The sequence below is a fragment of the Candidatus Binatia bacterium genome, from assembly GCA_029243485.1.
In the GTDB taxonomy this organism is placed as follows: domain Bacteria; phylum Desulfobacterota; class Binatia; order UBA12015; family UBA12015; genus VGTG01.
Genome location: JAQWRY010000001.1, coordinates 281,487 through 339,157, shown reverse-complemented (window position 1 = coordinate 339,157; position 57,671 = coordinate 281,487). Strand labels below are relative to the sequence as shown.

General features: G+C 65.9%; 45 protein-coding genes and 3 pseudogenes (2 of these 48 cut by a window edge). 16 read left to right on the top strand and 32 right to left on the bottom strand.

The window, feature by feature from the left end; translation table 11 throughout:
* From P8R42_01590 to P8R42_01540, 11 genes and pseudogenes are all read right to left on the bottom strand, one after another.
* Window positions 1–1,039 (bottom strand): annotated as a pseudogene (locus P8R42_01590) (serine hydrolase); it reaches 47 nt to the left of the window's first position.
* Between the two features lie 24 nt (window positions 1,040–1,063).
* The gene (locus P8R42_01585; GenBank protein MDG2303337.1) at window positions 1,064–2,512 is read right to left on the bottom strand and encodes a sulfatase; all 1,449 of its coding nucleotides are present in this window, start codon (window positions 2,510–2,512) and stop codon (window positions 1,064–1,066) included.
* Between the two features lie 56 nt (window positions 2,513–2,568).
* The gene (locus P8R42_01580) at window positions 2,569–3,786 is read right to left on the bottom strand and encodes an MFS transporter (protein MDG2303336.1); all 1,218 of its coding nucleotides are present in this window, start codon (window positions 3,784–3,786) and stop codon (window positions 2,569–2,571) included.
* Window positions 3,783–4,394 carry a DUF938 domain-containing protein gene (locus P8R42_01575; GenBank protein ID MDG2303335.1) on the bottom strand — a complete coding sequence of 204 codons (612 nt, stop codon included), beginning with the start codon at window positions 4,392–4,394 and terminating at the stop codon, window positions 3,783–3,785. Before P8R42_01575 ends, P8R42_01580 begins: the two co-directional genes overlap by 4 nt.
* A gap of 12 nt (window positions 4,395–4,406) precedes the next feature.
* Window positions 4,407–5,618 (bottom strand): crosslink repair DNA glycosylase YcaQ family protein, encoded by a 1,212-nt coding sequence (locus P8R42_01570; protein ID MDG2303334.1) that lies wholly within the window; start codon window positions 5,616–5,618, stop codon window positions 4,407–4,409.
* Between the two features lie 59 nt (window positions 5,619–5,677).
* Window positions 5,678–6,892, bottom strand: coding sequence for an MFS transporter (locus tag P8R42_01565; protein MDG2303333.1), 1,215 nt, complete (start codon window positions 6,890–6,892; stop codon window positions 5,678–5,680).
* A gap of 27 nt (window positions 6,893–6,919) precedes the next feature.
* Window positions 6,920–8,494, bottom strand: a complete 1,575-nt coding sequence (locus P8R42_01560; protein MDG2303332.1) for an acyl-CoA synthetase — start codon at window positions 8,492–8,494, stop codon at window positions 6,920–6,922.
* 89 nt (window positions 8,495–8,583) lie between these two features.
* Complete coding sequence (locus P8R42_01555; protein MDG2303331.1) at window positions 8,584–9,063, bottom strand: DUF934 domain-containing protein; 480 nt, start codon at window positions 9,061–9,063, stop codon at window positions 8,584–8,586.
* On the bottom strand, window positions 9,041–10,723 hold the full coding sequence (locus tag P8R42_01550) for a nitrite/sulfite reductase (protein ID MDG2303330.1): 1,683 nt from the start codon (window positions 10,721–10,723) through the stop codon (window positions 9,041–9,043). The genes P8R42_01555 and P8R42_01550 overlap by 23 nt, the downstream gene beginning before the upstream one ends.
* A gap of 8 nt (window positions 10,724–10,731) precedes the next feature.
* Complete coding sequence (locus P8R42_01545; GenBank protein MDG2303329.1) at window positions 10,732–11,043, bottom strand: DUF2849 domain-containing protein; 312 nt, start codon at window positions 11,041–11,043, stop codon at window positions 10,732–10,734.
* Window positions 11,044–11,138: 95 nt separating this feature from the next.
* The gene (locus P8R42_01540; GenBank protein ID MDG2303328.1) at window positions 11,139–11,306 is read right to left on the bottom strand and encodes a hypothetical protein; all 168 of its coding nucleotides are present in this window, start codon (window positions 11,304–11,306) and stop codon (window positions 11,139–11,141) included.
* A gap of 211 nt (window positions 11,307–11,517) precedes the next feature.
* On the opposite strand from P8R42_01540, the gene P8R42_01535 reads away from it, so the two are divergent.
* The gene (locus P8R42_01535) at window positions 11,518–13,704 is read left to right on the top strand and encodes a DUF3604 domain-containing protein (GenBank protein MDG2303327.1); all 2,187 of its coding nucleotides are present in this window, start codon (window positions 11,518–11,520) and stop codon (window positions 13,702–13,704) included.
* Between the two features lie 47 nt (window positions 13,705–13,751).
* On the opposite strand, the gene P8R42_01530 is transcribed toward P8R42_01535, so the two are convergent.
* The 5 genes from P8R42_01530 to P8R42_01510 form a co-directional block, all read right to left on the bottom strand.
* Window positions 13,752–15,218 carry an acetyl-CoA acetyltransferase gene (locus P8R42_01530; GenBank protein MDG2303326.1) on the bottom strand — a complete coding sequence of 489 codons (1,467 nt, stop codon included), beginning with the start codon at window positions 15,216–15,218 and terminating at the stop codon, window positions 13,752–13,754.
* 9 nt (window positions 15,219–15,227) lie between these two features.
* Complete coding sequence (locus P8R42_01525; protein MDG2303325.1) at window positions 15,228–16,448, bottom strand: aminoacetone oxidase family FAD-binding enzyme; 1,221 nt, start codon at window positions 16,446–16,448, stop codon at window positions 15,228–15,230.
* Window positions 16,449–16,496: 48 nt separating this feature from the next.
* Window positions 16,497–17,621, bottom strand: coding sequence for an amidohydrolase family protein (locus tag P8R42_01520; GenBank protein ID MDG2303324.1), 1,125 nt, complete (start codon window positions 17,619–17,621; stop codon window positions 16,497–16,499).
* 46 nt (window positions 17,622–17,667) lie between these two features.
* Window positions 17,668–18,054 carry a hypothetical protein gene (locus tag P8R42_01515; GenBank protein MDG2303323.1) on the bottom strand — a complete coding sequence of 129 codons (387 nt, stop codon included), beginning with the start codon at window positions 18,052–18,054 and terminating at the stop codon, window positions 17,668–17,670.
* A 120-nt stretch (window positions 18,055–18,174) separates the two neighbouring features.
* The gene (locus P8R42_01510; protein ID MDG2303322.1) at window positions 18,175–18,594 is read right to left on the bottom strand and encodes a transposase; all 420 of its coding nucleotides are present in this window, start codon (window positions 18,592–18,594) and stop codon (window positions 18,175–18,177) included.
* Window positions 18,595–18,719: 125 nt separating this feature from the next.
* Between P8R42_01510 and P8R42_01505 the strand changes: the two genes are divergently transcribed.
* The 3 genes from P8R42_01505 (at window position 18,720) to P8R42_01495 (ending at window position 22,401) form a co-directional block, all read left to right on the top strand.
* Window positions 18,720–18,956 carry a hypothetical protein gene (locus tag P8R42_01505; protein ID MDG2303321.1) on the top strand — a complete coding sequence of 79 codons (237 nt, stop codon included), beginning with the start codon at window positions 18,720–18,722 and terminating at the stop codon, window positions 18,954–18,956.
* 531 nt (window positions 18,957–19,487) lie between these two features.
* Window positions 19,488–20,972, top strand: coding sequence for a DUF1800 family protein (locus P8R42_01500; GenBank protein MDG2303320.1), 1,485 nt, complete (start codon window positions 19,488–19,490; stop codon window positions 20,970–20,972).
* A gap of 103 nt (window positions 20,973–21,075) precedes the next feature.
* Window positions 21,076–22,401, top strand: coding sequence for a DUF1501 domain-containing protein (locus tag P8R42_01495; protein MDG2303319.1), 1,326 nt, complete (start codon window positions 21,076–21,078; stop codon window positions 22,399–22,401).
* Between the two features lie 28 nt (window positions 22,402–22,429).
* Here P8R42_01495 and P8R42_01490 read toward each other — a convergent pair whose 3' ends face one another.
* Window positions 22,430–24,670, bottom strand: coding sequence for an acyl-CoA dehydrogenase (locus P8R42_01490; GenBank protein MDG2303318.1), 2,241 nt, complete (start codon window positions 24,668–24,670; stop codon window positions 22,430–22,432).
* Between the two features lie 43 nt (window positions 24,671–24,713).
* Here P8R42_01490 and P8R42_01485 point away from each other — a divergent pair, with 43 nt between their 5' ends.
* The gene (locus P8R42_01485) at window positions 24,714–27,986 is read left to right on the top strand and encodes a c-type cytochrome (protein MDG2303317.1); all 3,273 of its coding nucleotides are present in this window, start codon (window positions 24,714–24,716) and stop codon (window positions 27,984–27,986) included.
* Between the two features lie 6 nt (window positions 27,987–27,992).
* Here the strand turns inward: P8R42_01485 and P8R42_01480 are convergent, their stop codons facing one another.
* Window positions 27,993–29,318 (bottom strand): metallophosphoesterase, encoded by a 1,326-nt coding sequence (locus P8R42_01480; protein ID MDG2303316.1) that lies wholly within the window; start codon window positions 29,316–29,318, stop codon window positions 27,993–27,995.
* Window positions 29,319–29,401: 83 nt separating this feature from the next.
* Between P8R42_01480 and P8R42_01475 the strand changes: the two genes are divergently transcribed.
* Window positions 29,402–30,217, top strand: a complete 816-nt coding sequence (locus P8R42_01475) for an alpha/beta hydrolase (protein ID MDG2303315.1) — start codon at window positions 29,402–29,404, stop codon at window positions 30,215–30,217.
* Window positions 30,218–30,224: 7 nt separating this feature from the next.
* On the opposite strand, the gene P8R42_01470 is transcribed toward P8R42_01475, so the two are convergent.
* From P8R42_01470 to P8R42_01430, 9 genes and pseudogenes are all read right to left on the bottom strand, one after another.
* Window positions 30,225–30,887, bottom strand: a complete 663-nt coding sequence (locus P8R42_01470) for a nitroreductase family protein (GenBank protein ID MDG2303314.1) — start codon at window positions 30,885–30,887, stop codon at window positions 30,225–30,227.
* Between the two features lie 68 nt (window positions 30,888–30,955).
* Window positions 30,956–33,289, bottom strand: a complete 2,334-nt coding sequence (locus tag P8R42_01465; protein ID MDG2303313.1) for a tetratricopeptide repeat protein — start codon at window positions 33,287–33,289, stop codon at window positions 30,956–30,958.
* Window positions 33,286–34,319, bottom strand: a pseudogene (locus tag P8R42_01460) (enolase C-terminal domain-like protein). Before P8R42_01460 ends, P8R42_01465 begins: the two are co-directional and overlap by 4 nt.
* A 51-nt stretch (window positions 34,320–34,370) precedes the next feature.
* Window positions 34,371–35,159 (bottom strand): tyrosine-protein phosphatase, encoded by a 789-nt coding sequence (locus P8R42_01455; protein ID MDG2303312.1) that lies wholly within the window; start codon window positions 35,157–35,159, stop codon window positions 34,371–34,373.
* Window positions 35,159–36,076: an alpha/beta hydrolase gene (locus P8R42_01450; GenBank protein MDG2303311.1), complete on the bottom strand. Its 918-nt coding sequence runs from the start codon at window positions 36,074–36,076 to the stop codon at window positions 35,159–35,161. The genes P8R42_01455 and P8R42_01450 overlap by 1 nt, the downstream gene beginning before the upstream one ends.
* A gap of 46 nt (window positions 36,077–36,122) precedes the next feature.
* Window positions 36,123–37,559 carry a TolC family protein gene (locus tag P8R42_01445; protein MDG2303310.1) on the bottom strand — a complete coding sequence of 479 codons (1,437 nt, stop codon included), beginning with the start codon at window positions 37,557–37,559 and terminating at the stop codon, window positions 36,123–36,125.
* Entirely contained in the window at window positions 37,556–38,041 is a 486-nt protein-coding gene (locus P8R42_01440) for a nuclear transport factor 2 family protein (protein MDG2303309.1), read from the bottom strand. Before P8R42_01440 ends, P8R42_01445 begins: the two co-directional genes overlap by 4 nt.
* Before the next feature lie 92 nt (window positions 38,042–38,133).
* A complete protein-coding gene (locus tag P8R42_01435; GenBank protein ID MDG2303308.1) occupies window positions 38,134–38,964 on the bottom strand; it encodes a hypothetical protein in 831 nt (276 codons plus the stop codon).
* A gap of 146 nt (window positions 38,965–39,110) precedes the next feature.
* A complete protein-coding gene (locus P8R42_01430; protein MDG2303307.1) occupies window positions 39,111–39,614 on the bottom strand; it encodes a VOC family protein in 504 nt (167 codons plus the stop codon).
* A gap of 90 nt (window positions 39,615–39,704) precedes the next feature.
* Here P8R42_01430 and P8R42_01425 point away from each other — a divergent pair, with 90 nt between their 5' ends.
* Window positions 39,705–41,135, top strand: coding sequence for a carotenoid oxygenase family protein (locus P8R42_01425; protein ID MDG2303306.1), 1,431 nt, complete (start codon window positions 39,705–39,707; stop codon window positions 41,133–41,135).
* A gap of 21 nt (window positions 41,136–41,156) precedes the next feature.
* Window positions 41,157–43,538, top strand: a complete 2,382-nt coding sequence (locus P8R42_01420) for a family 20 glycosylhydrolase (protein MDG2303305.1) — start codon at window positions 41,157–41,159, stop codon at window positions 43,536–43,538.
* Window positions 43,539–43,643: 105 nt separating this feature from the next.
* Here P8R42_01420 and P8R42_01415 read toward each other — a convergent pair.
* Window positions 43,644–43,893, bottom strand: a pseudogene (locus tag P8R42_01415) (hypothetical protein).
* On the opposite strand from P8R42_01415, the gene P8R42_01410 reads away from it, so the two are divergent.
* From P8R42_01410 to P8R42_01385, 6 genes are all read left to right on the top strand, one after another.
* The gene (locus tag P8R42_01410) at window positions 43,892–44,251 is read left to right on the top strand and encodes a carboxylesterase family protein (protein ID MDG2303304.1); all 360 of its coding nucleotides are present in this window, start codon (window positions 43,892–43,894) and stop codon (window positions 44,249–44,251) included. The pseudogene P8R42_01415 and the gene P8R42_01410 overlap by 2 nt on opposite strands.
* A gap of 216 nt (window positions 44,252–44,467) precedes the next feature.
* The gene (locus tag P8R42_01405) at window positions 44,468–45,595 is read left to right on the top strand and encodes a hypothetical protein (GenBank protein MDG2303303.1); all 1,128 of its coding nucleotides are present in this window, start codon (window positions 44,468–44,470) and stop codon (window positions 45,593–45,595) included.
* A gap of 3 nt (window positions 45,596–45,598) precedes the next feature.
* Window positions 45,599–46,861, top strand: a complete 1,263-nt coding sequence (locus P8R42_01400; protein ID MDG2303302.1) for a mechanosensitive ion channel family protein — start codon at window positions 45,599–45,601, stop codon at window positions 46,859–46,861.
* A 78-nt stretch (window positions 46,862–46,939) separates the two neighbouring features.
* Window positions 46,940–47,815 carry an SDR family NAD(P)-dependent oxidoreductase gene (locus P8R42_01395; GenBank protein MDG2303301.1) on the top strand — a complete coding sequence of 292 codons (876 nt, stop codon included), beginning with the start codon at window positions 46,940–46,942 and terminating at the stop codon, window positions 47,813–47,815.
* 22 nt (window positions 47,816–47,837) lie between these two features.
* Window positions 47,838–49,079, top strand: a complete 1,242-nt coding sequence (locus P8R42_01390; protein ID MDG2303300.1) for an amidohydrolase family protein — start codon at window positions 47,838–47,840, stop codon at window positions 49,077–49,079.
* Window positions 49,076–49,699, top strand: a complete 624-nt coding sequence (locus P8R42_01385; GenBank protein MDG2303299.1) for a TetR/AcrR family transcriptional regulator — start codon at window positions 49,076–49,078, stop codon at window positions 49,697–49,699. Before P8R42_01390 ends, P8R42_01385 begins: the two co-directional genes overlap by 4 nt.
* A 113-nt stretch (window positions 49,700–49,812) precedes the next feature.
* On the opposite strand, the gene P8R42_01380 is transcribed toward P8R42_01385, so the two are convergent.
* The 3 genes from P8R42_01380 to P8R42_01370 are packed head-to-tail and all read right to left on the bottom strand — an operon-like array spanning window position 49,813 to window position 54,635.
* Window positions 49,813–52,905 (bottom strand): efflux RND transporter permease subunit, encoded by a 3,093-nt coding sequence (locus P8R42_01380; protein ID MDG2303298.1) that lies wholly within the window; start codon window positions 52,903–52,905, stop codon window positions 49,813–49,815.
* Window positions 52,902–53,993, bottom strand: a complete 1,092-nt coding sequence (locus P8R42_01375) for an efflux RND transporter periplasmic adaptor subunit (protein ID MDG2303297.1) — start codon at window positions 53,991–53,993, stop codon at window positions 52,902–52,904. The genes P8R42_01380 and P8R42_01375 overlap by 4 nt, the downstream gene beginning before the upstream one ends.
* 6 nt (window positions 53,994–53,999) lie before the next feature.
* Window positions 54,000–54,635: a hypothetical protein gene (locus P8R42_01370; GenBank protein MDG2303296.1), complete on the bottom strand. Its 636-nt coding sequence runs from the start codon at window positions 54,633–54,635 to the stop codon at window positions 54,000–54,002.
* Window positions 54,636–55,555: 920 nt separating this feature from the next.
* Here P8R42_01370 and P8R42_01365 point away from each other — a divergent pair.
* Window positions 55,556–56,782 carry a CoA transferase gene (locus P8R42_01365; protein MDG2303295.1) on the top strand — a complete coding sequence of 409 codons (1,227 nt, stop codon included), beginning with the start codon at window positions 55,556–55,558 and terminating at the stop codon, window positions 56,780–56,782.
* A 115-nt stretch (window positions 56,783–56,897) separates the two neighbouring features.
* On the opposite strand, the gene P8R42_01360 is transcribed toward P8R42_01365, so the two are convergent.
* Window positions 56,898–57,341, bottom strand: a complete 444-nt coding sequence (locus P8R42_01360) for a hypothetical protein (GenBank protein ID MDG2303294.1) — start codon at window positions 57,339–57,341, stop codon at window positions 56,898–56,900.
* A gap of 302 nt (window positions 57,342–57,643) precedes the next feature.
* Between P8R42_01360 and P8R42_01355 the strand changes: the two genes are divergently transcribed.
* On the top strand, window positions 57,644–57,671 hold the 5' portion of the coding sequence (locus P8R42_01355) for a DUF3604 domain-containing protein (GenBank protein ID MDG2303293.1). It continues 2,132 nt past the right edge of the window; only the first 28 of its 2,160 coding nucleotides appear in the window; its start codon is at window positions 57,644–57,646; the stop codon falls past the right edge of the window.

The window sequence follows — 57,671 nt, the reverse complement described above, 5'->3', positions numbered from 1 at the left end:
AATGGTCCGCGAATCCGGGGGTCGTCCCGGCCCCCTGGGGCACGAGGATGAGGTCCTCGGACGGCGAGACGAGGATGAGCTGGCCGAGGAAGCCGGACGCGACGAAGACGTCGGAGGGCGCCGAGGGATACACCTTTCCTTCCGCGTGGTGTGCGAGCGTGACCGGCTCGAACCATTCCCGGTCGGCGTTCAGCCAGAAGAGATATCCGTAGTTGTTGCTGATCGAATTCGTAGTGTGCGTCGCGTCGCGGACGAAGTTTTCCGAAAGAATGGTCTCGCCGTTCCAGCGTCCCCCCTGAAGGTAGAGGTAGCCGAGTCGCGCCAGGTCGCGGGCGGTCGACTCGATCCCGTAGGCGAGGGTCATCTGACCGACGTCGTCGACGGAGGCGAACGTGCCGCTCATGCCGAGCCGGTCGAATAGAGATTCCTGCGCGAACGTGATCGTACGCTTTCCGGTCGCGGTACTCAGGACGCGATCGAGACATTGGATCGCCATCTGGTTGTATTGCCAGGTGGTGCCGGCTTCGAACTGCTGGCCGCGGTTCATTGCATAGTCGGTGAGATCGGTTGGGGTGACGCCTCCGCCGAGGGTGCCCGGGTAGTCGCCCGCGAAGTCCCACGTACGTCCAGAGTCCCCCGTCATCAAGTGGCGAATGGTGAGCGCTTCACTGTCCCCACCGATCTACTGTGGGATGAAGTCCGACGCGTGGTCCTCGCGATCGAGGAGCCCTTGCTGCTCGGCGACGCCGACGAGTGTGCTGGCGAAGGACTTCGTGACGGAGAAGACGGGGAGAGGAAGCGTGGGGTCGTGGTCCTCCCAGTATCTCTCCATGATGACCTCGCCCTCATGTACGACGAGGAGACTCTTCGAACGTGGCGCCGCGAGGGCATCGGCGGCGGCGTTCAATCGGTCGGAATCGAAGCCGTGGTCGGCCGGGGAGCCAATGCGCCAGATGCCCGTCGAGTCGACGTTCGCCGGGGTCGTGCTCGGCTCGACCGAGCCGTCGCCACAGGCCGCGGCCAGGATCGTGGTCGCCATAAGGATCGCTCGTAGGTTCATTCGTCACTCCTTGGCCGGGAGCTCCGGCTCCAGGTAGCCCAGGGCGCGGAGCCGCGCCGCGCGCGCGCGGTCGGGCGGGGTCGTCGTCAGATGCAGCGGGGTGACGCGGGACAGATAACGGCGAGTTTCGTCGCTGACCTCGGTCGGCGCCGTGGCGGGCCGCCAGCCCTGGTCTCGAGGCCAGTCGTATCGTTCGACCCGGATCTCGCTGATGTCACCTCTGTGTCCGGAGTCGTAAGACGGGAAGCGAAGCCGCGTGAAGCCGCCTTCCTCGTATATGGCGGTCTCGAGGCCGATGTCGCAGTACAGCTCGCGCGCCGGAAGGGGCTCGCCACTGCGGAGGTAGGGCCCCAGCGCAATCCCGGCAGTACCCGTCGGGACGTCGATCTGGGCGAGTTCGAGCAGGGTGGGCAGGATGTCGACCTGACTCACCGGCTCCGGTCGGCGAGCGGGTGGGATGCCCGGCGCCCGGAGAACGAAGGGGATGTGCGCGATGTCGGGCATGCTCGTGTGTCCGTGCTCGAACCAATGCTCCTCTTCCCCGAGGCTCTCGCCGTGGTCCGCGGTGAACAGGACGACGTGCTCCGCGTTCGGGTCTTGGCTGTCGAATGCGCGGAGCAGCTTCGCCATCCAGCGATCCGTGTAGAGGATCTCGGCGGCATAGCGGCGCTCGTACTGGCTCGGTTGGTCGAGGCCGGGAATCGCCTGATACGACGGCAGGCCGCGGAACCCACTCTGGGTAGAATTCACTGGGAGCGTGGGTTCATCCGCGACCGGTGCGGCCGGAAAGTCAGCGAGGACCTGTTCCGGTGGCGTGTAGGGGCCGTGCGGATCTTGATAGTGCACGACGAGGAACACGGGCTTGTCCCGCTCCCGTTCCAACCACCGGATGGCCCGCTTCGTAGTGAGTGCGGCGTCGCGCTCGAAGAAGAGCGGGCGGTTGGGTTCCTCAGTGGGGAGGTTCTCGTCGTAGAAGTCGAAGCCACGGTTTAGCCCGGTTGTGCTGCGCAGCATGACGTTGCTGATGAATGCGGCCGTTGCGTACCCCGCATCGCGAAACGCCTCGGCCAGGGTTGGTTCGTTTCGCAGAGCCGTATCTCCGTTGCGGTACCCGACCGCGTGCTGGCGGACGAACCGTGACGTGAACATCGATGCATGCGACGGCACGGTCGAAGCAGATGCGGCGATCGCTCGCTCGAACACGACTGCGTCGTGGGTCAGCTCGTCGAGGGAGGGGGTTCGCCCGGCGGGGAATCCGTACGTGGGTAGCCGGTCGGCGCGCAGGGTATCAACGATGATGAGCAGGACGTTCGGTTGAGCCGGCGAGAACGCAGCTTTCTTCGTCGCACCGGCGTGGACATCATTGGCAGCGTTGGGCGGTGGGTCGGTGCAGGCTGCCAGCACGATCGCGCACAGACCGAGCAGCGCCAGCGTTCGTCGACCGGGGGCCATCCCAGACTGGTAGAGAGCGAGCGTGTGAGGTGTCAACCGCAAACCGCGCGCCGCCGTTATGGGCGGCGCGTCCTGGCGGCGGCGGTGAGCGCGGCTGACAACGCAATGACCACGGCAGCCCCCAGGAACACGCTTCGGTAGGTGCCGGTGAAGTCGCGCAGGAGCCCGGCCAGGGGTGCGGCCGCGATCAGGAAGGGAAGTCCTAAGGCGCCGGTTACACCAAGGGCGCGTCCGACGACCTGGGGACCGAAGCGGCCACCGAGCAGGAGCGGGAGAAGAGGCTGTCCGGCTCCGAAGCTAAAGGTCAACGGACAGACCGCTGCGAACACGAGGAGAGAAGAGTCGGCGAGGCCGATGAAGAGCAGGCCGACGATGAAGACAGCGAGGACTCCCAGGAAAACGGACTTCGGGCGAAGGCGATCGGCGAGGGCGCCCGCGCCGATCGTGCCGACGAGATTGGCGCCCGCGGCCATCGTGGCGCCCGCCGCTGCGGCCCACGGGGAGAACTCGAGCTCGAGAAGCAGCGGCACGATAAACAGGCCCGCGCCCACGGGCACGGAGAAGTACAGCCCGAACGCGAAGGCGACGAGCCAGAAATCTCGTTGGTGCAGAAGATCGCTGATCGAAGAGTCCGCGTCCGCTCGCGGTTCCTCCTCGGCGGCGGCTTCCGGCACTCCGTCGACGGTTTCGCCGACCTCCGAGGGCCGTGCCACGACTACGAACGCGATGATGGGGAGTGCGATCGCACCGAGCGCGAGGGAGAGGGCAGAGAACGCGGTGCGCCAGCCGCCGATCTCGATCAGCCACGCCGTGGCGGTGGGCACGAAGAAACCCACGATCGGTGGTCCCGCCGCCGCGATCGCGAGAGCGGTCCCCCGGCGTTTGGCGAACCAGTTCACGAGCACGACGTTGGCCGGGAGCGGACCGTAGGCGGCGATGCCGACCGATGCGATCGCGAGCCCGAGGCCGAGCTCGCCCATGTTCGTGGCCCGCGCCATCCACCCGACGCCGCCCATCATGAGCGCAACCCCGCCGAGCATCACGGGCCGGATGATCCCTCGGTCGAGAAGCGGGCCGAGGAACGCGCTCGTCAGGGCCATCGAGAGAACGAAGACCGACATTCCCGCGCCGATCATTGCGGTGCTCGCATCGAACTCCGCGGCGATTGGTTCCACGACGAGCCCGTACGCGTTCAGGAGGCCGATTCCGCAGCCCTGCGCGATCGCGAGCGCCGCGACCATGCGCCAGCCGCGGAACGAGCCCTGTTCGCTCAACGGGTTGCCTCGGCGTCGGCCGAAGCGCGAAACACGAGCAGCAGGTTGTTGGCCGGCATCTGGGTCGTTCCCTGATGGACGAGCCCGGCGTTCGCTGCCTCTGCGGTGACGAACTCGAGGTCGCGGATTCCCCACGACGGATTGCGGGCGCGCAGATCTTCGTCGAACGAGGCGTTGCTCGCCGCGGTGTGCGCGCCGTCGCGGCGGTACGGGCCGTAGAGGATGAGGAGACCTTTCGGCTCGAGGGCACGGCCGGCGCCGACCACGAGTCCCGTGCACGCTTCGATGGGGGCGATGTGGATCATGTTCGCGCAGAAGATCGCGCTCACGCCGTTCAGCGGCCACTCCCGGGCGGAGGCGTCGAGGGCGATTGCCGGCTGTACGTTCGCCAGGTTACGGGCCCACTCGTCGGTGCTCGCGCGCGCCTCGGGGTCGAGGTCGCTCGGTTGCCACTCCAGGTTCGGGAACTCCGGAGCGAAGAAAGCCGTGTGCTGGCCCGTGCCGCAGGCGATCTCGAGAACGCGGCCGCTCTTTGGCAGACAGTCCCGCAGGACTTCGAGAATCGGTTCCCGATTGCGGTCGGTGGCGGGAGCGTGTCGTCGCGGCATCGTCCGCGGACGCTAGCACTCCCCCGCGCGAACCGCCGGACCGAGCGCACGAGCGAATCCGCCGCGGCGGTCGACGCGGACGCTCTCCAGACCGAGCCAGTCTGCGAGCAGTCGCAGTTCCGGCGCGAGAGCGGCTGCGACGGTCTCGGCATTCAGGTCGTCCTCCAAGTGCGAGGACAGGACGTCGAGCCGGCCCCGCGCGCGTTCCGCCTTCAGATCGATGCGGGCTACGAGGCGGTCGCCGAGGAGGAATGGAAGCACGTAGTAGCCCCAGCGGCGCTTGGGCTTCGGGACGAAGATCTCGAGTCGGTAGTCGAACCCGAAGAGGCGCGCCATCCGGTCGCGGGTCCACACGACGGGATCGAACGGCGAGAGCAGTGCGGAGGCGTCGGCGACGCGTGGGTGTGCCGCTTTCGGGTGGAGGTACGCGGGTTCCTGCCAGCCTTCGACCGCGACCTCGCGAAGCTTGCCTCGTTCCGCGAGTTCGCGAAGGCGGCTCCGCGTTTCGGTCATCGGCATGCGCCAGTAGTCCGCGAGGTCGCCCGCGGTCGCGATGCCGTGGGCGCGCGCCGCCTGCGAGAGCAGCTCGCGTTGGCTTTCCTCCTTGGAGAGGGTGCGTTCGAGGTGTTCCTCGGGGACGACGCGCTCCGGAAGGTCGAACTCGCGCATGAAGTTGGGGCGACGCGTGGACGCGACGACCCGACCGTGGCCGAAGTGGTGATCCAGAACCATACGCGGCACGGATCGGCTCCAGACCCCGGGAATCTTCCGGGCTACACCGTCGGGTGGTTCCAGGTCGTCGGCGGACAGCGGGCCGCGTGCCCGCACGTCTTCGAGCACGGAGTCGACGTACTCTTGATGCTTTCGTCTGAAGGCATCGAAGCGTTTTGAGCGCTGGAACTCCTCGCGGCGGTGCGCGAGCAGCGGCCAGGTCTTCATTGGAACGATCGATGCCTCGTGGGCCCATTGCTCGACGAACTCGCGACGCTGGAAAACGAGGCGGTCGAGCAGGGCGCGGTCGAAGGGCCCGAGGCGGGAGAACAGAACGAAGTAGTGCGCGGGAACGAGCACGTTCACGTAGTCGATTTGCAACAGGCCGAGCTCGTGGATCACCCGGCGAACGTGGGACAGTCCGACGCGCCCTTTGGGACGTCGGCGCGTGAGGCCCTGGGCGCTGAGCGCGATCCGGCGGGCGGCCGCGATCGAAAGGGGGCGCGGGGGCATGCGCGCTCAGCTGTAGGCGAATAAAGGGCGAATGTCGAGGCGCCGGTCGCGCGAAGAAATCAGGCCGCGGGCGGCCGCCAGGCGCGCAGTTCCGGGAGCCGCACCGCGACGATTCCCGTGATCCCAAGGCAAGCGATCGCACCGGCAACGACGGAGAACGTGGCACTGGTGAGCGAAGCGAGGAAGCCCGACTCCACCTCGCCGAGTTCGTTGGATGCGCCGATGAAGATCATGCTCACCGCGCTCACCCGTCCCCGAAGGGAGTCCGGCGTCGACATCTGCAGGATGACGGAGCGAACGGTCATGCTCACCTGGTCGGCCATGCCGGCCACGACGAACGCAGCCACCGACACCGGGAAGGATCGCGACAGTCCGAAGACCAGAGTCGCGAGTCCGAACACCACGACGACCTGGAGGAGAACGCGGCCGGGTCGCTCGAACGGTCGGACCACGAGTAGGGCGAGCGCCATCGTGAGTGTGCCGATTCCCATGGACGCTCGCAGCACCCCGTACCCGACCGGTCCGACGTGGAGGATCTCTTCGGCGTAGACGGGCAGAAGGGCCGTCGCACTGGCAAAGATGACCGCGAACATGTCGAGCGACATCGATCCGAGGATCGGCTTCGCTCGCCACACGAAGGAGATTCCTTCGCGAACCGCGTCAAAGGAGATCTCCGAGCGTTCCCCGAGCAGAGGCGGCGCACGCAACGCGGCCATGCACGCGATCGACGCGAGGTAAAAGAGCGCCGCGAGTGCATACGGGGCTCCGAACCCCAGAGGCTCGATCAGGAATCCCATCGCGATCGGGCCCGCGACCCACGCGCCGTGTGTGAAGCTCGCGTTCACCACGGTTGCGTTCTGGAAGATCTCGATTGGCACGAGGCTCGGCAGGAGCGCACTCGCTGAGGGTGCGGCGAATCCGCTCGAGATCGCGAGGACGAACGCGATCGAGAAGATCCAGATGGCGTCGCCCTCGGCACCGTGCGTCTGGGCGGCAAGGACGAGCGCGGCGGCCGCGGCGGCAGCGTACGACAGGATGATCACGCGCCGACGGTCGAACCGGTCGGCGAGTGCTCCCGCGAGGAGAGAGACGGGGATCACCGGCAGGAACTCGACGAGGCCGAGAAGCCCGAGAGCCGCGTACGAGCCCGTTACGACGTATACGTGGTAAGACAACATCGCCGCGACCAGGGCCCGGGCGAACCGGGAGAAGAAGCGCGAGGCCAGGTACAACCGCACGGCCGGAGTTGCGAGAACCTGTCGCGTCGGATGCATGAGAGAAGGCCGTCGCCCCGCGGGGCACTAGATGGCTCGCTCGTGACCGACCCAGTAAGGGTCGCGGAGCTTGCGCTTGTACAGCTTCCCGTTGGGGTCGCGGGGCAGGGCGTCGTTGAAGTCGATGCTTCTGGGCGTCTTGAACTTTGCGAGTCGGTCGCGACAGAAGTCGAGGATGTCTTCGCGCAGATCCTCGTTGGCCTCGAAGCCAGGGGCGGGTTCGACGACGGCCTTCACTTCTTCGCCCCAGTCCTCGTGCGGGATCCCGAACACGGCGACGTCTCCGACCTTTGGGTGTGTGAGAAGGACGTTCTCGATCTCGGCCGGGTAGATGTTTGCTCCGCCCGAGATGATCATGTCGATCTTCCGATCGCAGAGGAACAGGTAGCCCTCTTCGTTGAGGTAGCCGACGTCGCCGACGGTGAAGTAGGTCTGTCCCTCGAGTTCGATCCGGTTCTTCTTCGTTTTCGCCGTGTCGCCCTTGTACTCGAACGAGATCGCGGGCGGCAGGAGCATGAACACCGTCCCTTGCTCTCCGTGGGGCAGGGACGTCGCAGTGTCGTCGTCGATGATCTTCACGTCCGCGCCGACCCAGGGTAGCCCCACCGTGCCGGGATACTTGCGCCATTCTTCGGGCGATACGATCGTGCCGCCACCTTCGGTTGCTCCGTAGTACTCCCAGATCGAGTTGCCCCACCAGTCGAGCATGCGACGTTTGACTTCGGGCGGGCAGGGGGCGGCCGCGTGCAGCATGTGTCGCGTCGACGAGCAGTCGTACTTGGCTCGAACGTCCTCGGGGAGCAGGAGCAGTCGGTGGAACTGCGTCGGCACCATGTGCGACACGGTCACGTTGTATTTGTCGATCAGCTCGAGCATTCCCTCGGGGGTCCACTTGTCCATGAGCACGACGGTGTGGCCGAGATGGAATGCGCACGCCGCGTGGATCAAGACGGCTGTGTGGTACAGCGGCGAGCCGCAGAGGTACACGTTGTCGTTCTCGGGCTGGATGCCGAACATCCCGAGGAAGCCGGCGAGGAGCTCGCCCATGTCGTCCGGTTCGATCTCCCGCGGGGCGAGGGGCCGCCGGACTCCCTTGGGCTTCCCGGTCGTTCCCGAGGTGTAGTTCATCACCTGGCCGGGAGCGCGCTCTGCCGGCGGCTGGGGGGACTGGCCTTCGCGCAGGGAGTCCACTGAGCGGAACCCGGCGACGGTCCCGATGGCGAAGCAGGCGTCGGTCGGGAAACCGATCTCTTCGACCGCTTTGGTGCAGGCGTCGGCGATGCGTTCGTGTCCGAAGAGTGCTTTCGCGCCGCAATCCTGGACGATGTACGCGATCTCGCTCGGCGCCAGGTGCCAGTTGACCGGCGTGAGGTACCAACCGGCCTGCGTGGCGGCGAAGTAGATCTGCAGGTACTCGGCGCAGTTCGGCATGCAGATGGCGATCGAGTCGCCGTACTCGAGACCGAGTGCGCGGAGTCCGTGGACGATCTCGTTCGCGGCCGCGTGCATCTCCCCGCCGGTCCATTCCCGCATGTGCGGGTCGACAAACATCGTGCGGTCGGGGGCCTTGCTCGCGTGATTCCAGAAGCTGTGTTCTGCCAAGGGAAGTCCTTCCTGTGCGCAGGAGATGTTCTGGCTCGGAGCGCCCGAATGGTCCCGGCGTGCGCAGGCGGGGGTCGGCGCCTCCGCTTTTAGCGGGTGCGGGGAACGGTGCGGGTGTCGATCGCGTCCTGATACGTGACGCTGAAATCGCCGAAGCCTTCGAGAGCGCTCTCGACGCTCTTGCCCTCAGCGACTTCGTACGTGTCGAAGCCGCAGCGCTCCATGAACAGGATCTGGTCGCGTAGGACGTTGCCGACGGCGCGGATCTCATCTTTGTACTCGAGCCGCTCGCGGAGGAGCCGTGCGATACTGAAGGCGCGGCCGTCGCGGTAGATCGGGAAGTGAACGGCGATCGCGGAGAAGTTCGTAAGGTCGCCCTCGAGTTCCCTCGGATCGATCGTGTTGGGCAGGGTTACGCCGAGCTTGCCGCTGCGAGCCAGGAGTGCGTCTCGGTCCGAACGCCAGCGCTCGACCGAGACAAAGACGTTTCCGTTCGCCGGGACCGCCGTGTCGTCCGCGACCGTCGTCCAGTCGTCGTCGACGATCTTACGATTTCGAATGATCTGCATAGAGCACGTCGCCGTAGAGGGTGTCGCGGAAAGGCTCTTCGCCGACCCGTCGGTAGGTTTGCAGGAAGGCCTCATCCGGTGATTCCCGGAGGTCGACATATTTCTTCAGGACTTTCTCGACCGCGTCGACGATCTCTTCGGCGGGGAACGAGCGGCCGAGGATCTTGCCGATCGACGCGTCGTCGCCGGCCGAGCCGCCCAGCATGAGCTGGTAGTGCTCGACCCCGCGCTTGTCGATGCCGAGGATGCCGATGTGGCCCACGTGATGGTGGCCGCAGGCGTTGATACAGCCGGAAATCTTGAGCGCGAGCTCGCCGAGGTCGTCTTGGTAGTCGATGTTCTCGAAGCGCTCGGTGATCTCCTGAGCGACGGGAATCGACCGGGCGTTCGCCAGATTGCAGAAGTCGAGGCCGGGGCAGCAGATCATGTCGTTGATCCGCCCGATGTTCGGCGTCGCGACGCCGAGGGCGACGAGATCGGCGTGTAGTGCCTCCAACTCGGAAGTCTTCACGTGCGGGAAGACGAGATTCTGGATGTGCGTCACGGAGATCTCGCCGAAGCTGTACTGGTCGGAAAGATCGGCGACGGTGTCCATCTGGACGTCGGAGAGGTCGCCGGGCGGGGTGCCCGGCTCCTTCAGGGAGAGGGTGACTGCGCAGTAGCCCGGCTGCTTGTGGAGCGCGACGTTGTTGCGCACCCAGCGTGCGAGGTTCGAGTCGCCGGCGCGGAGCTGCTCGAGCTGAGCGTCGGAGTCGGGGAGGTCTTCGTAAGCGGGGGCGGTGAAGAAGCCACGCATGCGCTCGATCTCGGCCTCGTCGAGGCGCAGCGAACTGCTCTTGGTGTCTTCCCATTCGGCCTCGACGAGCTCACGGAACTTGTCGGGTCCGGTCTCGTTCACGAGGATCTTGATGCGCGCCTTGTAGATGTTGTCGCGCCGGCCGAGCCGGTTGTACACGCGCAGGATTGCCTCGAGGTACGAGATCAGGTGTTTGCGTGGCAGGAACTCGCGGATGAGCTTGGAGATGACCGGCGTGCGGCCCATCCCGCCGCCGACCCAGATCTCGAAGCCGCGCTCGCCGTCCTTGTCGACGATCTTCACGCCGATGTCGTGGTACTTCATCGCGGCGCGATCGTTCTCGCCCGAGGCGGTGTACGCGATCTTGAACTTGCGAGGCAGGAACGCGAACTCGGGGTGGAACGTCGACCACTGCCTCGTGATCTCACAGAACGGCCGCGGATCTTCGAGCTCGTCACGCGCGACGCCGGCGAGCGGGTCGGTCGTGATGTTTCGGATGCAGTTGCCGCTCGTCTGGATGGCGTGCATCTCGACCTCGGCCAGTTCGTCGAGGATGGTGGGGACGTCTTCCAGCTTGGGCCAGTTGAGCTGCAGGTTCTGCCGCGTAGTGAAGTGGCCGTAGCCGCGGTCGTACTTGCGTGCGATGTGCGCCAACTTCCGCATCTGCGTGCTCGAGACCACGCCGTAGGGGATCGCGATGCGCAGCATGTACGCGTGGAGTTGAAGGTAGAGCCCGTTCTGAAGCCGGAGCGGCTTGAACTCGTTCTCGGTCAGTTCGCCGGAGATGCGTCGTTCGACCTGCCCGCGGAACTGCACGGCGCGCTCGCGCACCAACTTCTGGTCGTACTCGTCGTACTTGTACATGGCTCGTCCTAGGACGCCCGGGCGCCGGCTTGGTCGGGGCGTCGAATGCGGGTGCTGGGCCCCTCGGCGCGGAGGATCTCCCGAGCGGAGACCGGCTTGATCGCGTCGCCGACTCGCTCCGCCGCGAAGATGTAGGGCTCGGTGATTACGCTCTCGTGAACCTTCACCTCGGCGAGCTTCGTCTCGGCTTGCTGCTCACTCTTAAAGGCGTGCGCCTCGGCGAGGGTAGTCGCCCAAGTGCCGCCGGCGCGTAGGTACGCAACCGAGCCTTCGTCCGTGAGACTTCCGGTAATGACGTAACATCTGGGAACATTGGGCATGCGCGTGGGTCCGCCTTCTCTCTGATGCATAATTCAAAGGCAGAACCCGTGCCACTTTGGGGTTTTCCCGGGCGGAGCGCCCCGTCCGGGCTGCGTCAGGGGTGGGCGGCCATCTGGCGGGCCGGCCACTCCTTGTTGTTGGTGATCGGCTCGACGATGCAGCCTGGGGCGTCGTGGTCCTCGCAGCAGCGCTGAAGCTCCTCCACGTCCTTTCCATACTCGGCCCGGAGGTCGGTGTCTTCGTCGGGCAGACGGGAGCCCATCCAGCCTTGCGGGGCGCTATCCAGGGGTTGATCTGGGCGAGGGCGGGAGCGGCGAAGGCGAGGATTCAGAGGGCTGCGAGCCAGGCGATTCGGCAATCGAAGTTTCGCCCTTGCCGTCGCTTCTTCATCGGCGGACAGAGTGCCCGATTCTTATCGTTGATTCCAGCAATGTGGCTTGTCTCGCAGGACGCGGCGCGATAGCGCAGGCCGAGTGACCCGTCGCCGCCACCTTCCGGTCCTCGCGTCCGTCTACATCTCGCTAGCCGCCTGCACCGGGGAGCATCAGGGGCCGGGGACTCCGCATCCGGCCGCCGCGCCGTCCGAGGTCGTAGATGCCCGACAACAGCGGTTCGAACTTCCCGCGGGGGAGGCGTCGGAGAAGCAGATCCTCTTCGGTGATCTGCACGTGCATACGACGTTTTCCGCCGACGCCTACGTGCTGAGCTTGCCGATGATGGGGGGCGAGGGCGCGCATCCGCCCGCCGACGCATGCGACTACGCGCGATTCTGCGCGGCTCTCGACTTCTGGAGCATCAACGACCACGCCGAGGGGCTCACGCCTGAGCACTGGGCGGAGACCCGGGACTCGATCCGGCAGTGCAACGCGGTCGCGACGGGCGCCCCCGACACGGTGGCCTTCCTTGGTTGGGAATGGTCGCAGGTCGGTCTGACCCCGAGCGAGCACTTTGGGCACAAGAACGTGATCCTGCGGGGGACCGAAGAAGAACAGATGCCGCGACGGGCGATTGCGGCCCCGCGGCCAGACTTCCGGGCGGCGCCGATGCCCCTCGCGGGCCGGGTCGCGCTTCCGCTTCTCTACTTCTCCGAGCGTCAGCAGTATTTCGACTACTTCACGTACCTCAAGGAGGTCGAGAACACGCCCCTCTGTCCGACCGACGTCGCCCCCGCCGACCTGCCCGATGACTGCCACGAAATCGCGATGGACCCGGCTGAGCTCTTCGAGCGCCTCGATGGGATCGACACGGGCAGCATCGTGATCCCGCACGGGACGGCGTGGGGACTCATGACGCCGCCGGGAACGAGCTGGGATCTCCAGCTGTCGCGCAAGCAGCACGATCCGAAGCGCCAGAAGATGATCGAGGTATACTCGGGCCATGGGAGCTCCGAGGAGTACCGCGATTGGCTATCCTTCGAGGTCGACGCCTCCGGGGCTCTGGGTTGTCCCGAACCTCGGCCGGACTACCTCCCGTGTTGCTGGCGGGCCGGCCAGATCATTCGTGCTCGTTGTGAGAGCCCGGCTTCGGAGGAGTGCGACGCGCTCGTCGCGAAGGCTCGTCAGGACTACGTAGAGTCCGGCGTTGGCGCTCACAAATCGGTACCGGGGGCGACGGTCGAGGACTGGCTCGACTGTGGCCAGTGCCGCGACTGTTTCGTTCCGGCCTTCAATCTCCGGCCCGGGATGACCGCGCAGTACGCGCTCGCGCTCGGCGGCTTTAAAGAGGAGGGTGCACCTACCCGGTTCCGGTTCGGGATGATCGGGTCGAGTGACACGCACGGTTCGAGGGGCGGAAACGGTTTCAAGGAGGTCGGGCGTCACGGCCTGACCGAAGGCCGCGGCCCTCAGGGCCTGGCCAAGCGTCTAGTAGGAGATACGCGCGAGCCGATTGCGGCGACCGAGAAGATCAACGTGGCGAATCTCCCGCTCGCGAGTCGCCGGTACACGGAACGGGGCGCCTCGTATCTCACGACCGGCGGGATCGTCGCCGTGCATGCCGACGCCCGTGATCGCGACTCGATCTTCGATGCGCTGGAACGGCGCGAGGTCTACGCCACGTCCGGAGACCGCATTCTCCTGTCGTTCGATCTGTTGAACGGGCCGGGCGGTTCGGTGCCGATGGGCGGCGAGGTCGACGACTTCGCGGGCGTGCCCCGTTTTCGTGTGAGCGCGGCCGGGGCGTTTGCCCAGAAGCCGGGATGTCCGACATGGGTGGAGGAGACGCTCTCCGAGGGGGACATCGAACGGTTGTGCCTGGGCGAGTGTTACAACCCCGGCGACGAGCGGAGACCGATCACGCGCATCGAGGTCGTACGGATTCGCCCACAGGTCTCCCCGGACGAACCCTTGGAAGCTCTGATCGAGGATCCCTGGCGCCGCCTGCCGTGCTCGGGCGATCCGGGTGGTTGCGCGGTGGAGTTCGATGACCCCGAGTTCGGCACGGCGAATCGCGAGGCGCTCTACTACGTGCGCGCCATTCAAGAGCCGACCGAAGCGGTGAACGGCGCGGGCCTTCGCTGCGAGTGGGAGGACGGGGAGTGCGTGCGCGTGCGCCCCTGTTACGGAGACGAGCGCACGCCGGTCGCCGACGATTGTCTCGCCGAGGTGGAAGAACGCGCCTGGTCCTCGCCGATTTTCCTCACGCCGGCAGGCACGAGCTAGCGGAGCCTAGATGCTAGGGCCGCCGCGATCCATCTCGGGTCAGGCGTCTAAACGAACGCGACGTGTCCGGGGGCCAGGTCGAGTGTCCGGCCACAGACTTCGTTCTCCGCAACGATCGTGGTGATCGCCTCCTCCGGTGTGGATGCGATCGTTCGCTTGCCGTCTGGTGTGTCGCAGATGAACGCGGCGCGCGGTCCCGTCGGTTCGTAGAGCACCGTCGCCGACGCGATGGTGGCCGTTCCGGTGTACTCGCTCCGCGAGGGGATGCGTTCGAGGTCCTTTTCGACCGCGGCACTGACGTCGGAGAACTCGAAGGGTCGGTCGCCGGGGTCGGTGGACCACAGACTCACGCCTTGCTTGGTTAGGAGACCGCTCACGGCGGTGACGAGCCCCGCGTCTCCGGGAGAGGCGCGCAGGATGTTCGCCATCTTCACCATTGCCTGCAGCACGAAATTGTTCAGCGGGCCGCCACCGAAGGCCATCCCGCCGGTGACAGTGACGGGGAGGGCGGGATCGATCCCGATTTCGCGGATCTGGGCGCGCACGGCAGCGGGGAAGCAGCTGTACAGTTCCCGGTGTTTCACGTCGGTGACTCTCAGTCCGGCGGTTTCGAAGGCACGTGCCGCTGCGATCCGAAAACCGTGGGAACGATGCAGTTCCGCGCGCTCGCAGAGCGGGACCATGTGGTTCGCGTCCGCGACGGCGCGCGGGTAGAGCCAGCGGTCCTCGGCGATGCCGAGATCGCGTGCGACCTGCACGGAGCATAGGATCAAGCCGGCTGCCTGGTCCACGTTCCACTGCGAGTTGTGTCGCTTCGTGTAAGGGAAGGCGAGCATGCGGTTCTTCGCGTCCGGCGTGGCGATCTGGTCTGGGGTGAGCGCCTCGCGGACCCAGGCGTCGGGATTGTTCGCCGCGACCTCACTCATGCCTGCCCACATCTCCGCGATCTCGCGGATGTGCTCTGGGATCGTCTTTCGTTCCGCGTAGCGAAGTGCGTTGTCGATCAGGGCGTACTGGTTCACCGGCATGGCCAGGCCGTGGACAAGTTCGGGCTCGTTCATGATTTCTTCGTGCGGTGCGAGGAACTCGTCGGGCTGCGCACCGTGCTGGTCGGTGTAGGTCGGCTCGACGCCGGCGATCTGCGCACGCAGCGCTCGGAACTTCCCCTCGCCTCCGACGACCAGGGCGATATCCTCGTCGCCGGCGGCAATCGCGCGCGCGCTTCGTCCGAACAGCGTCGTCTGCAGGATTCCAATTTCCGCGAATTCGGTCTTCGCTTTGGCGCCGAACCGGCCCGCGATGAGCCGTCCCGGGTCGGAGTATGGCGGAAAACCCTTGGGCACTCGCACGATGCTCGCGCGCTCGAGGAGTGCGCGGTTGCCCGCATCGTCGGCGGCACGCTCGAGCGCTTCTATCATGAGCTCGATAGGCTCGCGGGCCACGGCGTGGTCTTCGATTCGCTGTGAGACGGCGCCGGCGCCGACGAGGACGGGAGTTCTCGGGTCGATCGACATGCAGTGCGGCTAGCCGTTCATCCGTGGCTCCCGCAAGTCGCGTGCGGCGGCCTGGCCGGCCCGGCGTCCCGTAACGAAGGCCCACAGAAAGTTGTATCCACCGATCCGTCCGTCGACGTCGATGATCTCGCCGGCGAAGTGCAGACCCGGGTTCTTGCGGCTCTCGAGTGTCTTGGTCCGCAGTTCGTCGAGTGGAATCCCGCCGCCCGTGGCCTCGGCGGTCCGGTAACCCTCGTTCCCCTCGATCGGGAGCACGCATGCGGACAGTTCTCGTTCGAGGATGTTTCGGTTCTCCCGTGGGAGCTCGGCGAGTCGACTCTCGGGTGGGACGCCGGCCCGGTCGAGGAGCAAGTCCGCCAAGCGGCGGGGGAGGGCCTCGCGGACGATCGAACCCACGGTCACCCGGCCCGGTGTGCGGAGCCGTGCAGGCCAATCGGTGGTCGGGCCGCCCCAATGCGCTTCCAGGGTGACATCGTTCGCGGGCGCGCTGGTGAGTGCGCGGCTGATGTCGAGGACGACCGGCCCGCTGAACCCGCGGTGTGTGAACAGGAAGCTCCCGGTTCGTTCATGGACGAAGCTGCCCTCGCGTCGCGCGCGGAGGGTTACGGGAAGGGAGACGCCGGGGAGCGCGAGCCACGCCCGGTCCGCCGTGGTCAGCGGGACGAGGACCGGGAACGTCGGCGCGAGCTTGTGTCCGAGGGAGCGAGCGAGGCGGTAGCCGCCGCCGTCGCTGCCCGTCTTGGGCAGGGAGAGCCCGCCCGTCGCCAGGATCACGCGGTCTGCCCGAATCGGGTCGGCGTCTGCGAGGGCGACTTCGAAGCCCGACCGCGTCGTTTTCACTGACGAGACACGAGAGCTCGTGCGGAGCTCGACCCCCAGGCGGCTGCACTCGCTCAGAAGTGCTTCGACAATGTCGAGCGGCCGCTCGCTGCGCGGGAACACCTTTCCGGTGTCCTCGACCTTGAGCGGGATCGCCAACTCGGATTCGAAGAAGGCGCGGACTTCGGGGAGAGGCCACGAGAGCAGGACGTTCCGCATGGCTCGGGCCGCGCCCCCAGTATGGAAGTCCTCGGGGACCGCTTCGCTCGGCAAGAGGTTGCAGCGGCCGCCACCGCTCACGCGGATCTTTGCGCCGGGCTTCGGGCGCGTCTCTAGGAGCAGCACCTCGGCACCGGCTCGACCGGCGAAGATCCCGGCGAGCAGGCCCGCGGCGCTCGCTCCGACGACCACGACCGACGGCGGCGAGCCCGGACTGGAGGAGTCGTGCGTCGCCGCGACCTACTTTCCGACGGGAATGTCGTAGAGGTGTGCGGTGTTTTCGCAGACCATCTTGCGGCGCTCGACGGGGGGGACGTCGCCGAAGTGGCGCTCGATGTACTCTCTCGACGTTGGCCACGAGCTGTTCACGTGCGGGTAGTCGCTCGACCACAGGATGTTCTCGACGCCGATGACGTCGCGGTTCCGGACGCCGATCTCGTCGTCGATGAACGTTCCGAAGACCTGACGATGGAAGTAGTGGCTCGGCGGCTCGGTCAGCTCGGACCGGGTGTGATAGCGGTGCTTGTTCCAGACGCTGTCCATCCACGGGACGAGGAACGCCATCCAGCCGATGCCGCTCTCGACCGACACGATCTTCAAATTCGGGTGGCGCTGCAGGGCGCCGGAGAAGATGAAGCTCGCGATGGGTTCGGACATCGCCGACTTGTTCACGGAGATGTTCACCATGATCTCTTGCCGAAGCCCGCGCGTGACCGGCCGGGTGCCCAGGTGGAAGTGCACCGGGAGATTCATGTTGGCGAGGGTCGCCCATAGGCGCTCGTACGAGGGGTCGGTGTAGGGCTTGTCGCTCGCCGGGGATTCCTCGTAGGCGGGAACCGCCGGGAGGAGGACGCCCCGGAGGCCCAACTTCGCGCAGCGCTCGGCTTCTTCGAGCGCGAAGTCCATGTCGTAGATCGGGAGCTCCGCGATGCCGATCAGGCGGTCGGAGTACGGCTTGCAGAACTCCGAGATCCAATCGTTGTAGGCGCGCATCATCGCCTTTCGGAGTTCTCGGTCCGCGCATTGGATCGCGACACCGCCGCCCGAGCCACTTCCGAAGAGGACTTGGGCCCTCACTCCGTCGAAGTCCATGTCTTCGATGCGCGCGTCGGGGTCCCAGCCGCCCTTTCGGCCCTGCTCTTTGGTCTTCGCGAGAAGCCGGACGTTCTTGGAGTCGACTCCAGCGGCGCTCTCAAGCGCGCCGAACGGCCGCTCTGTGTCTTCGAAGACAAGGATCTCCTTGTCACCGCGTGACTCGACGCGAGGCGCGCGGTCCCGAAATCTGGCCGGCAACCGTTCCGCGTACATGGTCGCGGGCGGGTTGACGTGATCGTCGGCCGAGATCAGTTCTTCATCGGTCGCCATCGGCATCCCCCTACAGACGGGGAGTCCACGGGTTCAACTCGGGCGGTCAGCCCTCGTCCTTCAGGCATTCATTGGAGAGCTTCGCGAGTCCGTCGAATTGCTTCGTCAGATGCTCGGCGTGGGCCTGGCTCGTTTCGAGTGACTCGGTCGGCTCCGAGTAGCTCTGCAGAGCGAGGGTGGTCAGGCGAAGCGCCGATCCGAGTGCCTCTTGGCAGGCCTGCGGATTCGGGCAGCCCGCGCAGGCCTTTTCGGCCTGCTGGAAAGCGAGCTGCGAGGCCTCCATGATCCTGCCCTGGGTTCCGGCTTCTCCGTCGGCCGCAGCGGCGGCCGGCGCTGCCGGCTTTGCGGCTGCGGTAGCGCTTGGTTCTTCGGACGAGGAGCAGGCGGCGAGGCCCAGAGTCAAGACGAATGCGACTACTATTGCTGGCTTCATAATAAACAAGTCTCCTGGTTGATCCGGATAGGTTTCGGCGCATGGGCTCCATAAGTCAAGGAGCGGAGGGCCGTGGCGGCCTGGAGGTCGGCCGTTCGACACGCGAATCGAGCAGGCGCCCTAGTGTCGTGTACCCGAAATCTGTGTGACGCGACGTAGTCTGCGGGGGCTCTCTGTGAGCGTCTTCAGCCAACGAAAGGGCTTTGCGTCTCGGCTCCAGCCGTGGAGGCAGCTCATGGTCGTCCGGATCAAGCGCGGCACACCGTCGAAGCTGCCACCTTGAATCGCTTGATAGATGATCAACCTAAACCACCGCTCGGCCAGGTTCAGCCACGAGCTGCTCGTCGGCATGAAATGAAAATGGATCCGCGGGTGCGCCTCCAACCACTCTCTCACCTTCGGATGTTTGTGCGTCCCGTAGTTGTCGAGGATGAGGTGTAGCTCGCAGCGCGGGTAGCAATGTCCGTGCACCTTCCCGCTGGCAATTTGCACAGGGGCGAACAGCGTCGTCGGCCTGGGGCGCTTGTGGTGGTGTGTCATGCGAGCTGGAAGTCCTCGGCGCATCGGCCGCAGGGGCTGGGTGCGATCAAGGGCCTGAATCTGAGACTTCTCGTCCACGCATAGGACCAGCGCTCGCTCCCCGGGGGGGCGAGGAGAGCCCTACGATGTCGGCCAGCTTGGTGTCGAAGTCCGGGTCCGTACTGAACTTGAACGTCTCAACCCGATGCGGCTGGAGTCCGTACTTCTTCCAGATCCGATGCACGGTCATGTGGCCGACCCCCACTTTCTTGGCCAGCCGTCGTGCACTCCAGTGGGTCGCGTTCTTCGGCGGCTTCATTGGCGCAGCCACCACCGCCTGCTCCTTACTCGACGTGATCTGCTTCGAGCGTCCCGTCCGATGACGCGTCCGCAATCCGTCGAGGCCTTCGGTCCGATACCGTCCGCCACGTCGAAACGGTAGCGGGAGAAACAGCCAGGCGCTCCGCCAAGGGCCGAACCGCTCCCCCTTCGTCGCTCGCCAGAAGGATCTTCGCCCAAACGGCCAGCTCGTGGGGCGTGGTTGGCGCACGGAGCCATGACTCCAGAGTGACGCGATCGCCCTTTGTTAACCGCACGGCCTCGGTTGCATGTCCAATACAGGAACGGCGTACGTGATCAGTTCCATTGCACTAAAATTCTACATATGGCCGATTCGCCAATAAGTGCACGGCATACATGCTCAATATGTATGCGGTTCTTCGCGGCAACTGAGGCTTGACGATAGCTCGGCTCGCGGGGTGGACATCGCATCAATTTCTTGATTTCAATTAAAAACCAAAATTTCTCCGACAGGCTCTCTGTCTAATTTTTCGAGCTTTGGACTCTTGGCCCTCGATCGAGAGAACGCCGCTCGGCAGGCGAGGACGGACCGCTGTCGTAGGGGGGCTCGGGCAATGGGCGGCGAGAACACAGTCCTTGATGCGGCCGCGGCGCGGCACTTTCTTCGCAGGACGGGGTTCGGTGTGCTTGCGGACGAAACCGCAGACTACACGGGGCTCACGAGAGGCGAGGCGGCGGATCTTCGTCTCGACTTCAAACGCTCTCGGCGGAAGCCCGGCGGCGGCAAAGACCTCCACAAGGTTCAGGACCGTTATCTGAAGCTGGTCCTCAAGCGGAACTCGCCCGGTCTGCAGGAGAAACTCGTGCTCTTCTGGCACGACCACTTCGCAACGAACAACGCAGGCGTCGGCGACTCCAAGCTGATGAGTCTGCAGAACCGTCTCCTGCGGTATCACTGCGCCGGAAACATGAGGGAGATGGTGAAGGAGATTGGCCGTGACGTGGCCATGATCGAGTTCCTCAACACGCAGCAGAACCACAAGAGCGAGCCCAACGAGAACTACGCCCGCGAGTTGATGGAGCTCTTTACGGTGGGCGTGAACGACTTCGCCGGGAACGAGAACTATCGACAATCCGACATCGTCCAGATCGCCCGCGCGTTCAGCGGGTGGCGGTATATCCCGGTCAAGTACAAACGGTACTTCGACGAGACCCAGCACGACTACGTGGCGGAGTTTCCCGCGCGTGGCCCCAAGGTAGTCTTCACCGACGCCGGGGGCTTCGGTGTCGGAGGCCGCGCCTTTGACGACCTAGGCGAGGGCGAGCCCGAGATCGACCGCGTCGTCGACGTCCTCTTCGACCACACCGACACGGACGGCGAGAACACGATCGCTCGCCGCATCGCGCAGCGGCTGCTCGAGTGCTTCGGACACGGAGACTTTGCCGATCCTGTGGTCGCCCAGCCCGTCGTCGACGCCGTTGTCGCGGCCTCGGGTTTCGACGTGACGTTCGAGATCGCGCCTCTTCTGCGCGCGATTCTCTCACACGACGCCTTCTACGAGGCTTGTGTCGCCGCGCCCTTCGGGCCGGCCACGAAGAAGTCGGTCAAATGGCCTGTGGACTTCGTGATCGGCACCATGCGGATGCTCGACATCAAGCCCAAGCAGAATCGGCTCTGGGGCGGGGACTTCCTGACGCTTCGCGAGCACGTGGCCCGGATGGGACAGAGCCCGATGGAGCCGCCGAGCGTTTTCGGATGGCATTGGGAGAACTCGTGGCTCACGACCGGTTCGGTTCTCGCGCGGTGCGCCTTTGCGCGTGACGTCTCGATGGCTCGAATCGGCGGGAAGTCGACCCGCTTGCGGGCCGCCGAACTCGTCGGCGACACCCTGACCGACCCGGGGGAGATCGTCGACGCGGCGACCGCTGTGCTCGGCATCACGGACCAACTCAACGCGAACGAGCGCAACGGTTTCATCGACTACCTCACTTCCGAAGTTGGGGGGCCACTGGATCTGACGGATCCGGACTTCGTCGACCGGAAGTTGAGCGGTCTCTTCGGGCTGCTTCTGCAATCCCCCGCGTACCAGGTGCACTGAAGGAAGGTCCGAAGAAATGCCACTCTCGAGGCGCTAATTTCTGACGCGCACCGGACTCGCTTCTGGTGGCCTCCTTCTCCCTTCCTGGCTCGGCAACCCCTTGGTGCAAGCCGCGTCGGCGGCCGCGGCGGGCAAGAACGTCGTCATGATCCACCTGAACGGCGGGAACGACGCGCTCAACACCGTCACGCCGATTGACGACGGCACGGGGACGCTGCGTACGGACTACGAACTGAATCGCGTCGGCCTCCGCTTGCCGACAGCGGGGCTCTTGCCGATCGGTTCTGACGCGAACACCGGCGCTCAGCTGGGTCTGAACCCGGCGCTCGAAGGCGTGAAGAACCTCTACGACGCCGGCAAGTGCGCGATCGTCCAGGGCTGCGGTTACCCACATGCGCGCCTTTCCCACGACGCCTCCAATCGGGTCTGGCGGACCGGCTATCCGGTGCTGTTGGCGCCCTCGGCCAACGGGTGGGTCGGCAACACGCTCATCGAGCTCGGATATCTCGGGACCGACATTCCGGCCGTGAACATCGGCGCGAACGTGGCCCCGTCGTTCCAACAGGCGGTGACGAATGTCCTCGCCTTCGAGAGCCTCGACGACTTCGGCTTCCCCTACGATCGGGACCATCCCGGCGACGCCGCTGCGAAGCGGGCGTGTTTCGCCGCGCAGGCCGCGGAGGCGCAGGCTTCTGGGCAGCCGCAGGAAGCCTATGCGGGCGCAACGGGCGGTTCCGCGTTGGCGGCGACAGAGGCGTTCGTCAAAAGCTACGTGAACGATCGCGGCGCGTGGGGCACCCTTTATGACATCCTCGGGACTGCACCGGCGCACGACCTCCGCGAGGTTGCGAAGGTGATGTACGGGGTGTCACTCGGCGTTCCGGGCATGGACGCGCGCTACTTCCAGGTCTCGGTCAACGGCTTCGATACGCATTCGAACCAGGGCGGCGGAGATGCGGGGGGCCGCCACTACGAGTTACTCAAGGGCTTCAGTGACGCGATAGAGCTCTTCTACGCGGACCTGGGTGACATGGGCGTCGCCGACGATACGGTGATCCTCGTGTGGAGTGAGTTCGGTCGGCGCGTGAAGCAGAACGGCAACGGGACTGACCACGGGTCGCTCGGGCCGGTGATGCTCTTGGGCGGCAACGTGATCGGTGGCCTTTACGGCAACCATCCGGACATCTCGCCGGCGGGTCTCGATGCGCACGGGAACATGGCCTACTCGCAGAACCCGGCGAATCCGTACCGGCCGACCGATTTCCGCGATGTCTTCGGGACGGTGCTCGAACAGTGGCTGTGCATCCCGGAAGCGACGATCTTGTCGCAGCTTTTCCCGCCCGAGACCCTCGCGTACGATCCGAACGACTACTGGGTCGACGGAAACCACGACTTCGACCTCGGGTTCCTGCCGCCGGCTCCGCCGTAAGATACAGCGGCGTCGGCTACGGGGCCCTTCAGCTGCGGCTGCGAGGCAATCCGAGAGACGCTTGGGCGATGATGCTTCGCATGATCTCGCTCGTGCCGCCGTAGATGCTCGTCGCGGCGGCGAGCCGGTAGGATGCTTCGACGAATCCGGGCCCGTCCGACGACGTGAGCAGAGACTGCGGGGCGGTGAGGTCCATGAGATCGGCCGCGTCCCCGATGAAGGATTCGGCGGAGAAGAGCTTGGCCATGGGCCCGGCCGCGTGGTCTCCGAGGCCCTGGACGCCGGCCCACAGCGCGCGTCTCCCGAGGACGAACGAGACCTCGGCGTGCACGGCGACGCGGGCGAGCCGCTCGCGAACCCGCGCGTCATCTAAAGCGACTCCGTCGTTGCCTTGTGCGGTACGGGCCCATTCGAGCGCTGCATCAAGCATTGCCCACTGCTCCAGATGGAACCCGGCTCCGTGCTCGAGTTGGAGCGCGTAGCGCATCACGTCCCAGCCACCATCGACCTCTCCGACGCGGTAGCGGTCGGGGACGCGGACGTCGGCGTAGTAGGTGATGTTGGTGCGCTCGTCGGAGAGCGTGTGCAACGGTTGGATCTCGAGACCCTGGAGATGCGTTGGGACGAGGAACAGCGTCAAGCCCTTGTGCTTCTTCTCCGCCTCGGGGTTGGTCCGTGTGAGGAGGAACACGTACTGCGCGATGTCGGCGCCACTCGTGAACATCTTCTGGCCGTTCACGATCCAGCCGTCGCCGTCGCGCTCGGCGCGGGTGCGGGCATCGGCGACGTCGGATCCGGAGCCGGGCTCGGTGTAGCCGAGGCTCACGATGGCGTCCCCAGAGGCGAGCCGCGGGAGCACTTCGTTCTTCAGCTCATCAGTCCCGAAGCGCATGAGGTTGCGTCCCACGATGTTGGTCACGCCGATCGGGTTTCGTGTCCACTTGTTCTTCGTGAACACGTCTTGCAGCGCCTTCATCTCAAAGGCGTCCCGATCCTGCCCGCCGTACCGCGAGGGCCACGCCGGGAACAGCAGTCCCGCGGCCGCGAGCTGCTTGTGGAACCCGACGTCGTGCCCCTCCCAGCCGTAGCGTGCCTTTGCGCGTAGGTCGTCCGTCAGGGTGCTTTCGAAGAAGCGCTCGGCGGTCTCGCCGAACTCGATGGCTTTGGGTCCGAGCGTCCAGTCCAGGGTGACGGCTCCGGCGTCCGGGAGGGGGACGTCGGCCTCCGTCCAGAGCCGGTCGGCGACGCGCCCGAGTTCTTCCTGTGGGTCGCCCGCGAGCAGGGCCCACGCCTTTCCGCGCCGGTGGTAGAGCTGAATGTCGTATTCGAGCGAGAGTCCGTAGCCGCCGTGAGTATGCAGGGCGCGCGCGACCGCCGCGGTCGCCGTGTGGGCCGACCACCAGGAGGCCATGGAGATGAGCCCGGCGGCGTGGTGCTCGTCGTGCGCGATCGACCAGATGGCTCTGGACACCAGGCCGCGTACTCCTTCCACTTCGGCGGCGGAGTCCGCGAGCGGGTGCGCGATCCCTTGAAACGCGCCGATCGGCCGACCGAACTGAATGCGTTCCGTCGCGTAGCGCGCTGCGATCTCGAGCGCCTCGCGTGCGAGCCCGCCGAGTGCGGCCGCGGTGAGGAGCTTCCACTCCTCACGCGCGCGGGCATGCGCGTCCGTGGCGGCGTCGCCGCAGAGAAGCACGATGCGCTCTTCGGTCGAGAGGTTGATTTCCGCGAGGGCCGCCGCGCCGAGATTGGTGGGCGCGGTCGTGTCCCCGAGCGGTACGAGAACGAGTTCGCCCCCGTCCAGGCCGAGCGCTGCATCCGCAATCGCGCCGCCCGGCACCAGCTGCGGTCGGCCCGTGGTGTCGTGCAAGGCAAACGTCACGATGGCGTCGCCGCGCAGCACGCGGTCGAGCCAGTCCCGCGCCCGCGGGTCGTCGACGGCGCTGAGCAGGCCCGCGGCCACGATCGCTTCGAGAATGGGCCCGGAGGCGAGGCGCCGGCCCACCTCCTCGGCGACGAGGGTCGCCTCGAAGAGCCCCTGGCCACCGCCGCCCTTCGCCGTGTCCACGCGCATTCCGAGAGCGTCCGTCTCGGCGAGGTGCCGCCACAGGGCCGGATCGAAGCCGACAGGCTCGGCCGCCCGGACCCGGGCGGGCGTGGACTCGGCGGCGAGAAGCTGCGCGAAGCTGCTGCGGAGGAGTTCCTGATCGTCGGAGAGGTGAAGCTGCATCGGGAGGGCATGCTGGCAGAGCGAAGCCTCGGCCGCCATGGATTGTTCTCTCACCGGTAGCGGCTGCTATAGTTGCGGGCGCATGTCTGGTCCGCTCCCGGAATCCTCTCCCCAGCGCAGTAGGCGGCTGGCGACGGCAGGGGTCCTGTCCCTCGTCCTCCTCCTGGGTGGGTGCGCGCAGTTCATGCAGAACCCGGTAGCGGTTACGGGCTCTGTCCTGTCGATGTTCGGTGACATTCTGAAGTGCACCTTCACCTCGTGCGAGCCGGAGGTGCCGCAGGGGATGACCATCACGCAGGTCAGTGAGGACACAGGCGTCGATCCGATCGTTGCGATCGACGTGGATTCGCAGGGGCGTGTCTTCGCTGCGCATTCGGGTCGCATGGACAACGGTGTCCTCGACAACCGCGACTTCGACGAAGCCGGCTTGGACGAAGAACTCGCGATGCAGTCTGTCGAGGACCGCCGTAAGATGATCGACCGCGCCGTTGCTGCCGGCCGCTATCCGCCCGAGTACTTCACGCAGGCTTCCGACGCCGTCGCCGTCTTCGAGGACCAAGACGGGGACGGTGTTCTCGAGACGCGCACCGAAGTGGCGACGTTCAACGGGCCGACCGCCGGCATCGGGTCGGGTGTGCTGCTCTACGGCGATGACGTCTACTACACCAACATCCCCGACGTCTGGCGCCTGCACGACGACGACGGCGATGGACTGCCGGATAGCAAAGAGGTGCTCAGTACCGGCTGGGGCGTGCGATGGGCGTTCTACGGCCACGACATGCATGGCCTGGTTCTCGGACCCGACGGGAAGATCTACTTCTCCATCGGGGACCGTGGATTCAACGCGAAGGCGGCGGACGGGAGCACCGTTCGTCCCCAGATGGACAGCGGCCGGGGTGCGGTCCTCCGGATGAATCCGGATGGCTCCGCCCTCGAACTCTTTGCGCAGGGTCTGCGGAACCCGCAGGAGATCGCTTTCGACGATTTCGGCAACTTGTTCACGGCGGACAACAATTCCGATTCGCTCGACGAGGCGCGGATCGTCTACGTCGTCGAAGGCGGCGACTCGGGCTGGGCCATGCCGTACCAGCTTCTGCGGGAGTTGGAGTACGAACGGGGGCCGTGGAACGCGGAGAAGCTCTGGTACCCGCAGCACGAGGGCCAGCCCGCGTACATCATTCCGCCCCTCCGCTTCATCGGTCGGGGCCCGGCCGGGTTCGCGCACGCGCCCGGTCTCGGTCTGCCCGAGCGCTATCGGAACAGCTTCCTCGCTGCCGACTACGCGTACATTCGGTCGCGCAGTGGCATTCGATCCTTCGAAGTCGAGCAGGAGGGGGCAGGCTTCCGCGCGACGGAGCCGGAGTGGTTCGTGCGCAACCTGCTCACCACGGATCTAGCGTTTGCGCTCGATGGCTCGACGCTCATCACGCAGTACGCGCAGATCCCTCCGCGTAGCGGTGAGATCTTTCGGCTCGCGATGGAGGCCGAGACGTTGGCGTCGCAGAAGGACCGCATCGCAGAGATGGGCGAGATCGTTCGTGCCGGAATGGAGCATCGGTCGGCCGCGGAACTCGCGACGCTTCTGGGTTTCGAAGATCGTCGCGTACGCATGCCGGCCCAGTTCGAGTTGGTTCGGCGCCGGGCGGCCGCGACGCTCGGGGCCGTTGCGCGCGACCGGGGCGCGCTCCTGCTCGCTCGCCTCCACGCGATCTGGGGACTCGGGCAAGTCGGCGCACAGGGCTTGCGGTCCGCTGGGTGGAAGAATCTGGATGCGTTCGCCGGAGACGAGGCAGAGATGCGCGCGCAGGCGGTCCGGGTCGTCGGGACGGCACGAGCGACGTGGCTCGCTCCGGCCCTCGTTCCGTTCCTGCGCGACGAGAGCGCGCGGGTCCGTTACTTCGCTGCGATCTCGATCGGCAAACTCCGCTACCGCGAGGCGATCCCGGCGCTGGCGGATCTACTACGCGAGAACGACGGGAAGGACATCTATCTGCGTCACGCCGTTGCACTCGCGTTCCACGATATGCGAGACGGCGAAGCCCTCGATGGTCCGGCGGACGATTCGTCGGCGGCGGTTCGGATGGGCGTCCTGCTGGCGATGCGGCGCAGTGAGGATCCCGCGCTTGCGCGATTTCTCCACGACCCGGACCCGCGGCTCGTTCTGGAGTCGACCCGCGCGATTCACGACCTCTCGATCGAGGCCGCGGAACTGGAGTTGGCCGAGCTCGCCGGGACGAACCTCCCGTACGCGGACGACGATCCGCAGACGAGCTACGCGCTCCACCGGCGCATCGTGAACGCGAACCTCCGGCTGGGGACGGCAGAGGCCGCACAGCGGCTCGCGGCGTACGCGGCGGATCCGACCAACCCGGAACGTATGCGGAGCGAAGCGCTCGCGGCGCTCGGGCACTTCACGGCGCCGCCACCGCGTGATGCCGTCCTCGGGACCTGGCACCCCCTGGATCCACGGGAAGACGCCGTCGTGTACCCCGCACTGGATCGACACATGCCGACTCTGCTCCAAGGGGATCTGGAAGGCCAGGCTCTCGACGTCGCGTCCTCGTACGAACGGCTTCCTCTCTCGGACGCGGAACTCGAGGGGCGCGTCACGGATGCGAAGGAAGAGAGCGGCATCCGGATCGCAAGCCTCGCGGCACTCTCGGCCCGTTCGGACGGACCGTCCGGGGACGCTCTCGCTGCCGCGACCTCGGCCGGTCTCGCCAGCCGGGACCCAGCGCTTCGGGCAGAGGCGCGCGATGTCCTCGCGGTGCACGACCCCGATCGTGCGATCGAACAGAGCGACACACTCGGAGACGCGGCGCCGGTTCTCGAGCGTCAGCGTTCGATCGCGATGCTGGCCTCGCTCGGTGCAGGCGGTAACGGCGCGGCCGACATTCGACTCGCGCGTGCCGTCGAACGTCTGAATGAGGGGGATCTTCCGGCTGACGTGCAACTCGACGTTCTCGAGGCCGCGCGCGGTCGTGACAGCGAAGAGCTGCGGGCGGGGCTGGCTCGGTACGAGGCGGGTCTCGACCCGGCCGACCCGCTCGCGAAGTACCGCATCGCTCTCCGCGGAGGCGACGCCGAGCGCGGCGCGACGGTCTTCAACGGCACCGGCGATTGTAAGCGCTGCCACACCGTCGACGGGGAAGGGGGCGCGACGGGGCCGGAGCTGACGGGACTCGGGGACCGAACGAGTCGCGCGGAGATTCTCGAGGCTCTCCTGGTTCCGGACGCGACGATTGCGTCGGGCTTCGAGCAGGCGACGGGGGGGAGCGCGATGCCACCGATCGCCGTAGAGCTCCCTCCGAGCGAGCTCCGCGACCTGATGGCCTATCTCGCCGGTTTGAACTGATCCTGTTCAAGTCTTGCGGCGCAGTGTCAGTAGGGCGATCTCCGGCGGGATGCCGATCCGCATCGGGTAGCCGTAGAAGCCGACGCACCGGGTGACGTACAAGCGCATGTCGCCGCGGTCGTAGAAGCCCTGATCCCGAAGGCCGACCATACCGACGACACTGAGTGCGCTGTCCGCTCCCAGTTGGACGCCGATGTGCCCACCGTGTGTGTGGCCGGAGAGGACGAGGTCGGCGCAGGAGTCCGGGAGAGCGGAGAAGCCCTGTGGGTCGTGGTTCAGGAGGAGGCGGGGCGCCGTCCTCGGACCGAACTCCGCGAGGATTCGTTTGTAGTCGACGGTGCGATCGATTCGTGCGGACAGGTACTCGAGCCCGGCGATCTCGAGGGGCTGACCACGTACGTCGATCATCACGGCTTCGTTGCGCAAGGCCGTGACGCCGCAGTCGGCGAGCCGGCGGACGAACCGCGGCGCGTTGTCGTAGTCGTGGTTGCCCAGACAGGCCCATTGGCCGTACGGCGCTTCGATCTGAGCGAGAGCCTCGTACAAGGGCTCGTCGAAGTTTCCGGAACGGTGCGTGAGGAAGTCCCCGGTGTGGAGAACCAGGTCCGGTTTGGTTCCGTTGGTGAGTTCCGCGACGCGGAGCAGTTTCTCGCGATTCATGGCGCCACCGACGTGGATGTCGGAGAGGTGCGCAACTCGTAGTCCGTCGAGCCGGGCGGGCCATTGCTCGAGGTGCGCGTCGCGGTGTTCCACCTGGAAGTCGTAGGAGGTGCCTACGCCGGAGAGAGAAACACCGAATGGGACGCTGACGCCGACGAGGCTGGCCTGTCGGAGAAACCCGCGCCTCGAGAGTGCGGGCGCGGTGTTGTCTGCGACGGGTCGTGTCCGTAGTTGCGAGAAAGTGCGGCCCGCGAGTCGTCCCAGGCCCAGTCCGCCGAAGCCGAGCAAGACAAGGGCGTGCCCGCTGAACCAGACCGGGCCGATCCAGGCGAGTGGAGAGGCGTTGAGGAGCGGGTTGGGGTCGGGCGAGCGCGCGAGGAGGAGCTGAGAGACCATTAGCAGGTCGCACGCGATCCCGAGGGCGGTCCAAGCCACCAAGAGACCGGGGCCGCCGTTCGGTCGGCGGAGGTGCGGCGCGACCGCTTGATGAAGCCGCCGTCGCGCGTACGTGAAGGGCAGGAACCCCAGGAGAACTGTCAGCGCGAGCAGCACGCCCCGGCGCACGTCAGCCGCCGAGTAGGCGAGTGCGGCGAGTGCGATCGCGACGCTGAGCGTGCGAAGCCACCAGCGCAGCACTCGCAGGGTGGAATCGGGCGAGGTGGGGGGATTCATCGGGCCGGCCTCAGCATACCCCAATGTCCGGTGTAGGACAGGAAATTCGCGACGCTGCCGTGGCAGAGTGCTAGGAATTCTGCATGGCAGGCACCCGAACGAAGCTGGGCGACGTCGAGATCGAGTGGGAGGAGCATGGCGATGCCGCACGCACGCTTCTGTTGGTTCACGGGTTCACTGGAGCTCGGACGGATTTCGAGACTCACTTCGAGTCACTCGCACAGGATCGTCGCGTGGTTGCCGCGGACCACCGGGGACATGGTGGGTCGACGAATACGGGACGTGCGGAGGACTACACGCTCGACGCACTAACCGAAGACCTGATCGGATTTCTCGAGGCCACCGTGGATGGCCCGGCTGACGTTCTCGGTCACTCGATGGGTGGAATGGTCGCGCTCCGGCTCGTTCTGCGCCGGCCCGACCTCGTGCGCTCGCTGATCTTGATGGACACCGCGAGCGAGGCGCCTAGGGGGCTCGTTCCTCCGGAGAACTTCGGAGACCTGGTGCGAGAGCTCGGAGTGCGTGCGGTCGTGGACTCCGTCGCGCGGACGCCGGAGCGCGAACTCTTCGCGAGGTGCAAGGGCGCCGCCTGGGTCGAGAGCGATACGGAGCGACGGCTTTCCGGACTCGACCGCGAGGCGTTCATCGGCCTGTTGCCGCAGGTCTTTCAGTGCGCGTCGGTGTCTGGCCGTCTCGGGGAAGTCGAGTGCCCGACGACGGTCCTCGTAGGCGGGCTCGACGCTCTCTTCGTGCCGACGTCCGAGCGGCTCGCGGGCGGCATCCCCGGCGCGCGCCTCGAAGTGGTCGAGGGCGCGTATCACAGCCCGCAGCACACCCATCCCGAGGAATGGCTCGCGCGAGTGCGCGGCCACCTCGAGTGGGCTGACGCCGCGGGCTGATCCGCGTCTACTTCTTCGTTTCCCAGAGCGGCTCGGGTATGTCGAGGCCGAGCGGCGTGCCCCATTGGTTGCGGAAGGCGACCTCGTGGACGGGGCGTCGGCGGGCGAGGCCCCAGCGGCCCGTCGGGTATCCCATCGGTACGCACGCGGCGAAGACCCATCCGTCCTCGGCGGGCACACCGAGGATCTTCAAGACCTGCTCCATCTGAAACATCATCACGCTCGTGATCGTGCTGCCCACGCCATCGGCGCGCGCTGCGAGCATGGCACTCCAGATCGCGGGGAAGATCGAACCGCCGGTCGGATCGCCCTGCGCGAAGCCGAACAGCAGGATCGGGTAGTCGGCGAAATGGTTCGCCATCCAGTTCGCCGACTTCATCACCTTTTGCATCTCGATGCTGTCGGCATCGTCGGGCCTCGCTTCCATGGCTGCGACGCGCTCGGCGTAGATGGTCTTCCAGAGCATGTCGATGCAGCCCTTGTAGATGGGCGCGAGTTGGTCGCGGATGGCAGGGTCATCGACCAGCAGGAAGCGCCAGTTCTGGCTGTTGCCGCCCGAGGGCGCACGGATCGCCGCATCGAGGATGCGGGCCTGGACGTCTTCGGGGATCGGATCCTTCTTCACGCGACGCATCGCGCGCGTGGTGTACAGGGCCTCGTGAATCGTCATCTCAGACATAGCCAGAGGCTAGCCGACCGACCGCCCTCGTAGCCAGCCGTCCCCGAACGCTTCACGGATCACTGAGCGGCGAAGGGTTTCTCCATCGCGTAGAGAGCGCGCCGCCGCTCGCGTTCGACGGCAGCGGGTGTGCGCTCCGGCGTTCGCGCGATCGCCGCGCGAGTCATGGCCTCTGCGTCGCTGAACCGGCCGGCGGCGGCGAGGGCCGCGGCCAAGGTGTCCAGATAGGAGGGGTGTCCGCCGCCGCCCAGGACGCCGATCTTGGCCCAGGCGATGGCCTCCTGCGGGTTGCGCCATTGTGGATCCGCGCTCGTCGCGCGCAGCCACGCGAGCTGGTTCGCGAGTAGGGGCTGCTCGCGGTCTCGAGCCAGTGCTTCTTCGAGGACTGCGATCGCGCCGCCCGCGTCGTCGCGTCGTTGCCGGATCATCGCCAGCATGCGAGCGGTATCGGGGTCGCCCGGGGCGAGGGTGTAGGCGCGGGTGAAGGCCTCCTCGGCAGCGACGGAGTCGCCGCTGTTGAGCAATACCACGCCAAGGTTATGCGCGGCCTCGGGGTGGGTGGCGTCCACCGCGAGCACCTCGCGGAACCGTGCTATGGCTTCGGCGGTTTGCCTGAGGTCCATCCGGATGACGCCCAGGTTGTAAAGCGCGTCGACGTCGGCCGGTTCGACCGCCAGGACGTGTTCGTAGTGCTCCGCGGCCGCTTCGGGTTGGTTCCGCGTGTAGAGTGCGACTGCGAGGTTGTAGTGCGCCTTCGCGCCCCTCGGGTTCATGCGAAGCGCGGTTTCGTAGTCCTCGATCGCGCCGTCGAGGTCTCCCGCCGCGGCCCGGGCCGCGCCGAGGTTCATCCACGTCCGCGGATCGCCCGAGTCGTGCTCGAGGGATTGCTCGTAGAAGCCGATCGCAGCGTCGATCTTGCCGGTGCGCGTTGCGGCGATCCCGAGGTTGTTGAACGCCATGGCCAGATACGCGCCGCGCTCGATCGTGCGGGTGTAGTAGCGGATCGCGGTGTTCCAATCCCCGCGATCGGAGGCGAGGACGCCCATGTTGAGGAGCGCCTCGACGTCGTTCGGTTCGAGCGCGAGCGTGGCCTCGAAGTGGGCGTGCGCCTCGTCGGGCCGTCCCGACTCCATGAGGAAGACGCCGAGGTTTTTGTGGGCGAGCCGACTTTCCGGGTTCAGGGCCAGGGTCCGCGTCCACAGCGCCTCGGTGTTCTCCCACAGCCCGGTTTGCTGCCAGGTGAGGAAGGCCAGGAAGAGCCAGAGCGCGCCCCCGATGGTGACTCGAACGGCGTCGCCGGCACGGACCGCAGTGAGGAGTGCATTCGCGACGAGGCCGAAGACCAGCGCGAGTCCCGCGGCCGCCACGTACAGGAGGTGGTCCGACACGAACGAGTAGCCCATGAACGGAAACCAGACGACGCCTATGACGAGAGCAATGTTGGCGGCGTACATTCCGACACCGAGCCAAGCGATCTCGGGAATTTGTCGGGCCTGCCAGAGTCCGATCGCCGCGGCCGCTCCGAGCGCGGCGAAGGATACGCCGCCCCAGATCGGTGCGGACTCGAGTGCCCATCTCGGATAGACCGCCACGAGCTCGGTTGGCCACAAGAACTTGCCGACGTAGAACCAGGCGGCGCGTGCCGCGACGAGCATCCGCGTGCTGAAGGGCAGGAGAGGGGTCACTTCCTCTCGAGAAACGTGGACCAGTCCGACCACGATCGAGAGTGCGAAGAACGCACCGATGCGCACGAGAGCCCGTCGGTCGAATTTCGCGCCGCGGACCCAGTGGGTGAGTGCGATGGCGATTGGCAGAGTGACGGCGGTGGCCTTGCTGAGCAGCGCGGCGAGCGCCAGAACGAGAGAAAGGATCCAGCCGCGCGTGGCGGCCCCGGCTTCCCGCGTCACGGAACTCGCGTAGGCCAGCATCGCCGCGAGATAGAACAGCGCGTAGAGCAGATTCTTCCGCTCGGTCAGCCAGGCGACGCTGGCCGCTTGTTGAGGATGGAGCGCCCAGACGCCGGCGATGGTCCACGCGAGGCCGTAGCCGAGTCCGAGGGCGCGGAGCAGCAATCCGAGAAGGATCGCGTTCGTCGCGTGCAAGACGACGTTGTTCACGTGAAAGAGCCAGGGGTCTCCATCGGCGACGCGCCACTCGACGTACCAGCTCGTGAACGTGATCGGGTAGAAGGCGGGGTCGCGCCAATCCTTCCACGCTTCCCAGTAGCCGTCCTCGGCGAGGATGTGCCGGTTCTCGTAGATGTGATCGTCGTCGTCCCAGACCACGAACTCGGCGTCCCACGTCGGCGCGTAGGCGGCGACGATGAGGGCGATGAGCAGCCACGGCGCCGCGCGAAGCGATCGGCTCGGGGTGTTCAAGGAGGGCTGCGTCAAGGACGGTCTTTCCACGCCGTCCCATTCGGGAACGCGTAGCGTGTCGCGCTGTCCCCTCGGATCTTCACGTTGAACCCCGGCGCCTCCGGCGCGCGGTAGCGGCCGTCGCGGACGACGGCGGGGTGCACGAAGTGCTTGTGTAGATGCTCGGCGTACTCGGTCATCCGGCCCTCGAGCCTCTCGCTCACGCAGATGTAGTCGAGGATCGAGAAATGTTGCACGTACTCGCAGAGCCCGACGCCGCCGGCGTGGGGACAAACCGGGACGCCGTACTTCGCGGCCATCAGCAACACGGCGAAGACTTCGTTCAATCTGGCGAGTCGGCAGCCGTCGATCTGCGCGTAGTCGATCGCGTCAGCTTCGAAGAACTGCTTCCACATGACGCGGTTATGGCAGTGTTCACCGGTTGCCACCCCAACCGGGTGGATCTCGCGACGGATGCGTGCGTGTCCGAGGATGTCGTCGGGGCTCGTTGGTTCCTCGATCCAGAGCAAGTCGAGTTCGGCTAGTGCCGCCATGTCATCCATCGCTTCGCCGACGTCCCAGACCTGGTTGGCGTCGACCATCAGATCCCGATCGGGGCCGATCTCTTCACGCACGATTCGGCCGCGTCGCAGGTCGTCCTCGACATCCTGGCCGACCTTCATCTTGAAACTCGTCCAGCCGGCCGCCAGCGATTCGCGGCAAAGCCTTCGAATCTTGTCGTCGTCGTAGCCGAGCCAGCCCGCCGACGTGATGTAAGCGGGGTATCCGTTCGCGAGGATCTCGGTCTCGCGCTCGGAGCGGGTGTCCGCAAGCGCACGGAGACGCTCGAGCGCCTCCTGCGGCGTGATTGCGTCCGAGATGTGCCGAAAGTCGACGAGTTCGACCTGCGCTTCGGGAGAAAGGTCGGAGCGTACTTCCAGACTTCGACGACGACGTACGCAGCGGAGTAGTCGGGGTCTGGATTCATGGCATCCGACCCGTCGAGGAAGTCGGACGTCGGAAAGCGGATCTCGATCGTGGGGAGGTGGGTGATGCGTACGTCCATGGCTGCGCAGACCCTGGCGCGAAGACGCGCCCCACGCAAACCGGATTCCGGCTACTCCAGAAGCTTCGCCCGGAGCTGGTCGCGCTGGGCCTCGCTCACGCCGAGGCCGTCGCGGAGGTAGCTGTCGAAGTCGCCCCAGCGCTCGCGCATCGCTTCGAACGAGGCTTCGATGTATTCGGGCCGAACTTCGAGAAGGGGCTGCAGGACGCCGCCCCAGGTTCGCGCGTCGCGCTCGGTCAGGTTCTGACGAAGCCGCTCGGCGGCGAGATTGCTCAGGAGGTACTGCTCGATCACCTCGTCGTCAGGGACGTCGACGGCCAGGAGGACCACCGAGGCGGCCCAACCGGCGCGGTCCTTCCCGGCGGAGCAATGGAAGAGCGCGGGAAGGGCGTCGGCCTCGCAGAGCCCGTGCATGAACCGGGTGTAGGGCTCGGGGCGATGACGTACGATGTGCGCGGCGCCGCGGGTCATCAGCTTCTCCGCTCTGCCGTTTCCGAAGATCTCTTCGAGGCCGTCCGTGGCGTTCTTCGCGATGAGGGTCCGGATGTCCTCGCCGGCGGCGGGATCGGGCATCGGGAGCTGTACGTGCTGCGTGCCGTTGGGAAGGCGGTCGGCGCCGTCGGCGGCGATGTCCGCCTGTGTGCGGAAGTCGAAGACGCGGCGGATCCCGAGTCGCTGCAGTTCGGCCACATCGTCGTCGGTCGCGCGACCGAGGTGGCCGCTACGGAAGAGGACTCCGCGCCGCAGCCGTCGGCCGGTTGTGGTCTGGTGTCCCCCGAGATCCCGGAAGTTGGCGATTGCTTCGAAGGTCTCGGCGGGTGGGTCCCGGAACGGTGCCATCAGGCGAGCCCGCGGATCGTCTCGGCGACGAGGTCGGGGGCCTCGAGGACGAGGAAATGGCCGACGGTGTCGAGTCGGTGAACGTCGCCCGCGCGGCACCGGCTCACGACGCGCTGCGCGACGTCCCAGTCGCGCGCGTAAGCGGCGGCTTGGTCCTCGGGCTTCGCGCGCCGGCGGCTCGAGAAGACGAGTTGGACGTCGGCATCGACCAATTTGTCTGCGAGGTAGTCCGCGATCGCGAGACGGTTTCGATACACCTCCGCCTCGTTCTCGCGGCGGCACTTCAGCCGATATCGCCCCGAGGCGTCGGGGGCGCTTCCAAACTCGGCGAACGCCGCTTTGGCGTCCGCGTCGAGGCCTTCGCGCTCCAGCTGAGCACGCAGGATGCGTTCGAGACCTTCGCCGACCGCGTCCGCGGAGTTGAAGCCCCCTGCTTCCCGCTCGCCGAGACGCATCGTGCCTTTGGCGAGTCGCTCGGCGCCTACCGTCGCGCCCTCGGCGTCGGCGAGCACCGGATCGAGCAGGATCATCTTGCCGATTGGCACGGATCGCTTCGCCAGGCCGACCAAGGCACAGTCGCCGGCGAACGAGTGGGTCACGCAGAGGTCGGGAGCTCGCCCGTAGCGCTTGGTCACGGACTCGACGATGCTCACAAAGTCGTTGCCGAACAGCTCCCAGGAGTAGGCCTCGGAGCCGGCCGGCGCGTCGGTGTCGCCGTGGCCGCGCTGGTCGACCGCGACGACCTGCATGCCCGGAGAGAGTCGCGATACGACCGGGGCCCAGGCGCCGGCGCAAAGGCTCGCGGCGTGTACGAGCAGCACGAGCGGGCCGTCGCCCTCCCATGTGAGAAGGCGATGGCGGAGTCCGCCCAGATCCCGTTGGTCGAGCCAGGTCTGCTCGGTCGGCGAAGTCGTCATGGGACTCCTTCGTACGGACGGGACGGGCAGAGCGCCAGAGGGTGTGTCAGAACGCCGGAGCGGCGGGCGCTTCCAGGGGTAGCTGGAGGGAGCCACCGACCGCGGTCTCGAGCTTCACCCACGCGGTTGCGCCGGCCAACATCTCCTGGACCCGGGCGCGTTCGAGCATGATCATTCGTCGCTGCGCGAGTAGGAGCGCCGTGACATAGGCCTCGCCCGAATCGTCCGCGTCCTGGAGCGAGGCGACGACGCGCTTTGCGGGCGCCACCAGGGTCTCCCCGTAGAGCTTCGTCTGCTCGCGCGCGCGCAGCCACTCGTTCAGGGCCAGCCGCGCTTGGGTGATCGCGGCCTGACGGAGTTCGGCGATCGAGAGCTCGGCCTGATCGATCCGCGCACCGGCACGGGCGATCGCTGCCGAGCCGGCGTCGAAGATCGGGATCGACAGCGCCCCTCCCGTCATCCATCCGTGTCTTCGGCTGAAGTTCTGACGGAAGCCCGTGGCGAGGCTGACCTGCGGGAAGCGCATCCAGCCGGCGAGGCTGGCTTCGGCGTCGGCCGCGTCGCGAAAGCGGGCGGCGGCAGCCAGATCCAGGCGGACGGTCGTCGCGCGCGCCTCGATGTCTTCTTCGGTGGGGGGATCGTAGCGTAGCGTCGCGGCGAGATTGCCCGCCATCTTCCAGTCCGTGGAGATTTCGGGGCGTCCTATCAGACGCAGGAGTTCGAGCTGCAGCGAGCGGTACATGCGCAGCGCATTGACGTAGTCTGCGGACGCGCGGCTCGCGTCCATCCGGGCCCGGTCGAGGTCGACCTGGGAGGCGCCGCCGTCGCCGTGGAGCTCGGAGATCTTCCCGAGCGTCCTCTTCGTCGTTTTGACGTACGACTCGTTCAGTTGCGTGAGGCGTTCCATGCACATCGCGCGGGCGAACGTCACGCGCACGGTCGCCGACGTGGTGACGACCCGGTGCGCCGCCCGAAAGACCGCGCCGTCGAGAACAGCGTCTGCCGCATCGATTCGGTCGCTCATCGTCCAGAGCCACGTGAGTTGCTGAATCGCCTGCACGGCGAACGGGGCGCCCGCCATACCGTCGAGCGCGGTTCCGAACGTCATCGCGACGATCGGGTTGGGCGGGAGCGACGCCTGCGAGAGGTCGGCTCGACGCTCGGCGACCAGCGCAAGGTGTCGGCGCAGGGCTGGGTCGTTCTGGAGCGCACCGCGCACGGCCGCGTCGATGCCGAGTGCTTCATGCCCGTCCCATCCGCCGGATCGATCCTCCCACGGGCCCGACCAAATCTGAGCAAGGTTCGCGTCGAGGCCGGTCCGATTGCTCGCGAGATCCGCCGTGCGGGCAAGGTCGGGCGCAGGGTTCGCGGAGATACAGCCGGTGAGAAGCGCTGCAGAAACCACGGTGGCCCGACGCAGGTGCCGAAAACGAATGATTTTGTGACGTCGGTCCATCTCGACACGAGTTTTAGCGGCGCTCACGGCTCCCACGCGCATAGGCGGACGGGCTGTTTGGGCGGCGCGTTCATGGGGCCCGAAGGCTTCCAGCCGCTCTCCTTCATAACCTCGAAGACATGGGCCATGTTCAGAAGGTCGTGCTCGAGAGAGAACTTGCCGTCTCCGGCGTAGATCAGGCGCGACATGCCCGGGGCCTGCCAGTAGCCGCCGTCTGGTCGCCGGCCGGGAAGTCGATTCTGCCAGCCGGTGACGAGGCGATTGCCCTCGACCACCTCCCACTCGTGCGGGAAGGACCAGCCGTCGAGTCCCTGCATACTCTTCTTGAAGAACGCGCGGATGTTGTCGCGTCCGTCGACGCGCCCCCAGGCCGGGTCGACGAAGGTCGCCTCCTCGGTGAAGAAATCGGCCATGGCGTCCCAGCCGATCTCACCCTCGACGACGCGTCCGCGCACGTCGAGGAACCGGTTGTGTGCCTCGAGGATCTCTTCCTTTGCGAACTCTGCCATCGGCTCCACTCCTCCCGTGCCCCGATCGTGCACCTCAGCCCACGTCTCGGAGTCGGGCCGATCGAGCTGCGGGACGCGGGGCGGTTTATGCGTTACGGCGCCGGTGGGTTCTGGATGCGCACGCCGAGGGCGGCGAACCGCTTGTTGTCGGGGTCGAACCCTTCGACGCTTATGATCCGCACCTTGTCGCCCGCGCTCAGGCCGGGGATGCTGAAGCCCACCTCTCCGCTGTCGTTCACGATGTCGAAGCTGAAGTTGTCGGTTTTCGGCGTCCCGTTTACGATGGTCTTCACTTCGAGGCGGTTCCCCGCGGCATTAATGTCGTTGCCCAGCGTGTCGTGGAGTTTGTCGAAGCGGACTTTCAGTTCGGCCCCGTGCTTCGCCTTGAGAGAGACGTCGGCGTCCCGCGTGTCGGCGAGGCGAATGAAGCTGCCGTCTTCCGTCTGGACCATCGCGGAGGCGAGCGCCTTGCTCGGGCCCGCTTCGTTCGTGAACCCGAAGTGGCCGAAGGCGACGCCTCCGGAGTCCTCGAGAGCCATGTCGACGATCTGAATGATGTCGGGCTTCACGAGGCCGAGCAGGTGATTGTTGATCTTCCCTTTGCCGTTCGAGATGTCGAAGGGAATCTGCCAGGTCTGCGCGGCGCCGTTCACGATGACGTCCATGCGCAGCTTGTTGCCGGCCGCCGTGATCTTTCCGCCGGCGGCATCGCTAACCTTCTTCAGCTTCAGCTTGATGGTGCCGCCGTTGCCGGAGCTGAGGTTCATCGACACTGCGGTCTTCGGCCCGAACTTCACCGGCGACGCACTCGCCGCAACGGCGATGAACACCGCCTTCAGCGAGGTCTGGTGAGCGAGGGCAGGAGCCGGAACGAGGAAGGCGATCGCCGCGATCAGCGGCAAGAGAATTTTGTGGTTGTGCATGTGCATTCTCCTGCGGTTCGTTCGTGCGTCCGTCGAGGGGGGCTCGTGGTGGTCGCGGCAGGATGGGAGCCCCGAGGGCCCCGAATATCCCGCTTTCGGGGCCCTCGGGTCAATATGTGCGGTGCACCCGGACCGTGTAGGCGCGGCTAATCGTCTGAGCCGGTCACGCCGTCGTCTCCGAACCGATCGGCCGGTCCGGGGCCGGCCGGACCCAGCCGGCCCTCGTCGCCGAAGTGCCCCTTTCCCGGGACGTGATTCACTTCGGCCCTGATCCCGTCGGGATCCTCGAAGAGGACCGAGTAATAGCCCGGAGCGAACTGCGGTCCATCCTCGGGGGCATGCACGATGTGCGCTTCGAGCTCGTCCTGCAGGAACCGGTGAATCGCGTCGACGTCGTCGCGACTCCGGGCGCGGAAGCAGAAGTGGTGCACTCCCGAGCGGTCCTGGTCGAAGGTGCGGTCTCGCTTGCCCGCCGGAGCGGCGCGCACGAGGAGCCCGGTGCGACTGCCAATGCAGTAGATCACGCCGTCCCCGTGGATGAGGCTCTTCATCCCGAGGAAATGGCAGAGTTTCTCCCAGAAGGGCAGGCAGCGCTCCGGATCGTTCACGGTGAGCTGGATGTGGGCGATCCCATTGACTTCGACGCTCATGGTTCCTCCGGAGCATAGGATCCGTTGCGGGTGGGGTCGAGTTGGTTCCGGAGGGGCTTCCTGGCTACTATTCGGTCCAGGAGGCAGCTCATGAGTCTATCTTTTCCGAACCATCCCTTTCTGACCGGTGCGTGGGAACCCTGGCCGATGGAGGGCGAGGCGCGCGATCTAGTCATCGACGGCGAGCTTCCGAAGGAGCTGGCGGGCACCCTGTATCGCAACGGCCCGAACCAGCAGTACGCGCCGCGCGACGAGTATCATCCGTTCTCGGGCGACGGGATGGTGCACGCCTTCAAGATCGAGGACGGACGCTGTCACTACCGCAACCGCTGGGTGCGGACGCCGCGGTTCAATCTCGAGCGGGACGCCGGCGAGTCGCTGTTCTGCGGCTTCAGCAACCCGATGATGAGCGATCCTCGCACGAAGGGGGTCCCGGGCGGGCCGTCGAACACGAATGTGATATGGCACGGAGGTCGCCTGTTGTCGTTGGTTGAAGGCGGCCTTCCTCCGGTCGAGCTCGATCCGGAGACGCTCGAGACGATAGGCGTACACGACTTCGACGGGGAGCTGACGCGGCCGATGGATCCGGACGTGGCCGAGCTGATGGGCACGGAGCTTCGCGAGGGGCGCGCACCGGGCATTTTCACGGCGCATCCGAAGGTCGATCCCGACACGGGCGAGATGCTCGGCTTCGGGTACAGCGTCTTCGCTCCGTTCCTCACGTACTACGTCGTGTCGGCCGATGGGCGCCTCGTTCGGACCGAGGAGATCGAGGTTCCGTTCCCGGCGATGGTGCATGACTTCATCACCACTGCCGAGCACGTGATCTTCCCGCTCTTTCCCGCGACGATGCGTGTCGAGCGTGCGGCGAAGGGCGAGAGTGTGCTGAAGTGGGAGCCCGAGCTCGGCACGAAGGTCGGCGTGATGCCGCGAGACGGCACGAGCGACGACGTCGTGTGGATCGACGCCGATCCCAGCTTCGTGTTCCATCCGATGAATGCGCACACTGACGGGCGGAAGATCACGGCCGAGATGTCGCAGTTCGTCACGTTCCCCCTGGGCGAAGCACCTCCCGGAGGGAACCCCTCCACGCTCACGCGCTGGCACATCGATCTGGATGCGAAAACGGTTCGCTACGAGCAGCTCGACGACGCCGAGGTCGAGTTCCCGCGGGTGGACGAGCGCCGCACCGGTCTGCGCAATCGCTTCGGCTTCTGTGCGGGGTCCGGCGATGCGATGCGTGGAATGTCGGATCTGCTGCGCTACGACCTCGAGTCGGGCCGCTCCGACGTGCACCATCTCGGGGAGCATGCGGCGAGTTCCGAGCCGGTCTTCGTTCCGCGCACGGACGATGCACCCGAAGGTGATGGTTTCCTTCTGAGCGTCGTGTATCGAGGGGCGGAGCGCCGCAGTGACCTCGTCGTGCTGGATGCGCAGAATCTCGCGGACGCCCCGCTCGCGACGGTGAAGCTGCCGCACAGGGTTCCCGCCGGTTTCCACGGAAACTGGCGTCCCGCGTAGCGCGGCGATCGAGTCGCGCCCGTGAATCGAGGACCCGTACTGCTCGTCGCCGTGGTCGCGGTGGTTGCGGTGATGGGCGGTTGGGTCTGGTGGAATCTGAACCCGGACGCACCGCTCATCGACGCCGCCGACCGCGAGCGCATCACCGTCCTGCCTCTCCCGACGGATCTCGCCCTCCGCGAAGGCAACCTGGATCTGGACGACGGACTCACGGTCGAGTTCGGTGGCCACACCGAGCCGCGGCTCGAGCGTGCGGTCGAGCGGATGCGGACGCGGTTGCCAGGCGCCGCGGGGAAGGAGGGTGGGGCGGCCCTGCTGACCATCGACGTCGGTGTCGCGGCGGATGAGTCTGATCCCGTGTGGATCGATGAGTCGTACGCGCTGGACATCACCCCGGAGGGCGCCCGTCTGCGCGCCGCGTCTCCGGTCGGCGCGATCCACGGCATGCAGACGTTCGTGCAGCTCGTCGAGAACGATCGGGACGGCGTGCAGGTTCCTGCTGCCCGTATCCGTGACGCACCCCGCTTTCGTTGGCGTGGTCTCATGATCGACACGTGCCGTCACTGGATTCCGAAGGACGTGATTCTGCGTAATCTCGACGCGATGGAGGCGGCGAAGCTGAACGTTCTTCATCTCCACCTGACCGAGGACCAGGCGTTTCGCGTCGAGAGCGCCCTGCATCCGCTCCTCCACGAGGTCGGATCGGGCGGAGACTACTTCACGCAGGACGACCTCCGAGAGATCGTCGCGTATGCGCACGACCGCGGGATCCGCGTCGTGCCGGAGTTCGATCTGCCGGGGCACTCACTGTCGTGGTTGGAGGCGTATCCGGAGCTCGCGATCGAGCCCGGACCGTGGACGAAGGCCAATCGCTACGGGATTCACTCGGTGGCGCTCGACCCGACGAGGGACGAGGTCTACGCGTTCCTCGACTCGTTTCTCGGCGAGATGGCCGGAATCTTCCCGGACCCCTACGTGCACATCGGCGGCGACGAGGCGAAGGCCGATCTGTGGGATGCGAACGAGAGGGTGCAAGCGTACCAACGCGAGCACGGTCTCCCCGACCACAGGGCGTTGCAGGCCCACTTCAATCAGCGGCTACACGGCATCCTCTCCGGACACGGCAAGCGGATGATGGGTTGGGAGGAGATCCGGCACGAAGACCTACCGCGCGACGCGGTGGTGCATGCGTGGTTGACGCCGGGCTCTCTCGCCGAAGCGGTGAAGGACGGATACGAGACGGTTCTGTCGCAGGGCTACTACCTCGATCACAAGAACCACGCGTCGACGCACTACGCCATCGACCCGCTCGCGGTCCCCGAGCCGGTCATCATTCCGACCGACGGCCCGTGGCAGAGTTGGGAAGTCACGATGGAGACTCCGGCCGGCGAGATGGAACTCATCATGGTCGTCTACGGCGAGGGCAAGGACGTGAAAGCCGTCAGCGCGCTGGCCATCGGCGGTGTACTGCCGCTGAGCGATGTCCGCTTTGAGGATGGGGTGCTCCAGGCGATGGCCGATTCCCCGATTGGCGAGATGGCGGTCGAGGCGACCGCAGACGGAGACGAGTTCGTCGGCGGCTTCTCCTCTCTCGTGATGTCGGCCGAGTTCGCGGGGCGCCGGACGGGCGGCCACGACGTTCCCGGCACGGCCCCGCCAGACCTGCAGAAGGCAACCGACATCGCGCCTGAGGATCGGTACCGGATTTTCGGTGGCGAGGCGGCGATGTGGGCAGAGTTGGTGACGGCGGAGACGATCGACTCGCGGATTTGGCCCCGCACCGGCGCAATCGCCGAGCGGCTGTGGTCGCCTGCGGAGTCCACGGCCGATGTCGACGACATGTATCGCCGACTCGATGCGTTCTCCGAGCGGATCGACGGCTTGGGCGTCCGTCACGTGGCGTACCGCGAGCCGATGTTGGAGGACATCGCGGGCGGCCCGGTCCCGCCGGCACTCCGAACGCTCGTCGCGGTGCTCGAAGAGTCGAAGAGCTACACGCGCCACCGCTCGTTTGGGGAGACACTCACGACGGAAACGCCGCTCGACCGCGTTGCTGATGCGGCCGCGCCGGAGAGTGCGACCGCGCGGCGGTTCAGTCGGGATGTGGATGGGTTGCTCGTGGGAGACGGGTCGCGGGAGAAGCCCATTCGCGCGTTGCTTGCGCTCTGGCGTGACCAGTACGCGGAGTTGATGCCTTTGTTTGCTTCGTCTCCGCGGGTTGCCGCTGTGGAGCCTCTGTCCCGGGCTCTCTCGGAGGCTTCGGTCGTTGCGCTTGCGTCCTTGGACGGGGACTCTGCAACTGGTGCCGTTGTCGTCGAGTTGCCTGATGGGCTGACTTTGTCCTCGGACGGCGCGGTGCTTGGGGTGGGGTTGTCTCTGCGTAGGTTAGTGGAGGGGACGTAGCTCAATCCCCACCCTTCCGTTTGGCTCTGCTCGCCTGGGCCTGCTGGGGCGAGTTGGTCACGTCCAGACGAAAGGGCGGCGATTAGACAACGTCCCCCCGGACCGTCAGTTGATGACGAACTTCAACAGCCACTTGTCGCCGGCCGCGATCGATTGCGACCAGGCGCTCTCGCCGTTCATGCGGAAGATCGGCTGCACGCAGCCGCAATCGGAGCGGCAGATGTTGCTGATGCAGGTGCCGAAGCCGTCGCCGTCACACTCTTGGTCCGGGTCGATCGTGCCGTTGCCGCGCTGCGATTCGATTCCGCAGAACTCGTCGCAGCTGTCGTCGGAGGCCATGTTGCCATCGTCGCATTCCTCGGCATCCGGGCTACCCCTACTTCTTCACGTGCGCGCCTCGGGGAAAGACCAAGGGGGGTGGGTACCACGGGAGCGAGATGCCCTTCGTCTTCGACTGCAAGCCACCGCTGTTCCCGCGACACGACTACGACACAGAGCTGGCGGAGCAGATGGGCTCGCATTGGGCCGCCTTCGCGCCTGCGGGTGATCCGAATCACGAGGGCGCCCCGCAGTGGCCCCGCCACGCCCCGCAGGATTCCAGATGGATGGAGCTTGGTCCGGAGGTCGGGCCCCTGCCGATTTCGAGGTTCCGGGCCTACGATATCTCCGACGCTCAGCGGGCACGGCTGCTCGCCGAGGTGGCCGGGCACTGAGGTGACACGGTAGGGACGTTCTCCAATCTTCGCGGCTTCTCTAATCGGCACTCTTGTCGTGCCTCGTCGGGGTGCGTTCGATGGTTCGTCTTGATCTTCGGCCGTCCGGGGACCTCTTCCTGATTCCGGCCGGGCGCGGGAGTCGCTGTCGGGCTGCTTGAGTTGCAGGGGAGCCGGGCTGGAGCCACCCTCGGGAACCGGCTAAAAGCCGGGGCAATGCTCTCCATCTACGACGACTATCCCATCCATCAGACGGCCGAATCGCTGGCGGTTCCCGCATCGAGCGACCGGAACGTCTACGACCGGTACTGGTTCAACGGCTACGCCGACGATGGTGAGTTCTACTTCGGAATCGGGATGGGCACGTATCCGCACCGGGGGATCATCGACTGCGGCCTGAGCCTCGTCCACGAGGGCGTCCAGTACGCCTTTCACGCATCGGCCCGAATGGCCGACGAGCGAGCGTCGACGGTGTGTGGGCCGTTCCGGATCGAAGTTCTCGAGCCGATGAAGCGCTGCCGAGTCGTACTCGAGAAGAACGAAACCGGCGTGGAATGTGATCTCACCTTCGCGCCGCGTACCTCACCGATCGAGGAAGGGCGTCAGACGAGCCGCATGGGATCCCGGGTGATGATGGACGCGACCCGGTTTGCGCAGTTCGGCCGCTGGCAAGGTCACATCCATTTCGAGGGAAAAGACCTCGCGGTGGATGCTAGTCGCGTGTTCGGGACCAAGGATCGGTCTTGGGGAATTCGTCCCGTGGGTGAGCCCGATGCCGGCGGCGCTCCGGCGACCGTGAGCGGCGGCGTGTACTTCGCTTGGGCGCCGATTCAGTGGGAAGACCGCTGCACCCATTTCGGGATCTTCGAAGACAAGATGGGCAACCCCTGGCACTTCGACGGTGCCATTTCGCCGGTGTACGACGACGCGCCGCAGGACATCCCGCTGCCGGTCGATCCCGGCGTCCGCAAGATGCTCAGCGGAAAGACGAAGATCAAATGGGAGAAGGGGACACGTCGCGCCGAGTCCGCGGAGATATCTCTCGTTGCGGAGGGTGGTGAGGAAGAGATCATCGAGCTCGAGCCGCTGCTTCTCTTCCGTATGAAGGGCATCGGCTACATGCACCCCGAATGGGGACATGGTCGCTGGAAGGGTGAGCTCGCGATGGCGGCGGAGTCGTTCAAGGCCGCGGATGTGGATCCGATGGGGTTAGAGAACCTGCACATTCAGCAGGTCGTGCGCGCCCGCAGTGGGAAGCGGACGGGTGTCGGCGTGCTCGAGCAGCTCGCGATCGGCCCACATCTCCCCTCCGGCTTCATGGACTACTTCGACGGCGCGAAGTAGCGCGTGATTAAGAACGGCCGCATCGACTTCGAAGGGCTCGGGCTCAGTTGGCTCGACAAGGCGCCATACGCACATGAGGTCGTATCGAGCCTGATCCTCGTCGTTCTGGTCCTGTTGGTCTACGGGCTGACGAGCCGGATCCTCCTGCGGCTGGTGCAGAGGCTGATCAACCGGACCGAAGCGAAGTGGGACGACGCGCTGGAAGATGGGCAGGTCTTCCGGCGCTTGGCGTACTTCCCGCCGGCGCTCGCGGCGTTCTTCGCGGCGGCGATCTATCCGGGCGTGGATCACATTTTCGGCGTCATTCTGCAGAGAGTTGCGGTCGGGGCGATGATCGCGGTGGGTGCCAGCTCGGTCGGCGGTGTTCTGACCGCGGCGAATTCGATCTACTCTGGCGATCCCGAGAACGTTGCGCGTCCGATTAAGGGCTACATCCAGATCGTGCGCGTCTTCCTCTACCTCGGGGCGCTGCTCCTCGTCGTCGCTGTACTGATGGATCGTTCGCCGTGGATCTTCCTCTCCGGTCTCGGCGCGATGACGGCGGTGTTGCTGCTCGTGTTTCGAGACACGCTCTTGTCGCTCGTTGCGAGCATCCAGCTCACCGGCAACGACATGCTCCACGTCGGCGACTGGATCGAGATGCCGAAGTTCGGCGCTGATGGCGACGTGATCGACATTGCCCTCTACACCGTGAAGGTGCAGAACTGGGACAAGACGATCACGACAATCCCGACGTATTCCCTCATCCAGGAGTCGTTCAAGAACTGGCGCGGAATGTCGCAGGCCGGTGGCCGGCGCATCAAGCGTTCCTTCCAGGTCGACGTCAGCACGGTCCACTTCTTGAGCGATTCGGAGTTGGAGAAGCTGTCGGGCTTCGGTCTCCTTGCCCCGTACCTCGAGGCGAAGCGCGGCGAGATCACTGAGCACAACGCAGGCGAGGGCAACCTGAGCGTAGCGGATCGTCGGCACCTCACGAACGTCGGTACGTTCCGCGCGTACATCTACGCCTATCTGCGCAACCACCGGCACATTCGTCAGGGTATGACGCTGCTCGTGCGGCATCTGCAGCCGACCAGCGACGGTCTTCCGGTCGAGGTCTACTGCTTCACCAGCACGACGGTCTGGGCGCAGTACGAGGACATTCAGTCCGACATTTTCGACCACATCTACTCGATCGCACCCGAGTTCGGGCTGCGCGTCTTCCAGAGTCCCTCCGGCGCCGACGTCGAGCGGGGCCTTGCCGGCGCGACCCCTCCATTGCCCTGACCAGCGTCAAAAAGTGATTGCAATCTAAATTTGACTGAAATACAAGAATAACCTCAACCCATAGGGGAGGTTTTCCGAATGAAGGACTTCAAAGGTCGGGTCGCAGTCGTCACGGGCGGAGCATCGGGTATCGGCAAAGCGCTTGCGAAGGCGTTCCTGGGCGAGGGCATGAAGGTCGTCATCGCCGACGTGGAAGAAGGCGCGCTCACGGCAGCGTGCGCCGAACTGGGCAGCGATGTCCTCGGGGTCGTGACCGACGTTACGAAGCCGGAGTCGGTCGAGGCGCTCGCCGACAAGGTATTCGCAACGCACGGTGCCTGTCACATCCTGTGCAACAACGCGGGAGTCGCCGCACCGAACCTGAACCTGTGGGACACCGAGCCCTCGGATTTCCAGTGGGTGCACAGCGTGAACGTGCACGGCACGGCGCACGGCGTGCAGGCCTTTGTGCCGCGCATGATCGAGTCCGGCGAAAAGGGCCTCGTGATGAACACGTCGTCCGGCGACGGGGGCATCTCGCCGCTCGCACAGCAGGTCGTCTATGCATCGAGCAAGGCCGCCGTTTCGATCATGACGGAATGCCTCGAGGCGCAACTCGTCGGGCGAGAGACGAAGTTGCACGCAGCCATCTTCTATCCGTCGGGGGGGATGCTGCCGACGGGAATCTGGACGACTAAACGGAACCGGCCGGCCGACCTCGCACCCAAGCGCGCGTACGACGCGCACAAGGAGACGACCTTCGATGCGTTCATGGAGGGCGCGAAGAAGGCCGGTTTCGACCTGCCGGTGCAAGACCTGGACGAGCTCGCACAGTTCGCGCTCGACGGAATCCGCAAGGGCGACTTCGTGATCATGATCGATCGCGAGAGCATGGAGGCCACCCTCACGGAGCGCGCCCAGAAGCTCGCGCGAGGAGAGTGCCCGATCGAGCTTCAGCACCTGGGCCTCGACTGAGCGGTCCGCCGGGAGGAATCCAATGTCGCGATTCTTGATGATCAGCTCCGACTGCCACGCCGGGACGTATCCTGGCGGGTACGACGACTACATGCCCAAGCGGTTCCACGACGATGCACACCTTTGGTGGCTGGAGTACGCGCGGGAGATGATCACCCGAGCGGGTACGTTCTTCGATCAGGAGGCTGTCGCGTCCTTCGCCGAAGAGACCGGGGAGGCGGGTTGGCTCTCCCAGGCTCTCAATCCCCAGTCGGATCTGAGTGATGACGTCCTCATGGCGATGTTGCAGGACGATACGAGCCCCTTCGCGCCTCGGCGCGGCGAGTTCGACGCGGCCGTCCGGCTGAAGGATCTGGAGGGCGACGGTGTGGTGGGGGAGGTGATCTTCCCGCAGATGGCCCCATTCGGGGCGGGGCTCATGCAGTATCGCCACAAAATCCGCCCGGATCAGAACCTCGCGGGGGTTCAGGCGTACAATCGCTGGCTCGCCGATTTTTGCAACGTTCATCCGGGGCGCCACGCCGGTGTCGCCTTGATCAACCTCGATGACATCGACGTCACGATCGAGGAGGTTCGGCGGGCGAAGAAGTCGGGCCTCTGGGGTGGAGTTCTTCTGCCGACGAGCACCGGCGCCCACCCGTTCTATCACCACCGTCGCTACGAGCCGCTCTGGGCGGTATGCGCGGAACTCGAGATGCCGCTTCACTCGCACTCGGGTTGGACGCCGGACTACGGAGACGACACGGTCGCCGCCGCGATGTTCATTCACGAGGTCGACACGTGGGCGCATCGCCCCTTCGGTGCACTGGTTTGGTCCGGCGTCTTCGAGCGCTATCCGAGCCTCGGTTTCACCATGACCGAGACCGGCTGCTCCTGGATTCTGAGTGCGCTCAGAATGATGGAGCACAAATGGGACAACCCGATCTTCGCGCACTTCACGAAGAAGATGTCTCTGCGGCCGAGCGAGTACTTCGCACGCCAGTGCCATCTCGGTGCGTCGTTCCTCGCGCCCCACGAGGGTGAAGATCGTCACCGAATCGGGGTCGATCGCATGATGTACGGGACCGACTATCCGCACCTCGAGGGTACGTGGCCCAACACCATGACCGAGATGCAAAAAACGCTTGGCTCCTACGACGAAGACGACATCCGCAAGTTGCTCGGCACGAACGCGGCGCGCGCGTACGGCTTTGATCTCGAGAAGCTGGGTCCGCTCGCAGCGGAGATCGGGCCGGAGTTGGCTGACATCCGGGGCGCCGCGTGAGCGCTCTCGCCGAGGCTCCGCCGACTCGGCGAGAGCGTCGGCGCCTCGAGGTTCGCGAACGGATCGTAGAAGCCTCGAGGGGCCTGTTCGAGAGCAAGGGCTACGAGGCGACGACCGTCGAGGAGATCGCGCGGGCCTCGGATATTGCCTACGGGACGTTCTTCAATCACTTCCCGGCCAAGATCGACCTACTGCGCGAGCTCTCGCATGTGATGCTGATCGGACTCTTCGAGGACGTCGAGGAGGCCTGGGGGCGCCGCGGCTCGTTCGGCGAACATCTCGTCTGGATCTTCGAGACGGCGGCCGAACGAGCGGAAGAGAAGGGCCCGCGTGCGAGAGAGTTGCTCAGGGCGATGATGAGTCTGGCCTTCCCGGAGACGGCCGAGGCCGACGACCGGCGAATGCGCGCGATGTTCCGAAAGCTCCTCGAAGACGGTCGGGCCGCGGGCGACGTGCGCGTGGACGAAGACGTCGAAACCCTCACGGAGGTGTTCGTGGGGACGTGGTACTCGATGTTTCTGAGCTGGGTTCATACCGAGGGGTACCCGCTCCGCGAGCGTGCGGCGGCAACGGCGCGGTTCCTCAGCCGAATCCTGGCCGCGCCGTCCCGGGCGCGCTGACGACTGTGGTCCGCGGACTCACTGCCCGGTCGAAACCGCAGGCAGTCGCGACGCCGCTCGTCGGAGTGCACCTCGAATCAAAGTGAGATCCTCGTCGGCGGTGTCGGGGGTCGTCAGGCCGGCGGAGGGACGGTGTTGGGGATCGTTGGAGCGACCGGTGCCTTTTGTCGTGACCGTGCGAGGCTCAGGTGCACTGCGGGGACGACGAAGAACGTGAGCAGCGTGGAAAACAACATGCCGCCGGCGACGGCGACGCCGAGAGAGGCGCGCGTTTCTCCGCCGGCTCCGAATCCGAGCGCGATGGGAAGAATCCCGACGATCGTCGAAGTGGCGGTCATTAAGATGGGGCGAAACCGCGTGCGCGCCGACTCGACGGTCGCTTCCAGCAGGTCGCGGCCGCTTTCCTGAAGCTGGTTTGCGAACTCGATGATCAGGATGGAGTTCTTCGTGACGATGCCGACGAGCATGACGAGACCGATCTGACTGAACAGGTTCAGCGTCTCGCCGACGGCGATCAGTGTCACGAGTGCGCCGGTGAACGAGAGAGCGACCGCGACGAGGATCGTAATCGGGTCGAGGAAGCTCTCGAACTGCGCGGCGAGGGTGAGGTACACGATCACGATCGCGAGGAGGTAGGCGAAGAAGAGCGCGTTGCCTGACTCGTAGAAGTCCTCGGACTCGCCCGAGAACACGGCTTGGTAACCCTGACCTGCCGGGAGCACCTCGTCTGCGACGACGCGGACCTGGTCCAGGGCGCTGCCAAGGCCGTATCCGTCGAGGAGGCTTGCCGTGATTGTGGCGGAGCGCTGACGATCGAAGTGGGGGAGGCCGCGGGGAGTGACGGCCTCGCGGATCCGGGCGACGGACGCGAGCGAGATCATCTCGCCGGTCTCGGAGCGGATGTTGAGCTGGTAGAGATCTCGCGGCGAGGCCCGTCCGGTCGCTTCGAGCCGGCCGATGACCTGGTAGGTCTCGCCGCCGAGCTTGAACTCGGAGAGTTCGAGGCCGCCGACGAGGATCTGCAGCGTGGTCGCGATCTCCCGGACCGAAACGCCCAGGTCGCTCGCGCGGTTGCGATCGATGTCGATCTCCAACTGGGGCTTGTTCACTTCGAGGTCGGCGCGCACGTTCACGAGTCCCGGGACCTCGGAGAGCCGCTCCACGATCTCATCCGCGTACGTGGACAGCTGGTTCACGTCGGGGCCCTGGACGACGAGCGAGATCACCGCGGACGACATGCTGCCGCCGAAGGCGGAGATATTGATCGGGAAGGCCTGGAGCCCCGGGATCTTCTGCATCCGCTCGCGGAGGTCGTCTACGATCTCGTGCTGGACCCGGTCGCGATCCTCCCACGGGACGAGGCTGGTGAACATCGCGGCTTCGCTGACGCGCCCGGGACCGCCCAGGCCGGGCGCGACGACGGCGAAGCTGCGCATGACCTCGGGTGTTTCGAAGAGGATGTCTTCGGCCTGGTTCATGTACCGGGCCGTGTAATCGATCGTGGAGCCTTCTGGCGCCTGCATGATCGTCACGACGGCCGACCGGTCTGCTGTGGGAATGAACTCCCGGGAGATCGTGTTCAAAGCGAACAGGCCGAGGCCGACCCAGGCGATGCCGGCGATCAAAACGACGGAGCGGTGGGCGAGAGCGGCCCGCAGGGCGATCTCGTACCGCGCGGCCATTCGTTCGACGCCCTTCGCGAACGCCTTCTTGAAGCCCCCTTGGTCGCGCGACCGACGCAGGACGCGCGCGCACAGCATCGGAGAGAGCGTAAGCGCGACGAAGCCCGAGATCGCGACCGCCGCAGCGACCGTGATACCGAACTCTCGAAAGAGCCGACCCGTCTTGTCCGTCAGGAACGCGAGAGGCAGGAAAACCGCCAGGATCGAGATCGTCGAGGCGATGACCGCGAACGCGATCTGGTCCATTCCTTTGTGCGCGGCGCGCCGGGGTTCGGTGCCGCCTTCGATCCACCTCGTGATGTTCTCCAAGACGACGATCGCATCGTCGACGACGAGTCCGATCGCGAGCGTGAGCCCCATCATCGTGAGCGTGTTCACCGAGAAATCGAGGTAGTAGAGAACCGAGAAGGCACCGATGATCGACACGGGGATGGCCGCAGCCGGAATGACGGTCGCACGGAGCGAACCCAGGAACAGGAAGATGATGATGACGACCAGGATGATCGCTTCGAGGATCGTCTGGCGTACGTCGGTGAGCGCGCGCTCGACGTAGATCGAGGAGTCGAAGGCGATCTCGAGGTCGAGTCCCGGCGGCAGGGTGGGCCGGATCGCCGCGACCTCCGCCTTCAGTGCTCTCGCGACGTCGAGCGTGTTGGCATTCGATTGCTTCACGACGCCGAGACCGACGGCCGGGAGCTGGTTGAAGTGAACCAGCTTTCGGACGGTCTCTGGGCCGATCTCGACGCGGGCGATGTCCCGCAGGCGGATCAACCCCTCGTTCACCTCGGCGATGATCAGGGCGCCGTACTCTTCGGGGGTTTTGAGCTCACCGAGTGTGCGGACTGAGAACTCGGTCTGGTCCCCCTCGACGCGTCCCGACGGGATGTCGACGTTCTGACGTCGCAGCGCCGCAGCCACTTCGGAGACTGTGAGCAGGTGTCCGGTGAGCTTTACGTTGTCGATCCACACCCGCATCGACATTCGGCGCTCGCCGCCGAGAATGACGGACGAGACGCCGGGCAGTTTGCTCAGCCGGTCGCGAATTTGCGACTCGGCGACGGTAGAGATGTAGATCTGGTCGTGATCTTCGCCGGAGAGCGCGAACCACATGATCGGCTGGGCGTCCGCATCCTGCTTGGAGACGATCGGTTCTTCGACGTCGGAGTTCAGGAGGCGGCGCGCTCGCGCGACCCGGTCACGGACGTCGTTTGCCGCGAGGTCGACGTTCTGGCTGAGCTCGAACTCGACGGTGATGCGCGAGACCTCTTCGGAGCTCACGGAGGTGATGTGTCGCACGCCCGAGATGCCGACGAGTTGGTCTTCCAGGGGCTGGGTGACGGAGGTCTCGATGACCTCGGGTGCCGCGCCGGGGAGAACCGTCGTGACCGAGACGAGGGGAGGGTCGACGTCGGGGTACTCGCGGTTCTGAAGCCGCGTGAGCGACACGAGGCCGACCAGCATCACGACCAACGAGAGCACCGTCGCGAGGACGGGCCGGTCGATGCAGACGTTCCAGAACTTCACGAGCCGGCCTTCTCGGCTGTCTCCGCTTCCACGGTCTCGAGCGGGCTGCCCTGGGAGACCTTGTTGGTGCCGGCCGAGACGATGACGTCACCGTCGGCGAGTCCGCTCGCGATCGCCACCATGCCGCGCCCGCGCGCACCGAGACGGACGGGGACTCGCTCGGCCGTCCCGTCCTCGGCTTGTCGCCAGACGAACGTGCCCGCGACGTCGTGGACGATCGCGGACTCGGGCGCCAGGAGGACACCCTTCTGCTCGCCCATGGGAAGGTAGACCGTCGCCGACAGCCCGGCGCGGAGGCGGTGCTCGGCGTTGGGGATGAGCGCGCGAATGAGCAGCCGTCGATTGAGGGGGTCGAGCGACGGCGCGACGAAGTAGATCTCACCGGGGAAGCGCTCGCCCTGGAAGGGCGCGACACTGATCTCCAGCGGGATGCCGATGCGGACCGCGTTCACCGCGACTTCGGGAAGCGTGAAGTTGAGCTTCAGTTCGTCGATTGCATCGATCTGCAGGAGGCCGGTCTGGTCTCCTCGTCGAGACATCGAGCCGCCGGTCACGCGGTCTCCGGGCGAGACCAGGCGCGGCCCGAGGACGCCGTCGAACGGTGCGCGGATCTGGGTTCGGCCTAGCTCGATCTCGGCGATCTGGAGGCGGGCGGTGGCCTGCGCCAGTTCGGATCCGGCGCGGTCGAGTTCCTCGATCGACAAGACCTCGTTGCCCTTGAGCGATTCCACCCGGTCGTAGACCCGCTGGGCGAGGTCACGTACCGCAACGGCCTCGTCGAGACGCGCGCGCTGTTCGATGCTTCGAAGCCCAAAGAGCAGGTCTCCCTTTTTGACATGCTCGCCCTCTTGGACGTCGATGGTTTCGACGACGCCCGTGGTCTCGGGGCGTACCATCACGGACTCGGATGCGGTCAACGCTCCGGTGAACTTCGCGACCTCTTCGAACGTCGTCGGCGACAACGTCACGACCTCGACGGTCGCGGGGGGGCGGGTGTATTCCTCCGTATCCGAGGAGGTCTCACAGCCCATCGCGAGTAGCAGCGAGGCTACCGCTGCACGCACGAGCCAGCGGTCGAGTCCGGGCATTCGTCTCTAGTTAGGCGTTGGGGTCCATCGCCGCCAGTCGGTTCGAGCACCGAGCCACATCAGCAGGAGGGCTGTCAGAAGAAGCGTCCAGGCGCCCATGCCGGGTGCCGGCTCGGGCAACGGCGGAATCTCGCCCTTCTCGAGCGCCTCCACCACCGCTCCGTCCATGTTGTTGTTGTCGGGTTCTGGCGGGATGCCGGTGCCCGTTGCCGTGCCCTGATTCACGATGTTGGTGAGGTGCGGCGTCGACGGGTCGATCGTCACGTCAAAGGATAGAATCGGGATCTCGCCGGGGTCGAGAGAGCCGATGTTCACCGAGAGCGGATCCTCGGAGAGGATGACGCCCTGGCTGTTCGTGACCGAGCCGGGTTGGATGGTGACGTTGTTCGGGCGGGGATCGTCGACGAGGTCGTTGTTTTTCGACGTCGCGGGCAACGGGTTCTTTACGATGCTGCTGTTCGTGATCCTGGTCGCACGGTTCTTGCGCCCGCCGACGTGATCGAGCACGATCGTCGTTTCCTCGGACTGGCGTGCGAGCGCGGTGAGTTCGTCGATCTGTGCGTGGAAGAGCCACGCGTCGAAACTGAGCCCGTAACGGGCGAGTTGGGAGAAGCCTCTTCGGAAGTCCTCCCGCGTCAGCATGTGGGGCGGCGGATTCGAATGGGACTTCCGGATCGCGTCGCTCGGGTGCCATGCGGCGGAGTGGCGGATGCCTCGGGAGCGCTTCGGGCTCGCTGGCGACCACCGTCAGCCACGCGAGCCAGCCGATCGACCACGGCCAACTCCACGTGCGACCGGTGACGAGCGGTGCGACGACCGCCGTGGCTGTCGCCGTCACGAAGTACAAGAGCAGATACCGCCCCTGCGGGGACCAGTCGACAGTCAGCGAATGGTAGGCGACGCTGCCGGCGGCGAACGCGGCCGAGGCGAGCCACCATAGAACGAATCGGCGGGCGAGCCCCTCGGTACGCAGGGCGGCGAGCGTCACAATCGGCAAGCCGGTCGCGAGGAGGATGAGCCACGGACGCGCGAGCGCGTCGGGTAGGAACAGTGTGAGATTGCTCAAGCGCATGAGGCCGGACGAGAGAAGGTCGCGTGCGAGCCCGAACAGGGGCCAGCTTGGGATGGCCTTCTGGCGCCCCGGATCCCAGGCCTGGACAACCCATTGTCGGTAGATCCCGAGGCCCATCGGATCTTCGCCGGTCCGCGCGACCTGGAGGAGGAGGAAGGGCGCGGCAATCGCGATCGCGACTGCGGCTGCCCGAGCGATCTCCTTCCAGCCAAGTCTGCCGACATGCACGGCGTAAAGCATCCACATCGCCGTCGGCGGCAAAAGGCTCCAGACGACGGTCTTGCTCACGCGAGCCACGCCCATCGCCGCCCCGACGAGCGCGATCAGAACGACGCCGAGCCCGCCCAGAAGAACGGATCCGATTCGAGCGGTGGGGTAGCCCCGAAAGGCCGGGTCGGTGGGGAGGCGTCGGTACATCCAATCCGCGTCCAAGCCCTACCCAGCGCGCTCGGACCGGGGTAGGCTCCCCGTTGAAAAGGGAGGTCACATCGTGAGTGACGTGATGAAGGGAATCAAAGTGCTCGAGGTCGCCGAACACACGTTCGTGCCGGCCGCGTCGGCGGTCTTGGCAGAGTGGGGCGCGGAGGTGATCAAGGTCGAACACATCACTCGCGGCGACGCGATGCGTGGGCTCGGCAGCAGTGGGGTCATGGATTTGGGCAAAGGCGTCCATGTCCTCTACGAGCATTCGAATCGGGGCAAGCGGAGCATCGCGCTCGATCTCACGCTTCCCGAAGGACTCGAGGTTCTCTACGAGCTCGTGAAAGCCTGCGACGTCTTCCTGACGAACAAGACGCTCGGGGTGGCGCGAAAGCTCAAGGTCGATGTCGACGACGTTCGCGCGCACAACCCCAAGATCATCTACGCGAGGGGGTCCGCGTACGGAACCAAGGGGCCGGAGGCGGAGCACGGCGGCTACGACATGACCGGTTTCTGGTGTCGAGGCGGCAGCGCTGCGTCATGTACGCCGCCCGATATCGGCGGCGCGATCACGCAACCGGGACCCGCCTACGGGGACTCGATGGGGGCAATGACGATCGCAGGCGGGATCTCCGCCGCGCTGTTCAAGCGTGAGCGAACGGGCGAGCCCTCCGTCGTGGATGTGTCGTTGCTCAGCATGGGCACGTGGGCCATGGGCGCGACGATGGCGCTGTCTCAGCAGATGGGGCAGGCGTGGCAGCACGCACCGATCAAGGGGCCAGGCCTCGGGTTCGGCAATCCGCTCGTCGGGACGTTCCTCACCAAGGACGATCGCTACCTGAACCTCACGATGCTTCAGGCGTTCAAGTACTGGCCCGATTTCTGCAACCACATCGACCGACCGGAGCTCGCCGCGGATCCGCGTTTCGACACGCACGAGCATCTCACCGAGAATGCCGCGGAGGCGCGGGAGATCGTCGTCGCCGCACTCGCGACGAAGACCCTCGCGGAATGGCGGGACAAGTTCTTCACGCTGAAGGGGCAATGGGCGCCGTTGCAGAACGTGCTCGAGCTGGCGGAAGACCCGCAGGTGCGGGCGAACGGCTACGTTGCCGGGGCGGAAACGAGCGGTGGTACGGCGTTCGAACTCGCAGCGACGCCCGTGCAGTTCGACGAGAAGCCCATGCCGACCCGGCGCGGACCGGACTTCAACGAGCACGGGGACGACATCCTGCAGGAGATCGGGCTTGATTGGGAGAAGATCATCGAGCTGAAGACGAAGGGCGCGGTGGCCTAGTGCAGCGTCGGCGGCAAGGCGTTTAGGCTATGTCGACGGCGCTGCACTAAGGGCGACCGCGCCCTCGACTAAACAAATTCGGCGCGACTAACCAACGTCCCTCTATAGTATCCCTCTATAGTAGTACGACGGTTTCGAGATGCTCGGGTGTAAGTGCGCGCCCGGCTCGTAGCGGTGAGTCATCGAAGGCCGGGAGCACCGAATTCGTTCCGGCCGCGAGCTTGTGGCACAGCACGCTGCTGATCGACTCGCCGGGTTCCACGAGATCGACGACCGGTGCGATCGCCGAGGGTTGGTCCAAGAGCTCGGCATAGGCATTCGCGGACGTCAGGGCGAGCTGTCCCTGCTTGGGGCTTGCGTTGTGGCAGATGACCGAGGTGCAGCCGTAGCCTTCGAAGACGACTGCCTGAATCGCTTCGAACTTGGTGGGGTAGGTCTCCTGGCCGACGCAGGCGCCGATGGTGCAGTCGGTGTCGCAACCGTCGTCGGCCTGGTTGCCGTCGTCGTATTCCTCGCCGAGTTCGAGCGCAGCGTTGCCGCAGACCTGCGGGAGGCACACGGCCGGCCTCGGCGCAGAACCACTTGTCCTCCGCACGGAAGTAAATCCAGGCCGGGTCGTGGGGGCCGCCGAGTTCCCACGGGAAGTTGGAGCCCGCCGCGATGATCTTGAGGAGCCCGCCGTTGTTCCCGGGCTTGAAGAGGACTTCCTGATGCCGCTGCGTGCCGCATCCTTATCGACGCGCTTGGAGCCCTTGCTGCCCTCCGGGTTGCCGAGCGCAACCCACTTCGTCGGATCCAGGGTGATCAGGTCGGCGCCCGGATTGACACGCGGTCACCTCGTGGCCTACCGACCGAGATGCGATGAAGCGCTTTCTCCGCACTCTTCTCT

What these genes read in the sequence shown, in the direction of transcription:
- P8R42_01585 (MDG2303337.1), bottom strand. Translation starts at nt 2,512, where the DNA reads ATGGCCCCCGGTCGACGAACGCTGGCGCTGCTCGGTCTGTGCGCGATC.
- P8R42_01575 (MDG2303335.1), bottom strand. Translation starts at nt 4,394, where the DNA reads ATGCCGCGACGACACGCTCCCGCCACCGACCGCAATCGGGAACCGATT.
- P8R42_01570 (MDG2303334.1), bottom strand. Translation starts at nt 5,618, where the DNA reads ATGCCCCCGCGCCCCCTTTCGATCGCGGCCGCCCGCCGGATCGCGCTC.
- P8R42_01565 (MDG2303333.1), bottom strand. Translation starts at nt 6,892, where the DNA reads ATGCATCCGACGCGACAGGTTCTCGCAACTCCGGCCGTGCGGTTGTAC.
- P8R42_01555 (MDG2303331.1), bottom strand. Translation starts at nt 9,063, where the DNA reads ATGCAGATCATTCGAAATCGTAAGATCGTCGACGACGACTGGACGACG.
- P8R42_01550 (MDG2303330.1), bottom strand. Translation starts at nt 10,723, where the DNA reads ATGTACAAGTACGACGAGTACGACCAGAAGTTGGTGCGCGAGCGCGCC.
- P8R42_01545 (MDG2303329.1), bottom strand. Translation starts at nt 11,043, where the DNA reads ATGCCCAATGTTCCCAGATGTTACGTCATTACCGGAAGTCTCACGGAC.
- P8R42_01540 (MDG2303328.1), bottom strand. Translation starts at nt 11,306, where the DNA reads ATGGGCTCCCGTCTGCCCGACGAAGACACCGACCTCCGGGCCGAGTAT.
- P8R42_01530 (MDG2303326.1), bottom strand. Translation starts at nt 15,218, where the DNA reads ATGTCGATCGACCCGAGAACTCCCGTCCTCGTCGGCGCCGGCGCCGTC.
- P8R42_01520 (MDG2303324.1), bottom strand. Translation starts at nt 17,621, where the DNA reads ATGGCGACCGATGAAGAACTGATCTCGGCCGACGATCACGTCAACCCG.
- P8R42_01515 (MDG2303323.1), bottom strand. Translation starts at nt 18,054, where the DNA reads ATGAAGCCAGCAATAGTAGTCGCATTCGTCTTGACTCTGGGCCTCGCC.
- P8R42_01510 (MDG2303322.1), bottom strand. Translation starts at nt 18,594, where the DNA reads ATGACACACCACCACAAGCGCCCCAGGCCGACGACGCTGTTCGCCCCT.
- P8R42_01505 (MDG2303321.1), top strand. Translation starts at nt 18,720, where the DNA reads ATGTCGGCCAGCTTGGTGTCGAAGTCCGGGTCCGTACTGAACTTGAAC.
- P8R42_01500 (MDG2303320.1), top strand. Translation starts at nt 19,488, where the DNA reads ATGGGCGGCGAGAACACAGTCCTTGATGCGGCCGCGGCGCGGCACTTT.
- P8R42_01490 (MDG2303318.1), bottom strand. Translation starts at nt 24,670, where the DNA reads ATGGCGGCCGAGGCTTCGCTCTGCCAGCATGCCCTCCCGATGCAGCTT.
- P8R42_01485 (MDG2303317.1), top strand. Translation starts at nt 24,714, where the DNA reads ATGTCTGGTCCGCTCCCGGAATCCTCTCCCCAGCGCAGTAGGCGGCTG.
- P8R42_01480 (MDG2303316.1), bottom strand. Translation starts at nt 29,318, where the DNA reads ATGAATCCCCCCACCTCGCCCGATTCCACCCTGCGAGTGCTGCGCTGG.
- P8R42_01475 (MDG2303315.1), top strand. Translation starts at nt 29,402, where the DNA reads ATGGCAGGCACCCGAACGAAGCTGGGCGACGTCGAGATCGAGTGGGAG.
- P8R42_01470 (MDG2303314.1), bottom strand. Translation starts at nt 30,887, where the DNA reads ATGACGATTCACGAGGCCCTGTACACCACGCGCGCGATGCGTCGCGTG.
- P8R42_01455 (MDG2303312.1), bottom strand. Translation starts at nt 35,159, where the DNA reads ATGGCACCGTTCCGGGACCCACCCGCCGAGACCTTCGAAGCAATCGCC.
- P8R42_01450 (MDG2303311.1), bottom strand. Translation starts at nt 36,076, where the DNA reads ATGACGACTTCGCCGACCGAGCAGACCTGGCTCGACCAACGGGATCTG.
- P8R42_01440 (MDG2303309.1), bottom strand. Translation starts at nt 38,041, where the DNA reads ATGGCAGAGTTCGCAAAGGAAGAGATCCTCGAGGCACACAACCGGTTC.
- P8R42_01435 (MDG2303308.1), bottom strand. Translation starts at nt 38,964, where the DNA reads ATGCACAACCACAAAATTCTCTTGCCGCTGATCGCGGCGATCGCCTTC.
- P8R42_01430 (MDG2303307.1), bottom strand. Translation starts at nt 39,614, where the DNA reads ATGAGCGTCGAAGTCAATGGGATCGCCCACATCCAGCTCACCGTGAAC.
- P8R42_01425 (MDG2303306.1), top strand. Translation starts at nt 39,705, where the DNA reads ATGAGTCTATCTTTTCCGAACCATCCCTTTCTGACCGGTGCGTGGGAA.
- P8R42_01405 (MDG2303303.1), top strand. Translation starts at nt 44,468, where the DNA reads ATGCTCTCCATCTACGACGACTATCCCATCCATCAGACGGCCGAATCG.
- P8R42_01395 (MDG2303301.1), top strand. Translation starts at nt 46,940, where the DNA reads ATGAAGGACTTCAAAGGTCGGGTCGCAGTCGTCACGGGCGGAGCATCG.
- P8R42_01390 (MDG2303300.1), top strand. Translation starts at nt 47,838, where the DNA reads ATGTCGCGATTCTTGATGATCAGCTCCGACTGCCACGCCGGGACGTAT.
- P8R42_01375 (MDG2303297.1), bottom strand. Translation starts at nt 53,993, where the DNA reads ATGCCCGGACTCGACCGCTGGCTCGTGCGTGCAGCGGTAGCCTCGCTG.
- P8R42_01370 (MDG2303296.1), bottom strand. Translation starts at nt 54,635, where the DNA reads ATGCTGACGCGGGAGGACTTCCGAAGAGGCTTCTCCCAACTCGCCCGT.